This is a genomic window from Pseudomonas sp. FG13, from assembly GCF_057809755.1.
On the sequence record NZ_JBMDKO010000020.1, the window covers coordinates 56,803 to 103,836 of the forward strand.

A 47,034-nucleotide genomic window follows, 5' to 3' on the forward strand; every position below is an offset into this window, starting at 1 on the left:
CACACGTTGCCGTGTGGAGCCTCAAGGCTTCTCGCATTTTGAATGTGATTCACTTCAAAGCTGACTACCATATCAAACAACAAAACAACACAACATTCAAAAGAGAGTAAGCCTCAAAGGGTTGTCTGCCGTGAACGATGTTCACAGGGTGCCCTTTGGCCTTGTGCCTAGTGATGGTGGTTTGTGTTTGTTGCTTGAGGGAGTACAGACGACAACTCGGGTTGTCAGGGAATACCACTGTGAACGATGTTCACGGGTTACTACTTGAGGTGTTGTATCACGCTGTAGGACGCACTTTCTGAGGGGGTCAACTTGTCTGGAGGCCACGTATTTAAAGGGTTACAGCCTAGATGGGTTACTCTTAAAAGGTTTTAACACTACAGCAGCCATAGCTGCTTTCTGCACGAATGATCAGAACGGTGTCCAACCCGGAATGTAAGACTCACAGAAAACGATTGTGTTAACAGAACCACGGAACACATCATCACCCTCTTCATAGATCAAGCCAGACAGGATATCAGCCTCTTCCTGACGTTGTGCGTCAAACTCTGCACGCTCTTCACGGCTAAGTGCGTAGTAAGCAGTGTGGGCGTCCATACGGGCTTTGTGAGCATCACTAACAGCCTTGTCATCAACCATCTTACGGGATGCGAAGTTAAATCCAAACATCAGCTCTTCTACTTCTTCAACCATATGTTCTGCATCGTGGCCTTGTAGAAGGTTGAACAGAGTTTGCAAGTGGTCTTCAGACAGCACACCGATTAGATGCTGATGGCCTTTACCAGCTTCATCAGTATATGTGGTGTACATCTTGTTGATTGGAGTCAGGAGGAAATACAGCTCAGGACGGAAAGCAGAGTGGCGGCGAATCTCAGAGAACAGAATCTCTTGTTCGGTAGTGGCTTTAAGTTTCATGCTGAAAACACGCTTACCTTGAATCTCAGCAACTGCCATCTGTAGTTCAACGGCTGTGCTCTTTGGGTTGTTCAAGACTTTGACGAATGGTGCGTGTTCAGGGTTGTTCAGATCAATCACTTGCTCTAGGTTGGCGATTGCCTGAGCTTTGGCAGATGGTTTAAGCCCAGCTTTGCGGCAAGCTTCAGTTAGAGTTTCGATACCAACAAACTCTTCAACCAACGTCCACACATCAGCGTTACTCATATTGGTGTCTACAGACCATTTCGCTCTCAAGTCTAGGCGGCTCATAGACTGGCCCATGCCTGTGCTGACAGCCTTGGCTGCTCGGTTGCGAGTTCCAAGACCAACGAAGAGGTTTTGAGAAGAGAGCAAACCCATACGGTGGGAATGCTTAACAGCGTCAACGTGGCAAGTGTGGAATGTGTTCTTTCCGTTCTTCAGGTTGGCTGTGTTGGTGGCGGTTAGGACGTTGATAGTTGCAGCGGCTTCTTCAACATCACCAATCCATGTTTGCAGGATTTGCACGGTTCCAGCAGCTCTAACAGCATCTAGGATTCTGTAGCGTTGGTGTGCGTCAGCAGGGATTGTGTAAACTTTTCTCTTACGTGTAGTGGTGGCAGCTTTAGCAGCTTTGTTAGCTAGGAGTTTGCAGTCTCTCTTGTCGCTCTTGCAGTAGCATTGGTCAGAGCGTTTCGGGGTGAATGCTTTACGGCACTCGTCAAACAGGCAACGGTGACGACCGTCAGCTAGTTTAACTGGTTTGATTTTAGCGGATGTTTGTGTGTTCGATTGTGCTTTCATTGTTGCTAGCTCCTTGAAGGTCGGCTTGGGATAGGGTTTGTTGTGTTGCTTTGTAGATCGTGTTGCAGCTATGGCAGCACACTGGCTGGAACTTCTTGCGGGTGAACTGCTTTTCACAGACACGGCAAGTAAGAACCTTCAGAGTGCCACCACGTTTGTTTTGGACGGGCATAGAAATATCTCCTGTGAGGGATGAGCCTAAAGGCTGTGTTTTGGTCTGGGCTTGTGTGTAACTGATGGTGTTGCCAGAGAGGATTTACCGTTGCAGTAAATGTTTCTTCTCCACTACTAATAGTTTACCACGCAAACTACCCCTGTCAACCCCTCATACAGATAATTAGTACAAAATCAACAACTATTTTCACAATTCTCTACATACGACAAGCAAACAAAAACCCGCTTCAGCATCACACCGAGCGGGTTCCTATTACTTGTCAGGCGGGACGTACTCCAACACACTCTTACCGGCGTAGCTGGATGGTGCGTTAGCAACGTTGTCTTGGCCTGCCTTGGTTTTGACTTTTCCGTTCTTACGGCCTTTGTTGTTCCTGATCTGTACAGCAATATTTCGAGTGTTGGCATGAACAACCTGCTCAAAAGCCAGCTCAGGGAAAATCCCGTCCCCTGTTTGCGTGTTCTCTTCAAAGGCAACGTTAGTGAAGACACAAGGGCCATAAGAACCAACGTTCAATCCACCTAGTAACTCAATCACTTGGAACTCTTCCGAGTTTTGCCACATGCTGATTAGCTGGCGTTTCACCGCTTGGGACGATTTAGACTTTTCTTGAGGTGTCAGAATAACTGTAGGGATTGTGTCCCTTGTGAACTGTGCAATCACTTCTGGTAGAAGCTTATTGATAGAGCCTACAGTGCTAATCTGAACAGGCGTCACAACCTGTGTGCTGTTCTTGTACTGCTTGTCACGTGGCATGTACAAACCATTTGCGTCAGTAGACACTTGGTCGCCAGTATCAAAAGAGAAAGCAGGGATTGCACCCAAGGTAGATGGTCGGTTGATGTTGAAGTCAGCATCAGACAGAACACCACTGATGGAATATCTTGGGTTCTCTCTTGTTGTGTGGTCTGTGATCAAGCTACCGTTAGAAAGTGGGTGCTTGGAGATGGCAGAGCTATATTGCTCTGTGATACGGGTGATTGCGTCGAAGTAGATTACGTCAGATGTTTTAGTGACAATGACGAATCCCGAAAATGAAGCGTCCATATGTTTGTTCCTTATATTGGGCGTGCAGAGGGCCACAAGCCTGCTTGAGAGGCTTTGTAGGCTTACTGGCATGTTGGGTTAGGTTTGTAGCTTGAGTAGCTGTATGGCTCTGTGGGAGCATTACACTGTCACTGCTTTGTAGATATCAACCACACGACCACGCACAACAGTCTTCATAGGCTTGTCTAGTTGGTCGATATAAGTGATTGGCTGTACTGGCTTGATTTCCCATGCTGTTGGGTTAGCTTCCATCCACTCTAGAGAGCGTATAAAGGCCGTAGCAGCTCGTTGTCTTGCTGGGAGTGCCAATGCTGGGGTGTGTTGCTCAAGAAGGCTTAGAACGCTTTCTAGGAGGCTTGGCGGGCTGTGCTGGTCTTCAGCTTGTGTAGTTGCTTCCATATGTTAGGCCGCAAACTTGAACTTCACAGACTCAAGCATCTTGCCTGTGTCGTACAGCGGACGGTCGAAGCCTTTAGCGGCAATCGTTCTTGCACTGTTGCTGCCCGGATAGTTGGCAATAGTCACTTTGATTTCTTCAGAGATGATCTTACCAAGGGCGGCAAGGATACGGCGTGCACCGCCAGTGTTGTGGATCGTGGCCCGAGCTGCTGCCATAAGCCCCTTAAGCAGTTTTTTACGTGTCTGCTTATCTTCAAGTGTTTCACGCATGAATGGGCGTTCAGGGTGAAAGCGTGTTCCAAACTCGTTGTATGCCGCCACTTGAGCAACTGGTATACCATCGTCGTATCTGTCTTCCTCAAAGAATCCTACTTTAACCTTTGTAGCGGCCAGCGTTTTCAGGCGTCTGGCCAGATTGTCAAATCCTTTGAGATTAAGTGTCGTCGTTATCATAATCTCTCTCATTGTTGTGGGGGTTGTTGCTGTGTCACTTCCCTTGATTGTTGTTGTATGTTGGGGACACATTGATAATGGGGTTGGCTGTCTGTTGAACATTAACCCCAATGTTTCTATGAGCCTCAGCGGCTCTATCTCTTACTAGCTTCATCATTTCCTTTGAGTCAGCTTTGAACATCAAGTCTTCAAGCTTACGTGTCACTCTGTCAGTCTCTTCGAGCTGAAGATTAATACGGGCCTCAGATTCTGAAGTCCTGATTCTAAGGCTGGCAATGTCCGTCTTGATTGGCGTCAAACTTTTGTCTACAAGCTCCTTCTGCACAGTGATGTTATCGAACTGGTATTGCTCCACTCTTCCAGTCGTTATGAACTGGGGAATGAAGACAATCCCAAGAACCAGAAGTATTGCCATGATGAGGCCGTGTAGATACGTCATTGGACGTTGAAGCGGGGATTGTTTTTCATCCATCTATAGATTCCTATTAGATTGGCCCTAACTGGCTACCCCCATAGGAACGTGTGGAGGGTTTAGGACTGAAGTGAGTAAGGCATTGTTTAAGTTTGCCCATGAAAAGCCCCTTGTCACGGCCAGAGAAGACTTCATCAGCAGTGCCAGCAATGCCGATTTGAATAGCTTTGTTCATGAAGTCTTCCACAGCGTCAACTAGGAACATGTTACCGACGTAAGAAACAATCACACTCTCTTTGGTGCGAAACCAGAAGAAGTGATAGTTGGTTACGTCAGGGTGTCTACGCTTGAGCATCATATTGAAGTGGCGTCCAAGACGCTTCAAGTCAATACGACCTTTCAACTCATAAACTACAGAATGAAACCCTTCTTTCTGAAGAGTCTCAATGTGTCTTTTGATTGTTGGCATTGAGCCTCCTGTTATTGGTTATGCTTGGCCTGTCTCACAGACTCTTTGTGCATCTCGCAAGAATCAAAGTATTGCTTAACCGCAATCTCGTTAGCATCGTATGCGTCTGCAATGTTGAGCAAAGTTGCAAGGTCTGAATATGTAGCTAGTGCTGTCTCACTACGCAAAATGCTGTAGATAATGCCAGCCTGACTAAATCCAGCAGCCGACCTTTCCAAAGATTTTGGTGGAGCAATGCCGCCGCTGTCGTAGTTCTCAGGAAGTGCAAAGCGAATGGTGTTCCACACTGGTGCGACGTTATGTTCGATAAAAGCGTAAAGCATCTGGGCAATCTGAGACATAGTGAGTGTGGCGACATCAACAGGCTCACCATCTAGGGTGATGTACTTGAAGAACTCACCAAACACAACTTCATAATCTGTAGTTGCTGCTTGCTTATCCGTAGCCTTGTAATCAATGACGTAACTCATTGGGGCTTGAATGCGAGATTCTACAATCTCTTCCCTATCTTCCAGCGTCTTACCTGCCAACACTTCTCTGACTGTGAGCTTTCCCGCTCTTGGGCCAGAATCTGGATGTTCGTACACTTGAAATGGTTCACTTGTGTTTGCAGCACGATCCATGAACATAAGCAATGCTAGGAACTGACTGTTAATGAATGCGGAGAATGGGAAGATTCCTTTGTGCCTGAGAGAGTATGTGCCCTCACGCATGATAAGGATGAATGCACTGATCGCTGTAGCGTAGTTTTCGATCAACTCACAACCTTCTGTTGCTGGATGATGCTTGATCTTATATATCTTGTCGTCAACGACGAACTTCTTTGTACTGATTGGCATAAAGCCTCCTGTTTTGTTGTAGCTTGGGCAAGCTAGTTGGGCTGTTAAAGGACAGTGATATCACTGCCATTCATTTCAGAGCATTGACATTCTGCATACCAATCATTACCGCGAGTGTCACCATTAAAACGCACGCTGTCGATTCTGTAGAAACCATTAATGTTGTCGGATTCCAGTTTCACAACCGTACTTGGCAAAAGAGCAGCATCTAGCAGCACCTTGAATTGCAAGCCGTATCTAATACGCTTGTCTTTCTTAGGTAGTTTGGTTTGTTTTTGAGTGCGGAATGGGGTTTCAATCATCCCTGTTTCAGAAGAGATAACTGGACACATCACTGTAGACTTTGTATCTGGCCCATTTACATCTGTTACAGTCAGGACGTTGTTAGAGACGTGATACTCAAGACCGTAAGCCTTTGTCAGTTTGTCCAACATATCTTTGGGAGTGCCAGACAAGCGCCAACCTTGAACCACTGGGCTATTTAGGTTTGTGCCTACGATAGAACCACGGGACACACCGGGCATGTTGTCTGTGATGATGCGGAGAACGTCTTCAACTGTTTGGCCGGGGCTAGCCATTGCACTGAGTCGGGTTTTTGTGAGGTTGACATATCCGTCACCAACAATCAGTTGTGTGATTGTGTCTGCTCCACGCTTGATAGTGGATTGGTCAGTGACGTTGCCACTTACAAGAAGTTTGCGGCCCTCTTCATTCTTGTAGCCAACGTAGAGAGACACTTCTAGGTAGTGACTATCAAGAAGTCTTTCTTGCTCAGGGTTGAGGTTGTAGATTTCGATAGAGGCAGAGTTGCCATTGTTGTTCTTATGGTCGGATGTTTTGCTAACATCGAATGTGATGCGGAGAGAGTCAGAGCCATAACCAGAACCTTCAATCTCGATTCCTTGGCCTTTGTTGTAGTCACCAACAGTTAGTGTGTAAAGCCTTTCAGACTTGCGGGTTAGCTGGGGATCGGTGTTTGTAGTTGTCGCCATAGTTGAGTTCCTTGATGTTGTTGTGGGCGTAGGGCTTGCACGATTGTTTGAACGGACATAATCAGAGCCTTGTGGTTGTGGTGATTGGCGCGGCAGGACTTACCAGTGCAGAAAACCTTACGGGCTGTCTTGCATGGCATGGTGCACCCACAGTGTTTGCACTTACGTTCGGTGATAGTCATTCTGAATGTTCCTTTGAAATAGATAGTTGTGACACTTAGGTTAACGGTACTAAGCATCAGGCATGAAAAAGGCCACGCTGTGGTGGCCCTTTCAAATGCACTTGCCCAATGCAACACAACCAGTGAATCCAGTAACAAATACTTCTTCCTAATGTGTACTACAGTATAACACACGTATCACAATCACACAAGACCTGTCAACACAGATATGTGATAAAATCACAAAAGAAAAGCCCCAGAGCGTGAGCAATGGGGCTTCAGGGTTTCCACAACATTGGAATCTGTCTCACTGTGTTAGTGGAGTGTCTTTCTCTGTGTCTTTCTCTGTGTCTTTGGTGTGCCTTGCCTTTCTCTGTTGGCTTCTTGCATATCAGAGATAGCATTGAAGAGTGCTAACAATTCGTCGTCTTCCTCTTCTTCCACATCCTGTGGAATGGCTTCTTTCTTGGAAGGTTCACCAATCACAACTGGAGGAAGCTTTTTACTTCCATTCAGGTATTGGCGCTCTTCTTCTTTACGCCGTAAGTAGTTGGCATCCCTGCCAGACAAATTGCCACGCATCCAAGCGTCAGCAGCTCTGTCTAAACGTGAGTCATCACCAAGTTGCAAAGCGTGTAAGTATTGCATGTTAACCCCCTGTATCCTCTTGTGTGTTTGTGTAACACATCATACCACAGAACAGGAAAATCACATAACACTATCTTACGATGGTGACAAGATATTTTTACACACTCAAGGCAACAACCACAGAGAAGGAGGGATAGTAGCCACTGCCAAGAGTGTGAAACAAGGTACGCACCAGACCGCTAGGTCAGATGGTTTGAATATGGGAGATTATCAGTATGAGGATAACTCTTTGTCATCCTGACATATAGAAGCAAGATCAAAAGCAGAAGCTTTCTTGTCCTGTGTAGACATTGTTATGTGTTGGCTGTGTGTCAGACAGAGCAGTGTTGGTGCAGAAGACGTTAAGATCAACAGCCGCCCGTTCCAGTGGGAGCGTACACACTTCCTAGCGTCAGTGTACGGGCAGACCGGGGCCATGTCAAGACAATTTACACACGAATGACACAATTCTGTGTGCAATTCTTTATAGGTTGTGTATGTGTTACCTGTATAACACTGCAAGCTCTTGAGAGCGCGCATGAGCCGCTTTACCCATCTTAGGTATGCAGACGTACCAGCAAGGACACAGAAGCCTCTGTAGAGCCTCACAAGAGCCATAACGCAAAAAGCCCCATGAAGGGCTGTATGGCTTGAAAGCATAAAAGCCTAGCGACGTTAGGTGAAGATTTGGCAGAGAAGTTTTCCTCTGCCAATCAATACACGTTGGCTCGCTGTGGGTATTTAACATGGGACAGGAGCCCCAAAAATTTGGGCCTCCACTCAGGAGAACAACATGAGTATCAAGCATGGCAAAAGGCGTGAGCCGAATTTTTGGCTCACGGTATCTGACAGGGCAGCAAAATTAGCGGCTAAAAATTTAGCCGCTATAGCCCCAGTAAATGGCAATCGGCTGAAAATTTAGCCAATTGGATTAGGAGAACAATATGAGTATCAAACAGGGTAATGAGCATGAGCAAAATTTTTTGCTCATGCCTCTCAAGAGCTTGGAATCACAGCTTTGAAGTTTACCAGCTTCACCCTTTCGAGCTTCCCGGCGAGTCCTGACATTACGTCTATTGGCTCACTCTTCTTGGCAGTCTTTCTTGGCTCCTGTCTAACAACTGGCAGCTTCAACATCTGGCCTTGTGGGTTGACCACTTTATGCACGTCCTCAGACCGTCCCCAACCCTCATAGATGAATGTCCCGGCAGGCGTATCAATCGTCTTGTTGACATTGCAGACAATCTTGTAGCCAACCGACTGAAGCAAAGCGTTGGCCTTGAGTGGGTCTAACATTATGTCTGTCATGTTAGTTATCTGATCCTTCACGGTCACACTACCGTGTTGCAACGACTTCTTTTCAGACTCCAAGGAACGGCGTTGAGCCTTCAATTCATTCAATGACACAATCAACTCTTCTACATCATCAACCTCAGCGACAGCCCTAGCCACTTTGGTGATTTTCACACTCAAATCTTTCAATTCACCATCAATCACAACTTCACGTTTCTGACTATCTGTGAGTATCTGCCCTTCTAGGGCGTCCTTGATGTGTTTCCAGCACGATAGTTGGAAAGCATAGGCAATCACACTCTCTGGGATACCCTTGCTGTTGGAGCACGCTACAGAGCCTCTACGGGCACGGCTTGAACATTCCATCACTGCGGGTGGAATAGCTCCCTTTGTTCTTTTGCTGTAGCTCTTGGTGTTGAAGTTCTTTCCACAATCACCACACACAACTAATCCTGTGTATTTGTGTTTGATTGGTGTCCCCCTCGGGGAGAATTTAGCTTCCATACGTTGCTGCACACGATAAAACAGCTCAGGTTCCACAACCACAGGATACACATTCGGGATACCCTGCCACTCACCTAACACAGTGCGATTTGTCATCCAACGTTTAACAGTGCTTGGCGCCATACGTGCTAGCAAAGGGTTTGTGTTGCCTTCAAAGATACGTTCAAAGATGCGACGTTCTCCAAGGCCGCTGGCGTAGTCTTCAAATGCCTGTTTCACCAACGGTGCAATCTCAGGAATCAACTCACCTTCTGAGGTTAACCACACAGGCGTGTGACGCTTAGGTGTGACTCCTGCCAGTGCCAGTGTGTTACGGCTCTTGTAACTGGCCTTCATACGAACACTGAGAGTTTCAGAGTAGTTGAAGGCAGCTTGCACCTTACCAACAAGGATATAGAAGCTACCGCCCCTCAAAGACTCTTGTGTGTATGTCTGTTGATCATCAAGAGTGACAAGTGACACACCAGCATTCAAGATGTTGATCAACACACCCGACATGATGCCCGGTTCCATACGTCCTGCACGGTCGATAGCCTCAACCAACACAACGTCACCAGCGCCAATAGCACCTTGTTCGATTGCTTCAAGGAGCTTGCCGAAACCGCTTTTAAGGTGCCTGCCGCTACGGCCAGAGATACCCAAATCCTTAAAGGACAGCTCACGGTTGAGGGTGAATGCGGGGTTGGCTTCGGCCCAACGGTCAAGCATGGCCTGTTGACGCTCAAGGCTGCTACCCTTCTGCTGTTTGCCGGTGCTGAAGCGGATGTAGGAGTATGCGTTGTTCACTTTAACCACCGTGTTTGCTGGGGCTTCTGGCCTCTGGGGCCATTCTACCACTGGTGTGGAGTAGAACCCCACATTGCCGCTTACTTCACCCAGCCGGTCTACTACGAATTCAAGGACCTGAAGATGCCGACCCTTCTGCTGATCGGCACCGCCGATACCACGGCCATCGGCAGCGACATCGCTCCACCAGCGGTGAAAGCCAAACTGGGTCGCTATGAGGTATTGGGCAAGCAGGCCGCCCAACTCATCCCTCGGTCGACCCTGGTGGAGTTCCCTCTTCTGGGGCACGCTCCGCAGATGGAGGAGCCGGACCGCTTCCATGAAGCGTTGCTGAGCTGGCTGAACAAACCCATTCCCTGACGAGGTGCCCCATGGCGGTGCAAATAGCGGTCATCGACGATTGGCAAGATGTGGCGCGGGACGTAGTGGACTGGTCGGTCCTGGACAGCATCGGCCAGGTGACTTTTCTCCATGACTACCCTGCCGACCGCGATACCCTCGCCGAACGCCTGGCGCCCTTCGACGTGATTTGCGTGATGCGCGAGCGCACGTCATTCGACGAAGGCTTGCTGCGTCGCCTGCCGAATCTCAAGCTGCTGCTCACCGGCGGCATGCGCAATGCCGCCCTCGACCTCAAGACCGCTGCCGAGCTGGGCATCCAGGTGTGCGGCACCGAAAGCTACAAGCACGCGGCTCCCGAACTGACCTGGGCATTGGTGATGGCTTTGAGCCGAAACCTCGTCCAGGAAGCCAATGCCCTGCGCGCGGGCCTGTGGCAACAGGGCCTGGGTGGCGACCTGTATGGCAAGACCCTGGCCATCCTCGGCCTGGGCAGTATCGGCAAGCGAGTGGCACAGTTCGGCCAGGTGTTCGGCATGCGAGTGATCGCCTGGAGCCAGAACCTCACCGCCGAACAGGCCGCCGAGGTGGGCGTGACCTACGTGAGCAAACAACAGTTGTTCGAGCAGGCGGACATTCTCTCGATCCACTTGGTACTCGGCGAACGCACCCGAGGCCTGGTGGACGCCCAGGCGCTGGGCTGGATGAAGCCCGAGGCGCTGCTGGTCAACACCGCACGAGGGCCGATTGTCGATGAACACGCGCTGATCGATGCCCTCCGGCACAAACGCCTGGCCGGCGCCGCCCTGGATGTATTCGCACAAGAACCCTTGCCCGCCGATCACCCGTTCCGGACGCTGGGTAACGTACTGGCCACGCCGCATGTGGGTTACGTCAGCCGACAGAACTACCAGCAATTCTATTCGCAGATGATCGAGGACCTGCAAGCCTGGGCCGCCGGAGCACCGATCCGCTTGCTGACCCCGCCCGCATAGTCGACAGATCGCTATCGCGAGCAGGCTCGCTCCCACGGGAGATTTGGGGCGACCCCGATCTTGCCAACACTGGAGAACCACTGTGGGAGCGAGCCTGCTCGCGATAGCGGTTCAGCAGTCGACACCTAGATGGCAGACCGCCATTCCCCGCTAATTCCCTCCCACAGAAACAGCACCTGCCTTCGATCAATATAGCCATCAAAACGCCTCTATCGCTACGCACTTCAATGGTGCAACGCGTCACCCGATCGCGCACGCAGATGAAACCACCCCTGCCCCCTACCGCATTTTTGTTTCAGGTAAGTGCACTTCGTCGGCGCGTATCTCCCTTCGTCATGTAAGACATTGCCGACAAAAAACGTGATTGTCCGACAAATCGACGAAGCGCACCGCACCGCTCTAGGTTCTGACCTAGACTGCCAATCCGGGGGGAAAACCGACCGGTCATCCAGTGGAAAAAAAGTCGAAACTTTTCGCAACGGCGACGGGTCAGGTTAGAGGAAGGGCAACAGCGGCTGGTGCAGTCCTTGCACAGCCCCATTACCTGATTCGCTTTGCCGCATTGGGCAGCGCTTTGCTCTCCTTGCGTAGCGCTTGTGCGCCTGGCCGCAGGATTCGGCCATTGAAACAACAGCTCTGGCGCTTGCCGGAAACAGATCGAGATACAGGAGATACTTATGATCAGTGCTGCCTTGGAACCCCAACAAGTCCGTTCACAATTACCGCCGGCGGCTGAATCGCCGACGGCACCGGTGCTGTCCACCGGAGGCAAGGCACTGCTCCCCGTCGTCCGCCAGAACCCTAACCGCAAGAAAGTTTTGTTCGTCACCTCGGAAATCGCCGACCTGGTGAAGACCGGTGGCCTGGGCGACGTCTCGTCCGCACTGCCCCGGGCGATGGCCGGTCTGCATGATGTCCGGGTACTGATCCCCGGTTATCCGCAAGTGATGAACAGCGGCAACCCGATCCACATCATCGGCGAACTGGGCGGCCATGCAGCGCTGCCACCCTGCAAGATCGGGCGCATGGACATGGCTGACGGCCTGGTGATCTACGTGCTGATCTGCCCCGAACTCTTTGCCCGCGAAGGCTCGCCCTACGGGGCCAACAATGGTCGCGACTGGCCGGACAATCACATCCGCTTCGCACGCCTGGGCCTGGCCGCGGCAGACATCGCCGCCAACCTGGCGCAGATCCACTGGTGCCCCGACCTTGTCCATGCCCACGACTGGCCGGCTGGGCTGGCACCCGCCTACATGCACTGGCGCGGGCAGCGCACCCCGACCCTGTTCACCATCCATAACCTGGCGTACCAGGGCGTGGTGAGCCTGGCCTCCTGCCCTGAGCTGGGGATTCCCGAGCACGCGTTGCAGCAGGAAGGCATGGAGTTCTACGGCAAGCTGTCGTTTCTCAAGGCGGGCATGGCCTATTCCAGCCACATCACCACGGTCAGCGCCACCTATGCCCAGGAAATCACCACTCCGGCGTTCGGCTGCGGGCTCGACGGTTTTCTCGCGGCCAAGACCCAACAAGGCCTGCTCAGCGGGATCCCCAACGGCATCGACGAGAGCTGGGACTCGGCCACCGATACGCATCTGTTCCGCCAATTTGCCATCGGCGACTGGGAGGGCAAGGCAGTGAACGCCGACCACGTGCGCGAACTGTTCGGCCTCGACGAGTCCAAGGGCCCATTGTTTGCCGTAGTGTCCCGCCTGGTGTATCAGAAAGGCCTGGACCTGACCGAAGCCGTAGCTGAATTCATCGTCGAATCCGGCGGCCAGATCGCGATCATCGGCCGTGGCGAACCGGAAGAGGAACAGGCCATGCGTGAGCTGGCGCTACGCTTCCCCGGTCGGATAGGCGTGCGCATCGGCTTCAACGAAACCGACGCACGACGGATGTTCGCCGGCAGCGACTTCCTGCTGATGCCATCGCGCTATGAACCCTGCGGCTTGAGCCAGATGTATGCTCAGCGTTTCGGCTCCCTGCCGGTGGCGCGCAATACCGGCGGCCTGGCCGACACCATTGAAGACGGCGTCACCGGCTTCCTGTTCGCCGAGTCCACCGTGGACAGCTACAAGCAGGCACTAAGCCGCGCCTTCAAGGTCTTCGCCTTCCCCGAATTACTCAATGCCATGCGCTGCCGGGCGATGTCGGCACCCTTCAACTGGAGCAAGGCGGTCGAACCCTACGCCGAGCTCTACGAACAACTGGTGGCTAAATCCCTGGGTAAATCGGCCAGACAATGAGGTGATCGATGCCGTCAAGGACGCCTGACACCTGGACCCACGGCGCGATCATGCTTGATGCCGAGCACACTCGTTTCGCCCTGTGGGCCCCGGATGCGTTTTACGTCAGTGTCGAACTCGACACTGGCGATTCAATACCGCTGCTGCCCCAAGCCAACGGCTGGTTCATGATCCAGACCCGCTGCCCCGCTGGCACCCGCTATCGCTACAACATCGACGGTGAACTGGAGGTACCCGACCCGGCGTCGCGCGCCCAGGCCGGAGATATCGACCGACCCAGCGTGGTGGTCGATCCCCACGCTTACCAATGGCGACACAGCCAATGGTCCGGCCGCCCCTGGTACGAAGCAGTGATCTACGAACTGCATGTCGGCACCCTCGGTGGCTTCGAGGGAGTCGAGCAACAACTGGCCCGCTTGGCCGGACTGGGTGTCACCGCTATCGAACTGATGCCACTGGCCCAGTTTCCCGGTGACCGCAATTGGGGTTACGACGGTGTATTGCCCTACGCCCCCCAGGCCTCTTATGGCACGCCGGAACAGCTCAAGCACCTGATCGACAGCGCCCACGGTCATGGGCTGGCGGTGATTCTGGACGTGGTCTACAACCACTTCGGCCCCGATGGCAATTACCTGCATCGCTACGCCAAGGGTTTCTTTCGCGAAGACAAGCACACGCCCTGGGGCGCGGCGATCGATTTCCGGCGCCGCGAGGTGCGGGATTTCTTCATCGACAATGCGCTCATGTGGCTGCTGGAATACCGCTTCGACGGCCTGCGCCTGGACGCCGTGCACGCGATCGAAGACCCGGATTTTCTCCAGGAACTGGCCACCAGGGTGCGCCAGCAGGTCGACCCGGCGCGGCATGTCTGGCTGACCGTGGAAAACGAACACAACCAGGCCAGCCTGCTCGAACAGGGTTACGACGCCCAGTGGAACGACGACGGCCATAACGCCCTGCATGTGTTGCTCACCGGGGAAACCGACGCCTATTACGCCGACTATGCCGAACAGCCGACGGAAAAACTGGCGCGCTGCCTCAGCCAGGGTTTCGTGTTCCAGGGTCATATCAATCGCCATGGCGAGCCCCGGGGCGAACCCAGCGGTCATCTGCCCCCCAACGCTTTCGTGTTGTTCCTGCAGAATCATGACCAGGTCGGCAACCGGGCCCTGGGCGAGCGCCTGCACCAATTGGCCCCGCCCCAGGCCCTGCAGGCAGCGACGGTGCTGTTGCTGTTATGTCCTATGATCCCGCTGCTGTTCATGGGGGATGAAGTACTCGCCGAACAGCCGTTCCTGTTCTTCACCAGCCACCATGGTGAGCTTGCAGAACTGGTGCGAGAGGGTCGGCGCAACGAGTTCAAGGCCTTCAGTGCCTTCGCCGACCCCGAGAAACGCAAGCGCATTCCCGATCCCAACGCAGCCGCCACATTCGATGCCTCACGACCGAACCTGGAGTCCCGCCGACCGGAGCAGCAAGCCAACGAGGCGTTATACCGCCATCTGCTGAAGATCCGCCGGGAAGAGATCGTTCCGCGCCTGCCCGCCATCCAGGCGTTGGGCGCCGACGTACTGGGCCACGGCGCGATCAGTGCGCGCTGGCGGATGGAGGACGGCAGCGTGCTGCGCATCGACCTGAACCTCAGCGGGCAGCCGGTTGAACATAGCGCTCCAGAGGAGGCGCGCATTCTTTTCGAACATCCACAGCAAGCCATGGGTCTGTTGGAACAGGGTGCTCTTGCGCCCTACAGCGCGCTGGTCACTCTGACACAAGCGGCAACGTTGCCCAACATTACTGGAGAGCGCCCATGAGCGATGCGCAACTGGAAATCCTCGCCGGCCGCGCGGGCCTGGCGGTGGACTGGATCGACGCCAATGGCCGAGCCCAGAAAGTCTCGCCGGCGGTATTGCGCTCGGTCCTGACGGGCCTGGGCCATCCGGCCGGCAGTGCTCAGGAAATCGACGCCAGTCTTTTGCAATTGCAGGAAGATCAGCAGAACCATCGTCTACCCCCGTTGATCACCGCCGATGTCGGGGCCAACGTCGACCTGAGCCGCTATTTCCAAGGCTCGATGCCCTGCGAAATCCAGCTCGAGGACGGCGCGACGCTGAACCTGAAGCTCGACGCCGACGCGAAGCTACCGGGGATGATCCCGGTGGGCTATCAGCAGGTCCGCATCCAGGACCAGCATTTCACCCTGGCCGTGGCGCCCGCCCGCTGCTACAGCGTGGCCGAGGCCGTCGACGATCCGACGCCCAGGGCCTGGGGCCTGAGTGCACAGCTGTACGCGCTGCGCCGTCCTGGCGACGGTGGCTTCGGCGACACCCAGGCGCTGGAGGAACTGGCACGGGTAGCCGGCGAACGCGGTGCCGACGCCTTGGCGATCAGCCCGATACACGCGATGTTCAGCAGCGACACCGGGCGCTATAGCCCGTACTCGCCCTCGAGCCGCCTGTTCCTCAACAGCCTCTATGCCGCGCCGGGCACAATCCTGGGGGAACGGGCCCTGCGCACGGCCATCGACGCGACGGGCCTGGTCAATCAACTGCGCCACCTGGAAGAACAGCCCCTGGTCGACTGGCCGGTGGCGGCCGAGGCCAAGCAGAAGATCCTGCGCGCCCTGTACGACGGCTTCAGCCAGGGCGAACACCCACTGCATGAAGACTTCAGCAGTTTCCGCCACACCAGCGGCGAGGCCCTGGAAAATCACTGCCGCTTCGAAGCCCTGCAAGCGGAACGCGCCGCCCGCGGTGAAAGCCTCGATTGGCGTCAATGGCCCGAAGAGTGGCGCAACCCGCGCAGTTCGGCGCTGGCACGTTTCGCCGAGGAAAACGCCGACGAAATCGGCTACTACGCCTTTTGCCAATGGTTGATTGCGCGGTGCCTGGAACGGGCCCAGAGCGCCGCCAGGTCCAGCGGCATGGGCATCGGCCTGATCGCCGACCTGGCGGTGGGTGCCGACGGCGCCGGGAGCCAGGCCTGGAGCCGCCAGGATGAACTGCTGGCCTCGCTGACCGTGGGGGCGCCACCGGACATCCTCAATCGTTCCGGTCAGGGCTGGGGCATCTCGGCGTTTTCGCCGGAAGGCCTGGTCCGTAATGGCTTTCGCGCCTTCATTGAAATGCTGCGGGCCAACTTTGCCCATGCCGGCGGCTTGCGAATCGATCATGTCATGGGCCTGCAACGGCTGTGGGTGATCCCCAACGATGCGCCACCCTGCGATGGCGCCTACCTTTATTATCCGGTGGACGACTTGCTGCGCCTGTTGGCCCTCGAATCCCATCGTCATCAGGCCATCGTGCTCGGCGAAGACCTCGGCACCGTGCCCGATGGCTTGCGGGAGAAGCTCAGCGCCCGCTCCATCCTCGGCATGCGGGTGCTGTTGTTCGAACAGGACAACACCCGCTTCAAGCCCATTCTCGATTGGCCGGACAATGCCCTGGCGACCACCAGCACCCATGACCTGCCGACCCTCAATGGCTGGTGGCACGGTCATGACATCGACTGGAACGCCCGCCTGGACCTGATCGACTCCCATACCGAAATGGACTGGCGTCGGCATCGCGAGCGTGAACGCGAGGGGCTGCGCGACGTGTTGAACCAGGACCCGCAGAACTTTCGCGAGGAACATCGCGAAACCGATCAAGTGCTGGACGCCAGCGTGCGATTCCTCGGCCATACCCGTGCGCCATTGGTGCTGCTGCCGCTCGAAGACGCCCTCGGCATCGACGAGCAGGCCAACTTGCCTGGCACCACCGACACTCACCCCAATTGGCGCAGGCGCCTGCCTGGCGAGAGTCAGGCGCTGTTGGATGGCCCGGACGCCGCACGGCGTCTGGAAATACTCGCCTGTGCGAGACTTCAGGCGAACGAGCGTGACCAATGAACCAGACGTCGACCCAACCCCTGCGGGCAACCTTGCGCCTGCAGTTCCATAAAGGCTTCACCTTGGACGATGCGGTCCCGCAGGTGCCGTACTTTGCTTCGCTGGGCATCAGCCACGTGTATGCCTCGCCCCTGCTCAAGGCTCGGGCCGGCTCGATGCATGGCTATGACGTAGTCGATCCGACCCTGGTCAATCCCGAGCTGGGTGGCGAAGCCGCGCTCAAGCGCCTGGTAGCGGCCTTGCGCGAGCATCGGATGGGCCTGATCCTCGACATCGTCTCCAATCACATGGCGGTCGGCGGTAACGACAACCCCTGGTGGCTGGATCTGCTGGAATGGGGACGCCTGAGCCCCTACGGCCAGTTCTTCGATATCCAGTGGCACTCTCCCGATCCACTGATGGAAGGCCAGTTGCTGTTGCCATTCCTGGGCAGCGACTACGGCGTGGCGTTGCAGGAAGGTACGCTGAAGCTGCGTTTCGACGCTGCCATGGGCCGTTTCTACGTCGAACATTACGAGCACCACTTCCCCATCTGCCCGATGCAGTACGGCGAACTGCTCAGACCCGCCGACACCCTTCCACCCGAACAGGCCGAGTCCCTCAAGGCTCTGGCGGAGCGGTTCACCACACTGAACTACCAGACCGACGCCCATACCCTCGCCCGCCCGCTCCAGCAGGAACTGAGCGAACTGGCCAAGCAAGCCGGCATCCTGGCCGCCATCGAAGACAACCTGCGCGGTTACGACTCCGAGGAATCCGAAGGTTTCGAACGCCTGCATCAACTGCTGGAGCGCCAGAGCTATCGCCTCGCCAGTTGGCGCACGGCGGCGGATGACATCAACTGGCGACGTTTCTTCGATGTCAACGAGCTGGGTGGCCTGCGGGTCGAACGCCCGGCGGTGTTCGAAGCGACTCACGCAAAGATTTTCGAATTGATCGGCAATGGGTTGGTGGATGGCCTGAGGATCGACCACATCGACGGATTGGCCGACCCTCGCGGTTACTGTCGGAAATTGCGCAGGCGTGTCGATGCGCTGTCACCGTCGCGACACTTGCCGATCTTCGTCGAGAAAATCCTCGGCGATGGAGAGACGCTGCGCCGGGACTGGAACATCGATGGCAGCACCGGCTACGAATTCATGAACCAGGTTTCACTGCTGCAGCATGATCCGAGCGGCGCCGCCCCCCTCGCCGAGTTCTGGAGCCGCCACAGCGAGCGGCCGGCGCACTTCATCGAAGAAGCCCGCCTGGCTCGCCAGCAGATTCTCAACGGTTCCCTGGCCGGCGACTTCGAAAGCGTCGCCCAGGCCCTGCTACAGGTCGCCCGGGACGACGTGATGACCCGCGACCTGACCCTCGGCGCGATTCGCAGGGCGTTGCAGGAGCTCATCGTGCACTTCCCGGTATACCGCACCTACATCAGTCCTTTGGGCCGCAGCGTCGAAGACGAGGTGTTTTTCCGCAAGGCTCTGGAAGGCGCGAGGCAAACTCTCAGCGAAGCCGACTGGCCAGTGCTCGATTGCCTGGCCGACTGGCTCGGCGGGATGTCCTGGCGGCAACGCCCACGAGGGAGCCAGCGCAAACGGCTGCGCCATGCCTGTGTTCGCTTCCAGCAACTGACCTCACCCGCTGCCGCCAAGGCCGTGGAGGACACCGCCCTGTATCGCTCGGCGGTACTGCTGTCGCGCAACGACGTGGGCTACAACACCGAGCGTTTCAGCGCCCCGCCGCAGGAGTTTCATGACGCTGGCCTTGAACGCCTGGAACACTTTCCCGACAACCTGATCACCACCGCCACCCACGACCACAAGCGCGGCGAAGACACCCGGGCGCGGCTGGCGGTGCTCAGCGAGCGCGCAGAGTGGTACACCGCGTGCGTCGAACAATGGCGAATTCTCTCGCCGTCGCTGCACAGCGATCCCGCCGCACCCTCGGCCGGCGATGAGCTGATCATGTACCAGGCGTTGCTTGGGAGCTGGCCACTGGACCTCGATCTGAACGATCACCAGGCACTCTCGACCTACAACGAACGCCTGTGGCAGTGGCAGCGCAAGGCGTTGCGGGAAGCCAAGCTGCAAAGCAGTTGGGCGGCGGTCAACGATGCCTATGAACAGGCAACCCAGATGTTCCTCGAACGGCTGTTGCTGTGCGATGAAGGGCTGCCACTGCGCAGTGCCATCGCCGAGGCGGTCCAATCCATCGCTCCGGCGGGCGCCCTCAACAGCCTGGCACAGACGTTGCTGCGCATGACCGTACCCGGCGTTCCGGATTTGTACCAGGGCGCCGAGTTCTGGGATTTCAGCCTGGTGGACCCGGACAACCGGCGCCCGGTGGACTTCGACGCGCGCCGTCAGGCCATGCAGGCCGGCAGCTCCCCTGCCGAACTGCTACGCGACTGGCGCGATGGCCGGGTGAAGCAGGCCCTGATCGCCAGGACCCTGGCCTTGCGGGCCGAGTACCCGCAGCTGTTCCGCCAGGGCAGCTACCGGCCATTACCCGTGACCGGCGAGCACGCGAACCGGGTCCTGGCTTTCATGCGTGAGCACGAGCAACAGCGGGCGATCGTGGTGGTACCGATCCATGCCGCCCGCCTGCTGGAAAACGGTACCGAACCCTGGGTGTCGGCTTCGAATTGGGGCGATACGCGCGTTTCGTTACCGTTCGCCGTAGAGGGTGAAAAACTGAAGGGACTTTTTAAACATGCAGCAGTCACACCCCAAGGGGAGTTGATGGTCAGCAACGCGCTGGGGGATTTCCCAGTCAACGTCTTTATCCCATCTTGAGTCATGTCAGGAGCATTGCGATGAGTACCGACGATAAACGCATTCGTGAATTCGCCTATCAGATCTGGGAGTCCGAAGGTAAACCTGCCGGGCAGGAGGATCGTCATTGGGAGATGGCGCGCAAATTGGCCGAAGCCGAGGCCCTGGCACCGAGCAAGCCTGCCAAGGCCGCCGGCAAACCCGCCGCCAGCAAGGCCAACGGCATCAAGCCTGTGGCAGCCAAGAGCACCACGGCCAAGGCTGCCCCAAAAAGCACCACGCCCAAGGCCAAACCAGCGGCTAAACCCGCTGCGGCGGCACCAGCAGCTGGCAAGCCAGCTGAGAAGAAGCCACGCGCGGCGCGCAAGCCACCGGCGGTTTGACCCTCGGGCTCAGGCTGGCACAACCCCTGTGGCGAGGGGACTCAGCGAGACGTCGTACCGCCCCGCTGGGGCGCGAAGCGGCCCTAAGCTTTTGGGGCTGATGCGCAGCCCAGCGGGGATAAATCCCCTCGCCACAAAGTCCTTTACCAGAAAGAGCTGTACCCGTTCCAGTCACTCTGAAATCCATGAATTTCTTGAACCACTCGCTTTGCCGTATCTGTCTGTCTTTTGCAGGAGCAACCCATGACCCGTCCAAAGAAAACCACCCCGCCGCCTGTTATCGAGGCCTCGCGGATTCGCGAAGGGCTGCCGTTCCCGCTCGGTGCGACCTGGGATGGCCTGGGGGTCAATTTCGCGTTGTTCTCAGCCAACGCCACCAAGGTCGAACTGTGTATTTTCGATGACACCGGCGAGGTCGAACTCGAACGCATCGAGTTGCCGGAGTACACCGACGAGATCTACCACGGCTATCTGCCCGATGCCCACCCGGGCTTGATCTACGGCTACCGGGTCTACGGTCCCTACGATCCGGAAAACGGTCATCGCTTCAATCCCAACAAACTGCTGATCGACCCTTACGCCAAACAACTGGTGGGCCAATTGAAATGGTCCGAGGCGCTGTTCGGCTACACCATCGGCCATCCCGATGGCGACCTCAGTTTCGATGAACGCGACAGCGCTCCATTCGTGCCCAAGTGCAAGGTCATCGATCCTGCCCACACCTGGGGCCACGACCATCGCGTCAGCGTGCCCTGGGACAAGACCATCCTCTACGAAACCCACGTACGCGGTATCAGCATGCGTCACCCCGCCGTACCGGAAAATCTGCGCGGGACCTTCGCCGGGCTGATGGTCGATGACGTGCTTGAGCACATTCGCAAGCTGGGCGTGTCGTCGGTCGAGCTCTTGCCCATCCATGCGTTCGTCAACGACCAGCACCTGTTGCACAAGGGCATGACCAACTACTGGGGCTACAACAGCATTGCGTTCTTCGCCCCGGACCCGCGTTACCTGGCCAGCGGCAAGATCGCCGAGTTCAAGGAAATGGTCGCGCACCTGCACGATGCCAACCTGGAGGTGATTCTCGACGTGGTCTACAACCACACCGCCGAAGGCAACGAGCAAGGCCCGACCCTGTCCATGCGTGGCATCGACAACGCCTCCTACTACCGGCTGATGCCCGATGACAAACGCTACTACATCAACGACTCGGGCACCGGCAACACCCTGGACCTGAGCCACCCTTGCGTGCTGCAGATGGTCACCGACTCCCTGCGCTACTGGGCCTCGGAGATGCACGTCGACGGGTTCCGCTTCGACCTTGCAACCATCCTCGGCCGGTATCACGACGGTTTCGACGAGCGCCACAGTTTCCTCGTTGCCTGCCGCCAGGACCCGGTGCTGCGCCAGGTGAAAATGATCGCCGAACCCTGGGACTGTGGCCCCGGTGGTTATCAGGTGGGACGCTTCCCACCGGGCTGGGTCGAGTGGAACGACAAGTTTCGCGATACCGTGCGCGCGTTCTGGAAAGGCGACGACGGCCAGCTTGCCGATTTCGCCAGTCGCATGACCGCCTCGGGCGAGATGTTCAATCAGCGTGGGCGCCGCCCCTATGCCTCGGTGAACTTCGTCACCGCCCATGACGGCTTCACCTTGAATGACCTGGTGTCTTACAACGACAAGCACAACGAAGCCAACGATGAGAACAACCAGGACGGCAGCAACAACAACCTGTCCTGGAACCACGGCGTCGAAGGCCCGACGGACGATCCGCAGATCAATGCTCTGCGCCATCGGCAGATGCGCAACTTCTTCGCGACCCTGCTGTTGGCCCAAGGCACACCGATGATCGTCGCCGGGGACGAGTTCGCCCGCACCCAGCATGGCAACAACAATGCCTATTGCCAGGACAGCGAGATCGGCTGGGTCAACTGGGACCTGAGCGAAGATGGCGCGGCACTGCTGCAGTTCGTCAAGCGCCTGATCAAGTTGCGCCTGGCCTACCCGATCCTGCGCCGTGGACGGTTCCTGGTGGGTAACTACAACGAGGATATCGGCGTCAAGGACGTGACCTGGCTGGCACCGGACGGTAGTGAGATGACCATCGAACAGTGGCAGGACAGCCACGGTCGCTGCCTGGGAATGCTGATGGACGGTCGCGCCCAGGAGACCGGCATCCGCCGCAAGGGCGGTGACGCGACGTTGTTGCTGGTGGTCAACGCGCACCATGACATCGTCAATTTCCGTCTGCCGGAAGTGCCGGAAGGCAGCTTCTGGACGTGCATGGTAGACACCAACCAGCCCATGGTGCGGGGTCAGGAGCGGTTTGATTTCGACTCCGAATACTCGGTCACGGGCCGTTCCTTGCTGTTGTTCGAGTTGCAGCGCGAAGAAGAAAAGCGGGACAGGTGATAAAAGGTTACAAACCATCAGGAGCCGCAAGGACGCGGCTCTGGTGGCGCATCACCGGGCTTGCACAGTCCAGTTCGAATAAAAAATTGCAGTTCAGATACACAAGTGACGCGACGAATCGAGCGTCATGGTCAATACTTCGCAGGCGGTATTCCAGGATTCGGAGCACTGCGGATCGCAGCCAGCCCCTTCGGGGCGCACCGGGGCAGTCGGCCCGACGCGTGGCTGAAAGATTGAATACAACAAGGACGTACCTCATGAAACTTGCCTCTCGCTTGCAAGGCCGGCAGCATCCGCAAATCTGGAACAGCTCGCCGCAGTTGGCCGACATTCCCATCATCAGCACCCAGACGCTCATCCCCGCCGGTGCCCGTGCCGTCATCCTCTCCCCGCACCCTGGCGATGAGATCGGTGCGTGTGGCGGACTGCTCCAGTTGCTCAGCAACCTGGACTATCCCATGTTGCTGATTTCGGTCACCGACGGTGACCTCAACCATCCCTCTTCGCCGTTGTGGACCGATGAACGCCTGCGCATCTATCGCCCCCATCCCCAGGAAAGCGTGGACGCGCTGCATCGCCTGGGCATACCGACCCATGGTTTGCAGTGGGTGCGCGGCGGCTTCCCGGAAAAGGCCCTGACCGAACATGAGGCACAGCTGACCGCCTTCATCGGACATTACCTGCGGCCTGGCGACGTGGTGTTCGGCACCTGGCGCAAGGATGGCGACAGCGATCACGAGACCGTCGGCCGTGCAGGAGCACTGGCAGCCGAAAGTGTCGGGGCGACCTTCAACGAACTGCCGGTGTGGGCCTGGCATTGGCCGGTTCGTGAGCAGAACAAGATCCCCTGGCACCGCGCGCGAAAACTGCGCCTGGACGTCTGGACCACCGCCCGCAAACGGCACGCGATGCACGCCTACGCCAGCCAGCTAAACGGCGAGCCCGCCAGCGGCATCGCCCCGCTGGTGCCGCGGGTTATCCTGGATCGCATGGGGTTGCCGTATGAGATCGTGTTCATCTGAAGCACCACGAAAGCGTTGGGTCAGGTAGGGCCTCTTCGCGAGCAGGCTCGCTCCCACATAGGTTTCGGATGGTCACACAATACAGTGTCGCTACAAATCCCCTGTGGGAGCGAGCCTGCTCGTGAAATCGGTGATGGGATCAACATGAAAGCTGGCTGAAACAGTAAATATCCGGAACTGCCGATGCTCCTCATCAGTCGCATGAACAGGTACGTCTGATTCAGGAGTGAATGTGACTCGCGATCCCGACTGGCGGGCTGTCGAATCGGTGCCATTGGACACGCCTGCGGCGGTCCATCGGCTGCGGGTTCTGACGGTCAATACCCATAAGGGTTTCACCGCCCTCAACCGCCGCTTCATCCTGCCGGAACTCCGTGAAGCGGTGCGCAGTACCGGCGCCGACCTGGTTTTCCTGCAGGAAGTCCTGGGCGAGCATGACCGCCATGCCTCGCGCTACGACAACTGGCCCCAGACGTCCCAATACGAGTTCCTTGCCGACAGCATGTGGAGCGACTTCGCCTATGGCCGCAACGCGGTGTACCCCGACGGCCATCACGGCAATGCGCTGCTGTCCAAGTACCCGATCCGCCAGTTCCGCAACCTCGACGTTTCCATCACCGGCCCGGAGCGGCGTGGCTTGTTGCATTGCGTGCTGGACGTGCCGGGGCACGCCGAAGTCCATGGCATTTGTGTGCATCTGAGCCTGTTGGAAAGCCACCGCCAATTGCAGCTCAAGCTGCTCTGCCAATTGCTCGAATCCCTGCCCGAGGACGCCCCGGTGATCATCGCTGGCGACTTCAACGACTGGCAGTTACGCGGCAACATCACCCTCGCCCAACGTCGATATCTGCACGAAGCCTTCGAACACCACCACGGCCGTCCGGCCAGGACCTACCCGGCCCGTTTCCCCCTGCTGCGCCTGGACCGCATCTACTTGCGCAATGCCACCAGCCATGCCCCGAAAATCCTCGGTAGCAAACCCTGGACGCACTTGAGCGATCACCTGCCGCTGTCCGTGGAAGTGCATCTGTGAACCCCGCGACGGATCGCTGATGACAACGTGCCACCTGTAAGTTCTGACAGTAGCGACACCGATCTTTCATTGTTACGGTGCCATCCCATACAGCGAGCGTTGCCAGGCCCTGTGTGCCAGCTGTTGTGCAGCCGATGCTGAAACCGGCGTTCCCCGAATGCCGATGCAGAGGGATAGCACATGAGCTCGCACGATCATGGCTTCAAGCGGTTGTTCAATGTCTTCTGGGTATCGACCCCCTTCCTGTTCCCCGTTCCCACTACCATGGCGGCTTGTACCCTGACGCCAACGGCAGGCAATGACGCCTATGTCTGCGACAGCGGCACCAGCCCCGGGCTGACGGACCTTTCGGGCAACAACAGCCTCACGATGCCCGCCAACGGCAGCGGCGTCATTCAAGGCGACGTCACGTTTGACGAAGGCGTCGATCGCGTCGAAATCCACGCCAATGGCGGGATTGACGGTGACGTGAGCCAAGGTTCAGAGGCCGACGACTTTCTCATGACCGGCGGCCGCATCCTGTCCCTGTCCCAGGGCGATGGCCTCGACACGTTCACGATGTCCGGGGGTACCATTGTCGACGCGTTCGAAGACGGCGATATCGCCCACATGAGCGGTGGCACGATCGGGCGGGTCGATATGAAGCTCGACGACAATCTCTTCGACATGTCAGGCGGCCAGATCATCGGTAATCTGGTGACCGGTTTCGGCCAGGACACCATCATCCTCTCTGCGGGACGCATCGGCGGCAACGTCAGCGTCAGTGGCGGCAATGACAGCATTACTGTCAGCGGTGGCGAAATCATCGGCGAGGTCCGAGCCAGCACCGGCAATGACCAACTGCAGTGGAGCGGCGGACTGATCCACTCTGCCATTCTGATGGGCGACGGCAATGACACGGCACTGCTGCGCGGTCTCGATGAAACAACACTCGCCATTACCCCCAGCCTGAATGGTGGGTTGGGCCAGGACGTGCTGACCCTTGAAGGCAGCACTTCCAGCACGGGTGCCCGTTACGTCAACTGGGAGAGCGTCAACCTTACCCAAGGCTCGCGGCTGGACCTGAACGACGCCCTGGTCCTGGGCGACAGCACCTCCGCCACGGGCACCCTCACCCTGGACAGCAACAGCGTGTTGACCTCGACCCAGGGCAGCGTTACACCCTTCACCGCCGGCCAGTTGGCAACGCTCAACAACGGCGGAACGGTGGACCTCACCCGGGACAATACCCGCACCAACGACACCCTCACCGTGCAGGGTAACTACGTTGGTAACAATGGCCAGCTACGCCTGCAATCGGTCCTGGGAGCCGATGACTCTCCCAGCGACAAGCTGGTGGTCAATGGTGGAACGCTCACGGGGACCACCGCCATCACCGTCACGAATCTGGGGGGTGCGGGCGCGCTGACCACGCAAAACGGCATCGAGCTGGTCCAGGCCCAGGGCGGCGCGGTCAGCAACAGCGGCGCGTTTTCGTTGGCCAATGCGGTGTCGGCCGGCGCCTTCGATTACCGCTTGTTCAAGGGCGGCGTGAACGGCAATGAAAACAACTGGTACCTGCGCTCGACCGTGGTCGCCGGACCGGTGGCGGCGCCCAGCCCGGACTTGCCCGCGCTACCGGCTGCAGTGCCAGGCGCCGCGCCCATCCCCTTGTATCGCCCGGAAGTGCCCACCTGGTCGGTGCTGCCTCCTGCCGCGGCGCAACTGACCCTGATGGCCTTGGGCACCTTCCATGATCGCCAGGGCGACCAGCGCCTGCTCACCGAAACCGACGCGTTCAGCGCGGGTTGGGGACGGGTCTATGGCAAGGATCTGGACCAGAGCTGGGCCGGTACGGTTTCGCCTCGATTCGACGGTTCCATCAAAGGCTTCCAGGTGGGCAACGATCTGTACAGCTCGTCGATGTCCGGCGGCCAGACCCAGCGCATCGGCTTCTTCGTCGGCCACACCGAACTGAACGGTCACGTCGACGGTTTCAACCTGGGCTTCCAGGGCCGACGCGCCGGCAAGATAGAACTCGACGGCGACAGCTACGGACTCTACTGGACGCTCATCGATCCCACCGGCGGTTACGTCGACGCGGTCGTGATGGGCACCCGGCTGGACGGCGACAACCGCTCCGACCGCGGACTCAAGATCGACAATCGCGGGCACGCGCTGACCCTCTCCGCGGAGGCCGGCTACCCATTCGCCGTGGCCACCGACTGGGTCCTCGAACCCCAGGTCCAGGTCATCCACCAGAAAATCTCCCTGGACACCCAGGACGACGGGATCTCCAGGGTCGAATTCGATTCCGACAGTGCCTGGACTGGCCGTCTCGGCGCCCGACTCAAGGGTCGCTATCAAGTCAGTGGCATGCCCGTCGAGCCGTATCTGCGGGCGAATCTGTGGCACACCTTTTCCGGCACCGACACGGTGACGTTCGACAACACCGAGCGGGTCGAAACCCAACAGCGCGCGTCCACCGGCGATCTGGGCGTCGGCGTGATCGTAAGTCTGGCCCCGGCCGTCAGCGTTTATGCCAGCGCGGACTACAGCAACAACCTGGACAGTAACCAGCAACGCAGCGTGGCGGGCAATCTCGGTGTGCGGGTCAGTTGGTGACGCTAAGTCGCCTCTTCCGACGATGATTTGACGTCAACCAAAAGCACGGATAACCGAAAAGAATCAGTCATTTATTTGGCCTGATTTCATATCGCCATTCATCGCACAGTTTCTTGACGCGATGACATCGGTCTTCTTGACTACACCGTACTACCCCCGGAAATACAGTCAGGGGCAGGTCTCGGGAACCCGTTGCGGCGGGCCGCCCGAGACTTGCCTCAATCCATTCGGTCGCCCCTCATTCGGGGTAGGAGAGACGCCCCAAGCGAGAGACGCATGCGATTGCAAGGCAGACCCCCATGAGAACTTCCCTCCGTCCACAAGAAATCACGACCACCTTTTACACCGTGTCGACTTCGTTACTGCTGTGCTCATCCATGGAGGTCATGGCCTGGCCCGTCGAGCAATCCTCGCAACCCTGGTATGGCCAAACACCCGCCGACAACCCGAACGCCACCCTCATCAATCCCGACTCTGCATCCGACAAGGGTCCCGCACTGTTCACGCTGCACAACGACAACGGTCATACCCAGCGCATGGGCCTGATCGGTGGCCAAAGCCAGATCATCGCCAATGTCGGCGGCGTGCTGGTCAGCCCGGCCATGGCCGAGCCGGGCACAGATGCGCTGAACCTGCACGGAACGAACCTGGGCGCCTACTGGAGCCTCACCGGCCCCGCTGGCTGGCATGTAGACCTGAGCGCCAGTGGCGGCCGGGTCAACGGTTACAGCCGAACCGAACAAGGCCAGCGCCAGGCGGCCGAAGGCAACGCCGTCACGTTGTCGGTCGAGGGCGGCTTTCCCATCGGTATCAGTGACAACTGGGTGGTCGAACCCCAGGCGCAATTGATCAACCAGCGTGTGACCCTCGACACCGGTAACGCCGAGGACGGCAACAGCAGTGCACTGAGTACCTGGAGCGGACGTGTGGGGGCACGGCTCAAAGGCACTTACGAGGTCAACGGCCTCGGCGTGGAACCCTACGTGCGGACCAACCTGTGGCACACCGTCCAGAGCGCCGACACCCTCTCCCTGGACAAGGTCGACAAGATCAGCAGCAGCCGAAAATCCTCCACCGTCGAGCTGGGCCTGGGCCTGGTCGCCCGGGTCACGCCCGTGGTGAGCCTGTACGTCAGCGCCGATTACAGCAGCGACGTCGACGACAACGACCTCAATGGCGTGATTGCCAGCCTGGGCGTACGGATGCGTTGGTGAGACACCGAACTGCGCAAGTCTCAAGTGAGCAGCATTGCGCATCCGGGTCGGCAAAAACGCAGCTGCCGGCCCTTGCCACTTAAAAACTCCCCCCATTAAGGCGTATAACCCTGGAAGCGAAGACGACGGTGAGTCGTCCAGGGTTCATTTCTTTGATGGAGTAACGACATGACCACAGCCAACCTCCTCGCCAATCTGTTTCCCAGTGCCGCCGATATCCCCCAGGCCTATCGCCTCGAAGAGCGGATCGAGCAGCGTGAATACCTGGTCGATGGTGTCCTCGAGACCTGGCCGGGGCCGCTGGCCGTCGTGCGCAGCCCGGTGTACCTGGCCGCAGAACAAGGCGACGAACAGGTGGTGCTCGGCAGTACACCGCTGCTGGATGCCGAAACCGCCCTCACCGCCCTGGACGCCGCCGTCCGGGCTTACGACCGTGGCCAGGGCCTGTGGCCGACGATGCGGGTGGCCGAGCGTATCCGCCACGTGGAAACCTTCCTGGCGCGCATGCGCGAGCAGCGCGAGGCCGTCGTCAAGCTGCTGATGTGGGAAATCGGCAAGAACCTCAAGGATTCCCAGAAGGAGTTCGACCGTACCTGCGACTACATCGTCGACACCATCAATGCCCTCAAGGAACTCGACCGGCGCTCCAGCCGTTTCGAGCTGGAACAGGACACCCTCGGGCAGATCCGTCGCGTGCCCCTGGGCGTGGCCCTGTGCATGGGGCCCTACAACTATCCGCTGAACGAGACCTTCACCACCCTGATCCCCGCCTTGATCATGGGCAACACTGTGGTATTCAAGCCGGCCAAGCTCGGCGTCCTGCTGGTGCGTCCGCTGCTGGAAGCCTTCCGCGACAGTTTCCCGGCGGGTGTGATCAACGTGATCTACGGCAGCGGCCGGGAAACCGTCAGCGCGTTGATGGCCAGCGGCAAGATCGACATCTTTGCCTTTATCGGCACCAACAAGGCCGCGAGTGACCTGAAGAAGCTCCATCCGCGCCCGCACCGCCTGCGCGCCGCCCTGGGGCTGGATGCGAAAAACCCGGGACTGGTGCTGCCGGACGTCGACCTCGACAATGCCGTCAGCGAAGCGCTGACGGGCTCGCTGTCCTTCAACGGCCAGCGCTGCACGGCGTTGAAAATCCTCTTCGTCCATGAGGACGTGGCACCCGCATTCATCGAGAAATTCAACGCCAAGCTCGCCACGCTCAAGCCGGGCATGCCGTGGGAGGACGGCGTGGCGCTGACGCCACTGCCCGAGGCCGGCAAGATCGATTACCTGCGCTCCCTGGTGGACGATGCGGTGGCCAAAGGTGCGACGGTGACCAATGCACACGGCGGCGAATCCCGCAGCTCATTCTTCTACCCCGCCGTGCTCTATCCGGTAAACACCGCGATGCGGGTCTATCACGAAGAGCAGTTCGGCCCGGTCGTGCCCATCGTGCCGTATCGCGATCTCAATACCGTAATCGACTACGTATTGGAGTCCGACTTCGGCCAGCAACTGAGCATCTTCGGTACTCATCCGGCTGAAGTCGGCAAGCTGGTGGACACGTTCGCCAACCAGGTAGGGCGCATCAACATCAATGCCCAGTGCCAACGCGGACCGGATACTTTCCCGTTCAACGGCCGGAAGAATTCGGCGGAGGGCACCTTGTCCGTGCACGATGCGTTGCGGACCTTTTCGATCCGCACCCTGGTGGCGACCAAATTCCAGGAGAGCAACAAGGCGCTGATCAGCGACATCATCCGCGAGCGGGACTCGAACTTCCTGACCACCGACTACATCTTCTGACCCGCGTTACTGCAGGGCTGGATGCCGCGCCTTGATGCCCCAGCCCTGCTGCATGCCGGCAGCCGCCAGCAGGATCGCCGCCACACCCAGCCATTGCAGCGGTTCGAGGCGATGGCCGAAGGCGAACCAGTCGACGAAGATCGCCGCGATTGGATAGATGAATGACAGCGCGCCGGTGATCGCGGTCGGCAAGCGTTGGATCGCGCTGTACAGCAACACATACATGACCCCGGTATGGACCATGCCGAGGGTGACGAGGCTGGCCCAGCCCTCGGGCTGTTGCGGCAACGCCGAGAAATTTGCCCAAGGAGCCAACAGCAATACACCAGTGCTGACCTGCACCAGCGCAATCAAGTGCGGTGGAGTACCGGTCAAGCGCTTGATGATCAACGCGGCAATGGCATACAGCAACGCCGCCCCCAGGGCCAGGGCGATGCCCACCAGGTACTCACCGCTGCCCTGCCCTTGTTCACCGTGGGCGCTGACAATTGCGAGCATTCCGAGAAACGACACCATCAGCCAGAACAGCTTTTGTGCGGTGATTTTCTCCCCCAGGAACAGCGCAGCCAACCCCACCAGCATGAACGGTTGGACGTTGTACACCGCAGTGCCGATGGCGATCGAGGCCCGTGAGTAGGAGGCGAACAGCAACACCCAGTTGCCAACGATTGCCACCCCACTGAGCACCGCCAACAGAAATGTGGTGCGGGTCAGGATGTCCCGGCGTAAAAAACCGAAACCGGCGCAAATCAGCAACAAGGTGGCCGCGCCGAATACGCAACGCCAGAACACCACATCCAGCACCGGCAAGCCGGAAACCAGCACGAACCAGCCTATGGTTCCGGAAATCAGCATGGCGGCGGTCATTTCCAGCGAACCGCGACGTAAGGTCTTGTCCATCATCAGGCTCCTTCAGCAAGTGGGGCACAGTATGCCAAGCCAGTGAACGGCTTCTCCATGGGCTGAAAAAGGCTAAACTGCCGTTCGACCTTTTTTATCAAGGCAACTTCAGGCATTCGCCTAACGGAGTCGACATGACGGACGATATTGATCAGATTCTCATCAGTGCGCTGATGGAAGATTCACGGCGCTCGCTCAAAGCCCTGGCGAACCTGAGCGGCCTCTCCTCGCCCAGCGTGGCCGAGCGCCTGAGGCGGCTTGAGGAACGCGGCGTGCTGAGGGCCTATACCGTTGAGGTTGACCCGAAGTGCTTCGGCTACCAGCTTCAGGCCATTGTCCGCATCCGCCCATTACCGGGGCAGTTGCAGGAAGTGGAACGGCAGATCCAGGCCATCGCCGAATTTACCGAATGTGACAAGGTGACTGGCGACGATTGCTTCATCGCCCGACTGCACGTGCGCTCGATGGAACAGCTGGATAGCTTACTGGACAAGCTCAATGTCCTTGCCGAAACCAATACCGCCATCGTCAAGAAGACCCCGGTCAAACGGCGCCTGCCACCGATGGCCTGAGCCGGATCCGGCCTCGGCGATGGACCGAGGCCGGGCTTACGTTATTCCGCTTCCGGGCTGCGTTGTACCTTGTACACCTCCTCCTCGGGCACATTGCTCTCTTTCATCAACGTGAGGGGCTGTGCCTTGTCGCACGCATTCTTTTTGTCCGCATAAACCCCACTGAGGTTGCACTTCCAGTTATAGAAGTTGGCCAGGGCTCCGGACAATTGCAAGCTGTAGTCCGTGCTTTGTGTAGCCGGTGAGAAAGGCTGCCCGGCCGGAATATTCTGGAACCATTGCATCCAGACATCACCCCCGACTGGCGGCGGATTGGCCTGGAACGTCGGGTTCATCGGCGCCCGTTGCTGGTATTCCGCGGTCATGTGGCAGCTCGTGCAGGACGCCTGGGGATTGTCCACCGGACCATTGAGGCGCCCGTTCCAGCCCAGATGAGTCGGCGGCAGTTCCTTGGTATTGGCATTGATTGCGGTCTGCTTCAACGCCGGGTTGATTTTGGTTTCGGTGGGCGTCGGGTTGGTGAACGCATGACCGTTCTCCTGGGGATCGTTCCCCCACATGATCCCCACCGGCACCAGGTTGTCCCAATTCGCTTTACCGGTAATGGTACCGTTGTATTGGAAAGTGCCGAAGAGCCAGCCGGTCTCGCTCACCCGGGTGTCGCGCACAGCGATGTCCATCTGTATCAGCGCAACATTGGTTACCGCACGGCTTGTCGAAGTGAACGTCTTGGCGGTGTAAGCCTTCCAGAGCAATGGATTGACCAGGAACGGCACCGTACTGACGTCGATATCGGCAAACAGCGCCTTGCACACGACCGTGCCGTTGCCGAAGCCCTTGGGTTTGGAGGTGTAGCTCGGATCGGGGTTCTGCGGGTCTTTCCAGACCTGGCCAATGGTGTACGCCCCGATGTCGTTGTAGATGCCCACCGCGTAAGTCTGCCCACTGCCGGTTTGCGTACTCGCCAACTGTTGGGGCTGGATCGGCGCCTCCTTGGTAAGCCCGTGGATACCCTCACGACCGTTGAGACCGTAATGCTGCCAAGGCATGTGATACCACTGGCGAACCTTGTTTTTCTGCACATTCCAGCCAATCCCGGTATTGCCCTCCAGGCAGTATTTCTTCGCCTCGTTCATATAGGGGCGCCAGGTTTCAAAGTCGTTGGAGAATGTTTTGGGGAGCTGCTTGAAGAACGCAGGCATCGAAGATGCGCCCGGCGCCACGGTGGGATAGTTCTGGCTGAGCTGGAAAAGCTCTCCGGAATAATCACTTTTGGGAGGGGCATAGCCAAAATCAGGGAAGGTTCCAGCGTGGGCGCAGGTCACGGACATCGCGCCTGCCAGGATCAGAAACGCAACGACTTTTCCTTGGGGATGGTTCATACAATATCTCCTTATAGGGAGGTGCCCTCTCATCGGCTTCCTGACCGATGCGCAGGACCTCCTTCTGTTTTCAGGCGGCACGGTGCCAAGCCTGTCACGGTCCACTTTCTAAGGTGTGAATGACCTCATTTGGCTCAAAGCCGGACACGGTCGGTCCTGGCCCGGTCGCCGAACACAAGGTGCTTCAGGGGTTGATGCGAGGGTTCGCAGGGCAAGCGATTCATTTCAGACCTTCCTGGCAATACCGCTTCCTTGCCATAGGTGTAGATCATTTATTCAAAGTCGCCATCACATAGCGGCACTTTTGGGGCAAATGGCCACAATACAAATCGCGGGCGAAAAAAAGCCCGCCGAAGCGGGCTTCTGGGTAGCACATTGCAATCAATCGTCACGGCCCATCAGGCCAAACAGCTGCAGCAGGCTGATGAACAGGTTGTAGATGGATACATACAGGCTGATGGTGGCCATGATGTAGTTACGCTCGCCGCCATGAATGATGGCGCTCGTCTGGTACAGGATCATCAGCGCGGAAAACAGCACGACACCGGCGCTGATCGCCAATTGCAGGCCGCTGATCTGGAAGAAGAAACTGACCAGCATCGCCCCCACCAGTACAAAGAACCCGGCAGTGAGGAAACCGCCCAGGAAGCTCATGTCCTTGCGGGTGATCAGCACATACGCCGACAGCCCACCGAACACCAGTGCGGTCATGGCAAAGGCCGAGCTGACCAGTTCAGCGCCGCCCTGCATCTTGAGGTAAAGGTTGAGGATCGGGCCGAGTATGAAGCCCATGAAGCCGGTCAGGGCGAACGCCGAGACCAGGCCCCAGCCCGAATCACGAAGTTTGTTGGTCAGGAAGAAAAGCCCATAGAAGCCGATCAGCACCACGAACACGTTCGGGTAGCCGACATGCATCTGCTGGGCGACGTAGGCCATCACACCGCTGAAAGCCAGCGTGAGTGCCAGCAGGCCATAAGTGTTGCGCAGGACACGGCTAACCTCTAGCTGCTCGGCCTGCACGCTGTTGTTCACTGCGTAATCCTGTTCGCGCATGGCGACACTCCTCCGGTTTGAAACATTCAGTGGCAAGGATCATAACAGACGCCCTGTAACAAGCTACGCAGAGAGTTTGACAGTGTGTTTCATTCGGGTATTATGGCGCCCGCAACGCAATACGGAGGTGTGGCCGAGTGGTTTAAGGCAACGGTCTTGAAAACCGTCGACTGTAACAGGTCCATGAGTTCGAATCCCATCGCCTCCGCCATATTTGTACGTTAAAGCCCTGATCATTCAGGGCTTTTTCGTGTCTGGCGTTCAGAAAACAGCTGTCGACTTCGGTGCTGGATACGGCACATCGCAACCCCCAGCCCTCACTCAAAGGAAAGAACAGTGACCAGAAAAACCATTGGCTCCCTCGTTGCGGCAATCATGGGCATCGTCTTGCTCTGCGTATTCTTTGGCAGTTGGTACACGGTCGACGAAACCGAACGCGGCGTGCTGCTGCGCAACGGCGCGCTGGTCGGGGTCGTGGAGCCGGGATTGTCGTTCAAGACCCCCTTCATCGAGTCCGTGCGGCTGATCAGTGTGCAAAGCCAGGTCACTTCCTATGAAGACCTCCAGGCCTACAGCAAAGATCAACAGTCCGCCCAACTCAAGGTATCGGTGTCCTGGCATATTGCGCCAGCGGACGTGGCGAAGGTCTACAGCCAGTTCAAGGACATCGAAGGTATCCGCGACCGGATGATCAGCCGGCAGGTGCCGACCCAGGTGGAAAACGTGTTCGGCAGGTTCAACGCGGTGGCCGCTGTGCAGAACCGCGTCCAACTGGTCAACGATATTTCGAGCGCGATCAAATCCACCATCACCGGCCCCGTGATCATCGACAGCGTCCAGGTCGAAAATATCGACTTCAGTGACGCCTACGAGAAAGCGATCGAAGCGCGCATGGCGGCGGAAGTCCAGGTCAAGACCCGCGAGCAGCAGCTCGCCACCGAGCAGGTCCAGGCACAGATTCGCGTGACCCAGGCCCAGGCGGAAGCCGACTCGCAGATCGCCCAGGCAAAGGCGGATGCACTGGCCACCGAATTGCGTGGCAAAGCCGAAGCCGAAGCGATCAAGGCTCGGGCCCAGGCCCTGGCCAGCAACCAGAACCTGGTGGAATTGACCAAGGCCGAGCGCTGGAACGGGGTTTTGCCGACTACCGTGCTGCCCAATGGCGCCCTGCCCTTCATCGACACCAAGTAATTCTGCGGCGCGGCCTGCCCTGGCCGCGCCTGTTCCCTCAGCAGGGAACTTCGCCCCATTCCCGTTAGCGCTACACTGGCCCGAGTGACGAACCCGCAGTTCACCGTTAGCAGGGAGCTCAACGTGTACCCAGGCAAAAACAGACCGGCGCGCCAGCCAATCCGACCCATACAGCCTCAGCTCATTGTTCCATTCCCTGAAAACCGTGCCCGACTCGGAAGCCCGGCGACTCCGTCGAGCAACGCCCTGGACAGGAGAACAGCGTGACCACGATTATCAAAAAATATAAGTGGCCTGCCTTGTTGGCCGTCGCACTGGCCGTTTTCTCGGCCTTGATATTCTTTCTGATCAAGTCCTATACCTACGACACCACGACCTATTTCGAGTCCCGCGACTTCATCCGGCAACTCAAGCAATCCGACGCCAACTGGAACGTCAAGATTCTGAGGAAAAAGATCGGCGTCAATAACAATCTGTCACTGGCCCCACCGGCGGAAGCAGGCAGCCGATGGGAGCAACTGGAACGGCTCAACAACGCCGGCCCCTTGGCCGCCCTTTGGAACTCCAGGCGCCAGGGCTATGTGGATGCGATCAAGAACAAGACCCTGCTGGTAGAAGCGTTCGAACAGCACAACGCGAACTTGCGTACCGCCCTGGATGCGCTGCCCGCGGCCGAAGACGACATTCAGGCACAGCTCAAGGCGTTGATGACGGGTAATGCGACGGAGCGTCTGACAGCAGCCTCCAATGTTCTTGAGCTGACATTGACGACACTGGAGTACGCCACGTATGTCACGGCAGACAAAGCCAAGGAAGTAGAGAGCCAGTTAAGCGAGCTGGAAGACTATATCCGTCAGTTGCCGGCCTCCTCTCAGCCGCCCTTTATCACACTGACGCAGCATGTCCGGTCGATTATCGAGGAACAGCCGATCGTCAATGATCTGCTTGAGCGCATCAACGTCATTCCGGTGGCCCAAGAATTGGACAGCATCACTGAACTGTTGAATGAGACACAGCGCCGGACCGCCGCAACAGACCGTCAATATCATATCTACCTGGCCGTATGTGCCACCCTCATGGCGTTGTTGATGATCTACTTGGCCGTACGACTGGTGCGCAGCTATGCCGTCATCAACCTGATCAACCACGCGTTGCAGTCGTCCAACGACCGACTGGAGGAACGGGTCGAGGAGCGCACCCGCGAATTGAGAGAAGCCGAGCGCGAACTCGTGGATGCGGCACGGATGGCGGGCATGGCCGAGATTGCCACGAACGTATTGCACAACGTCGGAAACGTGCTTAACAGCGTGAACATCTCCGCGGAGCTGGTCACCCGTAAATTGAGAAACAGCAAGACACTGGGGCTCGGAAAAGCGGTCAAGATGATGAATGAACACGCCGAGGACCTGGGCCAGTTCATGACCTTCGATGAAAAGGGCAAATTACTTCCTCGCTATTTCAACGAACTGGTCGATTCCATCGCCACCGAGCAAGCACTGCTGATCGATGAACTGGCGCAATTGACCAAGAGCGTCGACCACATCAAGGAAATTGTCACCACCCAACAATCCTATGCCGGGGCGGCGCGACTGATCGAGCCGCTCAACGTCAGTGACTTGTTCGAAGATGCGTTGCGCATGAACTCGGGGGCACTGAGCCGGCACCACGTCACGGTCATCAAGGACTATCAGGACGCGCCCACGATCCTGGGCGATAAACACAGGCTGCTGCTGGTTCTGATCAATCTGATCAGTAATGCAAAATTCGCGATGTCCCATGTTTCCGAACCACGGGAAATGACCTTGGGCATACGGATTGTCGACCGCACAACGTTATGCCTCAGCGTCAAGGATCGAGGTGAAGGCATCGCTCCCGATAATCTGGCCCGCATCTTCAACCACGGGTTCACGACGCGCAAGGATGGCCATGGGTTCGGTTTGCACAGCTGCGCCTTGGCAGCGGTCGAGATGAATGGTCGCCTCCATGTCCACAGCGATGGACCTGGTCAAGGCGCCCTCTTCACGCTGGAGATTCCGCTGGAACTGGCACAGCCCTGAGCAAGGCGACATCGTTGGCGGACGTGCCGACGCCATCGCCAGCAGGCTCGCTCCCACAGGTCTTGCTGGCAACTACAGCTGCTGTGATCACTCGGAATACTTGTGGGAGCGAGCCTGCTCGCGATGGCGTTGGCTCAGTTTGCATCGAGGCTGGATCTGCCACCGCCTTCGCGGGCAAGCCCGCTCCCACAGGGTTAGCGGTTATTTGGCGTTCGTTGCCCGCTCCTCGCGGTTTCTTCTGGCCGGCAACGCCGCGGCGTAGGCCAGCGCTTCTTCACGCGAAGCGAAGGAACCCAACCGGTCAGCCTGGGTACAGACCCGCCACGGGCCGCTGTTTACGCTGAGGACGTCATAACCGTTGATGTGCATTTTCGTCAGCATTGCGGTACTCATCGTCACCTCCTCCGGTATAAACAAGGGTTGCATCGCCTACCTTACACTCAGTTTCGCCAGGGTGCCGACCGAACGTCGCCACATCCTTCAGTGCGAGTCCGAGTCCCAGAGCCAATCCCACAGACCGGGCAGGCGCACCGGCTGGCCGCTTTCCTTGACCGTACGCGCCATGGCCGCCCGCTCCAGTGCCTGGCGATCGTCATAGAACGGCTTGGCGTCGGTCCTCACGCCCGTGGCCCTGGCGCTGTCGAGCAGGATCTGCAGGTATTCCCGGGCATGTCGAGCGGTATAGCGATTGAGATCGTGAAACGTCACCACCACCGGAATCACGCTATCGACTGCCGGTAATTGGCCGGCAGCAATGCGCTCGCGCACTTCGGAGAGCTGGCGGGTCAGGTTGATCCGCCGTCGCGGACTGTAGGTAATCCCCCAGACCTTGCCGTCGTTGGCGCTCAGGTCAGTGAGCAGCACCTGCATATCGTGTCGCTGGTAGGCCGCGAATGTGCGCCGGTCATAACTCCAGAACGGCGGCCTGACCAGGGTTGGCGCCGTACCGGTAATGGCGGCTATGTCGGCCCCACCGTCGATGAGCGACTGCTCCAGCTCCTCGGGGCTCAGGGAGCGATGATTGGTGTGCCAATGGGTGGCCGTATGAAAACCCAGTATGTGGCCTTCGCTTTGCTCACGCCGCATCACCGATCGACCAATATCGCTGTCTCCAGCACGGGGGGCACGGGTCTGGACAAAGAACACGGCCTTGATCCCCGGCTGTATCGGGTTGTGTGCAAGGGCATCGAGCACGTCAACGCTCGGGTTCCAGAAGGACGATGCGCTGGGGCCATCATCGAACGTCAGCAGGAAACGGATCGGGGGTTGTTCACGCAAACGTTGCTCGGTTTGCGCAGTCAATTCGATGGGTGAGCCGATGCACCCCGACAAACCGCTGGCGATGACCGCAATGACCAGCGCCCTGGCGATGTTTTTCATGTTCTGCCTTTAGGTAATACCGCACTGCTACGCCTCCGCTCCCTGGCGCATGATGTTTGAAGCCCACCTTGGAGAAGGTTAACCGGGTTTGGTTCCTGGCGGTGAGCACTGCTTCGTCTCGCTTGTCATTGACCAGACCTGGCGCCTGACCGGTCTATTTCGACCGTCTGGAAATCCGATTGAATTTTCCGAACGCCTCCGCATCCATCCGTATAGAACTAATTAGGGAGGATTTATGGGCGGGCCATCGCTTTACATCATCGACTACATGCTCCATGGCGAGCCCAAGTCATTCATCATTCGAGCCGAAGTGATGAATAACTCCGAAGCTTGGCATTGGGCCAGTTGCGACGCGGGTGTCGGGCGCATACCCAAGTTCGGAAGGGAGAAGGTCAAGCGGGTCACCAAACCCCTTGCGGAAAAATACGGCATCACCGACGTGCGCTGGCGAGCGAGCGTTGCGCCCAGTTGGATCAAGGAGTCAGGCTGATTCCATGACCTTCATTCGTTCGGCGCGCCGACTACTCGTCGGGCGCCGGATTCCCCGGCAAACCGGCAATAACTCAACTACGCTTTAAACGACAAGTACGACCCGTCTGAGGCGGGTTTCGTGCTGCCTCATCAATCCTGAATGGAGGTGTGACATGTCCGAAAAAGAGTCCATCACCACCCTGCTCACCCTGCTGGAATCACGCCAGAGTCGCCTGACCGCGGCCTGCAAGGAAATTGCCGACTGGGTCGACCACAATGGCGGCCATCCAACCGCCATGCGTATCCGGGATCGCCTGAACGATATCGATAAAGACGTTCCATCGATCAAGCACGCGCTGTCATCCCTCAAGCCCATTGAACGGCCCTTGCCCAAATTCCGCTAACGCTTTGCGTCAGCCAGGCTTCTCCTGAGTTCTACCGGCCGCAACGCCGATGGAACGAGCAATCCTTTTGCGCCTCGTTATTGAAAGGCAGCGGCGGTGGGTCTTGCATCAAGAGCAAAAGACCGTGGAAGCACCCGCGGCCGTTGGAACAACCTAGCCTTTGCTGTGCTCCGGCGATGACGGGCCTTCCTTGATCCCCCGTGGCCCGGCCACGCCCCAGATGATCAAACCCAACACCGGTACAATGATCAACAACAAGGCCCAACCCGCCTTGGTTCCGGTCGACTTGTCACTCCGAAACACACTGACGATCGCCCACAAATCCACGAGCAACAGAAGCACCGCGACAGCGATCCCGAAATAACTGGCTGATTCAGACATGGCCCAATCCTCTTGACGGTCTCGTGGCCTGCACGAATGAGCGGTGCAGGCCATGAGTGATTAGGCACAGGCACTCCGGGTCCGTTCAAAGAATCTGCTATCGGCAGGTCTATAAACGCTCGTTCAGATAGGCGACCCATCGTTCGTAGGCTTCATGCTGGCGCCGTACGACCTCCTCCCAAGCCGCGCCTGTCATCTGATGGGCACAAATGAGCGTCATCATGTCCGATGTCGCCGTGTCGAGCTCCACCAGGAGCTCATGGGATTTGACTTTGAAATCTTCAACAGTGGTCATCTTTCCTCTCTCCCCACTGCCCGGGGTCGGCCATCCACCCAACATGGATACCTTTTTTCCGATCTGATTCATTTTTGGCGATGGCCGGTCATCGACGCGTCTAGTGCCAGGGTCGCTGGCAGGCAAGGAATCAAGGCGCAAATGAAGTTCAGTCTTTCCCGAAACGCTGCGGTCATACCAGTATGAGCCGAGAATCGTTGTTTAGCGTCGCCGATGACACACGGCTCGAATGTTTCAGTTATATTTCACTTTAATGACAGTCACTGAACAAGCACTGCCCATGAAAATTCGAGCGACCGTCATCTGCGAAGAAAATCGCCATATCCTGCTGGTGCGCAAATCCAACAGCCGTTGGACCTTGCCGGGCGGCACCGTCGAGCGTGGCGAAAGCCACGCCGACGCCGCGCTCAGGGAGCTAGCAGAAGAAACCGGACTGGACGCCGAGAGCCTGTTGTACCTGATGCGCATCAATGACGGGGACACGCTGCACCACGTATTCGAAGCGTCGGTCAGCGATACCGGGGCGGCCAGCCCACGGAACGAAATCAGTGATTGTCTCTGGCAACCATTGGATACTATTGCGCAATTGCAGATGAAGAAAGGCACGCGGCAGATACTGGAGGCATTCAGGCGACGGTTATGAGGACCTTCGACGCCACCGGTAAACTGAGCGCAAACAAAAAGGGTTGCTTGAGATATCTCATGCAACCCTTTGTTTTATATGGTGCCCGAAGCCGGAATCGAACCGGCACGCCCTTACGAGCGGGGGATTTTAAGTCCCATGCGTCTACCAGTTTCGCCATTCGGGCGGTAGCGCGGTCAAGCCCCGTGGAAGCGGCGGATCAGGGATCCGACAGTGTCGAGGCCAGTGCAGCAGAGGGACGAAATATATACATCCCTCCCCGACGAAGCAAGGTTGCCCATGTCCTTTTCAAGACAAAAAGCTTCTTTGCTCCATAAAGAAAAAAGCTCTGTAAATCATAGATCTACAGAGCTTTTTTATAGTGGAGGCCGAAGTCGGAATCGAACCGGCGTAGGTGGATTTGCAATCCACTGCATAACCATTTTGCTATTCGGCCTCAGAACGCCTGATGCAATGAAACCACATCAACCGTGTACCAACCTGATCGGAAGAAATCGCTAACTCAGCGCTATCTCCTTGAAAACGTTGAGATTTTTTACGCCCCAACGCGTTCGATGGGCGCAATTATGTACTCATTTGCCAAAGCTGACAACCCCTTGATTTCAAAAAAAAATCGTCCGGCGGGCCAGACTTTCCCCTCTCGTTCGCGAGGCCCTGCAGCCGTGCCGTGATCGTCAACCGCACCCGGTGAAAATCCGCCTCATCGGAAACCCGCGATGTCGATGGAACAACCACAGCCCCGCCAGCTCATTCCTTATGTCGCCTTCGGATTGATAAGGAAAACCATCATGACTGAACGTCCACCACTGGTAGCGAGCCGGGCTGCGGTGCCTAGTCCGTCGCGACCCAATCTCGGTACACAGGAGCGTGCGGTATCGCTGCTGGCGGGGACCTTGCTGATCGCCAACGGGTTGCGCCAGGGCGGATTCAGGGGTTGGCCGCAAATCCTGCTGGGGGCTTGCGCGGCCTGGCGCGGTTACTCAGGCTCGTGCCGGGTCAAGCAAGCGCTGACCCACAGCCCGTTCGAGCAGGCTTTCGAGCAGGATCGAGGCTGGGACTCAAGCAAGGTGATCTCCCGCAGCATCACCGTTGGCAAACCCAGGGAGGAAGTCTTTGCGTTCTGCCGCAACCCGGCCAACCTGGGAGCCCTGGTGCCTTGGGTCGATACCATCGAACAGACCGGTGAGCGGACCTACCGCTGGGTAGCCCATGGGCCGAGGGACAAGACCTTGCATTGCGATCTCGAACAGAGTGAGCCCAAGGAAGGCCGCAAGCTGCACTGGTTGGCCGCACCGGGCACCCGGTTCAAACACGATATCCAGATGCACTTCAGCGATGCGCCGCCGGGCCGGGGGACGCAGATCAAGATCATCGTGGCCTGCCAGCCCTCCTTCGGGGCCGCCGGCTATGCCTTGGCCGCCGCCATTTCCAGGTTCTCGGACAAAGCCTTGCTGCATCTGCTGCGCAGCATCAAGCAGCAATTGGAAACCGGTGAAGTGATTATCAACAGAATCCGGCCCCACGGTGAGAAGGATTTCCTGTTCATCCATCCGGCGAGCTCCACTGCCCCCGCATCGAACGATTCGTCACCCACACCTCTCAATGGAGGAACTGCCTGATGCGCGCATTGACTTGGCAAGGCCCCAACAAGCTGCAAGTCGAAACCGTCGAGGATCCGTCCATTCTCAGTCCCCGCGACGCCATCGTCCGGGTGACGTTGTCGTCGGTATGCGGTTCGGATCTGCACCTGCTGGGCGGCTACGTGCCGACCATGCAAGCCGGCGACATTATCGGCCATGAGTTCATGGGCGAGGTGGTGGAAACCGGCTCGGCCATCACACAGTTCAAGAAAGGCGACCGGGTCGTCACCGTGTCGATCCTCGGTTGTGGCGAGTGTGAGCATTGCCAGCGCGCGGACTTTTCCTGCTGCGACAACTCCAACCCCAACCCCAGCGCCACAGACATCGCCTATGGCCAACCAGCGTGCGGCATTATCGGCTACAGTCACGCCTTCGGCGGCTTTGCGGGCAGCCACGCCACTTATATCCGCGTGCCATTCGCCGATGTCAATCTGTTCACCGTCCCCGAAGGGGTCAGCGACGAACAAGCCGTATTCGTCTCCGATGCAGTGCCTACCGGTTTTTTCGCCGCCGATAACGCCAATATCCAACCGGGTGACACCGTGGCGGTCTGGGGCTGCGGTGGGGTCGGGTTGATGGCGATTTCCAGCGCCTACCTGCTGGGGGCCGAGCGGGTGATCGCCATCGACCGCTTCCCCGACCGCTTGCGCCTCGCTGAAGAGAAGGCCGGCGCGATTGCCCTCAACTACGAAACCATCGATGTGCATGCGGCCTTGCTGGAGTTGACCGGTGGCCGCGGTCCGGATCGCTGCATCGACTGCGTGGGCATGGAGGCCCACGGCACCGAGGTCGATTATTACTACGACAAGACCAAGCAAATGATGCGCCTGCACACCGAGCGTGCAACGGTGCTGCGCCAGTCGATCCGCGCCTGTCGCAAGGGCGGCACGGTGTCGGTGGTCGGGGTATACGGCGGTCTGCTGGACAAGTTTCCGATGGGGGCCATCGTCAACAAGTCCCTGACCTTGCGTTCGGGCCAGCAACCAGGGCAGCGTTATGTGACGCGACTGTTCGAGTACATCCAGAACGGTCAGTTGGACCCCTCCTACCTGCTCACCCATCCCATGGGGCTGGAGCAGTCGGTGGAGGGCTATGCGATGTTCAAGGACAAGCGTGAAAACTGTTTGCGCGCAGTGTTTCGGCCGGAGTGATTGGGCCATGACGAGGGGGCGGCCACCCGGCCTGGGAGCAGGCTCCCTCGCCACGGGTTCCACGGCGATTTCATACCGGAGTCGCAGGCCAGAGCCATTATGGGTAACATACCGGCCTTCCCCGCAGCCCTTCTGCGACCTGCCGAATAAGCCTTTTCCATGCCTTTTGAACTCAGCGTTGACCTCACCACCCTCGCCATTCTTGCCGTTGTCGCATTCCTGGCCGGCTTCATCGATGCCATCGCCGGAGGCGGCGGCCTGCTGACCACCCCGGCGCTGCTGACCGCCGGCCTGCCGCCACATCTGGTCCTGGGGACCAACAAGCTCAGCGCGACCTTCGGCTCGGCGACGGCCAGCTTCACGTTCTACAAGCGCAAGCTGTTCGATCCGAAGCAGTGGACCCATGCATTGGTCGGCACGCTGGTTGGCGCCTTGAGCGGTGCCGTCGTCGCGCATTACCTGCCTGCCGAATGGCTGAACAAGATGCTGCCGATGATCGTCTTCGCCTGTGGACTGTACCTGTTGTTCGGCGGTACGCCAAAGGCGCCGCTGGACAGCGATGCGCCGATCAAAAAGAAGTGGCAATCACCCCAGGGGTTCGCCCTGGGCTTCTATGATGGCGTGGCCGGGCCCGGCACGGGCGCGTTCTGGACCGTCAGCAGCCTGCTGCTCTACCCCATCGACCTGGTCAAGGCCAGTGGCGTGGCCCGCAGCATGAACTTCGTCAGCAACATTGCGGCGCTGGTGGTGTTTATGCTCTCGGGACAAGTGGACTGGATCATCGGCCTGAGCATGGGCCTCTCGGTGATGATCGGCGCGTTCTTCGGCGCCCGCACCGCCATCAGTGGCGGCGCAAAGTTCATCCGGCCCGTGTTCATCACCGTGGTCCTGGGTCTGACCGTGCGCCTAGCCTGGCAGCACTGGTTCAACGTGGCCTAAGCGCCGCGCCACATAGAGATCGATCAGGTAGCGCGCGATGGAGCGCGAAGCCGGCAACGGTGGCAAGTCGTGGACGCTGAACCACTGGGCGTCCTCGATTTCATCTTCCTGGCACACAATGTCGCCACTGGCGTATTCAGCGTGGAAGCCCAGCATCATCGAGTGCGGAAACGGCCAGCATTGGCTGCCCATGTACTGGATGTTCTTCACTTCGATGTTGACTTCCTCGCGCACTTCGCGAACCAGGCAGTCCTCGGCCGACTCGCCCGGCTCGGCAAACCCGGCCAGGGTGCTGTAGACCCCGGTGACAAAGCGAGGCGAACGGGCCAGCAGGACTTCATCGCCGCGGGTAATCAGCACGATCATGCTCGGCGAAATCCGCGGGTAGTGCCGCAGGTCGCACACATCGCAATACATCGCCCGCTCCAGCGGAATCTGGCCCATTCGCTTGCCGCAACTGCCACAAAAACGGTGTTCTCGAGCCCAGGTGCCGATCTGTGCCGCATAGCCCAGCACCTTGAACAGCGTGTGGTCGTCTTCGAGCATGAAGGCCCGCAGGCCTTTCCAGTTGCAACCGGGAATATCCTGGGAAGCGTGCAGTTCCAACAGGTAGACCGGCTCGCCATCCAGGTGGCCGATGCCATGCTCGGCAAGGACCGACAGGTCCTGGCGCTTGAGCCATTCGCGGGGAAACAGCGCGCCGTTGTCATCGAACAGGAAGCCTTCCGGGCTGCGGGCCACGGCCCAGCCGCCGGGAAGATCGGTATCGCGTACTGCGGTGGTCCAGCGTGAAATCATGGTCAGTCAATCCAGAAATTCGGGTTTCTGTTTGCTCATATGGGCGGCCATGGCCACGCGCAAGTCGGCCGATTGCAACATGGCGGCGTTCCAGGTAGCGACGTACTCCAGCCCGTCGTCGATGCGGTGGTCGCGCATGTAGCTGATCATTTCCTTGGTGCCGGCGATGGCAATCGGCGACTTGGCGGCGATTTCCCGGGCGATGCCCATCACGCCGTCGAGCAGGCTGGCGGTATCACTGTAGACACGATTGACCAGGCCGATGCTCCGCGCTTCATCGGCACCGAACGTGCGCCCCGTATAAGCGAGTTCACGCAGCATGCCGTCCCCGATGATCCGGGGCAAGCGTTGCAATGTGCCAACATCGGCGGCCATGCCGATATCGATTTCCTTGATGGAGAACTGGGCGTCCTCGGCGGCGTAACGCATGTCGCAGGCACTGATCAGGTCGATGGCACCGCCCAGGCAATAACCCTGGATCGCCGCGAGTACCGGTTTGCGGCAGTTGTCCACGGCGTTGAACGAGGCTTGCAGCTGCAAGATCTTGCGTCGCAGAAGGCGGGCATTGCGGCCGACATCCTTGCCCAGCTCGTTGGCCACGCCGGCCAGCATCATCAGGTCTATCCCTGAGGAAAAATGTTTGCCGGCACCGCTCAGCACCACTGCCCGCACTTCGTCGGTGTCATCGATCCACTGGAATATCTCGATGATCTCGCTCCAGAACGCGGCGTTCATTGCATTGATCTTGTCCGGGCGGTTGATCTGCACATGGGCGATGTTGTCTGCAAGTTCAACGTTGAACGCTTGGTATTGCGACATGGCAGTGATCCTTTACCGGCTGAAAAGAGGCTTGAACTATAACAAGCCATTGAGACAGGTCGTAGGCAGTGCATCGGCCAAAAGCAGGACTTGCTTGCATGATTGAAGACGATGGCAGTCACTGGACCATGGACTTGAATCTGTGGGAGCAAAGCTTGCTCGCGACGGGGTCGGCAGCCTCAACATCCCGGGAGGCTGGTCCACAGCTATCGCGAGCAAGCTTTGCTCCCACAGTTGTTCTCCAGGACTATCTCCTGCTGCGACCTCCGATCACTCGTCCGCCTCCACCTGCCCATCCCACGCCGCGATCAACTGCACGCTGGCGATCAACCGACTCTGCTGCAGGCTGAGCACGCTGCGCTCGTTGCTCAGGGCGGTGGCCTGGACGG

At 58.0% G+C, this 47,034-nt stretch carries 41 protein-coding genes, 3 tRNA genes and 1 pseudogene; 24 read left to right on the top strand and 21 right to left on the bottom strand.

The features are described 5' to 3' along the window. Positions 1-411: 411 nt before the first annotated feature. The 8 genes from ACODTO_RS17135 to ACODTO_RS17170 form a co-directional block, all read right to left on the bottom strand. On the bottom strand, positions 412-1,719 hold the full coding sequence (locus ACODTO_RS17135; RefSeq protein ID WP_489106779.1) for a hypothetical protein: 1,308 nt from the start codon (positions 1,717-1,719) through the stop codon (positions 412-414). A 427-nt stretch (positions 1,720-2,146) separates the two neighbouring features. Continuing rightward, positions 2,147-2,941, bottom strand: coding sequence for a phage baseplate protein (locus ACODTO_RS17140; RefSeq protein WP_489106780.1), 795 nt, complete (start codon positions 2,939-2,941; stop codon positions 2,147-2,149). Between the two features lie 402 nt (positions 2,942-3,343). Next, positions 3,344-3,793: a hypothetical protein gene (locus tag ACODTO_RS17145; RefSeq protein WP_489106781.1), complete on the bottom strand. Its 450-nt coding sequence runs from the start codon at positions 3,791-3,793 to the stop codon at positions 3,344-3,346. Between the two features lie 34 nt (positions 3,794-3,827). Beyond that, positions 3,828-4,265: a DUF948 domain-containing protein gene (locus ACODTO_RS17150; protein ID WP_489106782.1), complete on the bottom strand. Its 438-nt coding sequence runs from the start codon at positions 4,263-4,265 to the stop codon at positions 3,828-3,830. A gap of 13 nt (positions 4,266-4,278) precedes the next feature. Then, positions 4,279-4,674 (bottom strand): hypothetical protein, encoded by a 396-nt coding sequence (locus ACODTO_RS17155; protein ID WP_096236941.1) that lies wholly within the window; start codon positions 4,672-4,674, stop codon positions 4,279-4,281. Positions 4,675-4,685: 11 nt separating this feature from the next. Next, positions 4,686-5,513, bottom strand: coding sequence for a hypothetical protein (locus ACODTO_RS17160; RefSeq protein WP_489106783.1), 828 nt, complete (start codon positions 5,511-5,513; stop codon positions 4,686-4,688). A 44-nt stretch (positions 5,514-5,557) separates the two neighbouring features. Next, positions 5,558-6,505 (bottom strand): baseplate hub protein, encoded by a 948-nt coding sequence (locus tag ACODTO_RS17165; protein ID WP_489106784.1) that lies wholly within the window; start codon positions 6,503-6,505, stop codon positions 5,558-5,560. Between the two features lie 476 nt (positions 6,506-6,981). Next, positions 6,982-7,314 (bottom strand): hypothetical protein, encoded by a 333-nt coding sequence (locus tag ACODTO_RS17170; protein WP_489106785.1) that lies wholly within the window; start codon positions 7,312-7,314, stop codon positions 6,982-6,984. Between the two features lie 772 nt (positions 7,315-8,086). Here ACODTO_RS17170 and ACODTO_RS17175 point away from each other — a divergent pair. Then, a complete protein-coding gene (locus ACODTO_RS17175) occupies positions 8,087-8,215 on the top strand; it encodes a hypothetical protein (protein WP_489106786.1) in 129 nt (42 codons plus the stop codon). A gap of 74 nt (positions 8,216-8,289) precedes the next feature. Here ACODTO_RS17175 and ACODTO_RS17180 read toward each other — a convergent pair whose 3' ends face one another. Continuing rightward, positions 8,290-9,876, bottom strand: a complete 1,587-nt coding sequence (locus ACODTO_RS17180) for a recombinase family protein (protein ID WP_489106787.1) — start codon at positions 9,874-9,876, stop codon at positions 8,290-8,292. An 84-nt stretch (positions 9,877-9,960) separates the two neighbouring features. On the opposite strand from ACODTO_RS17180, the pseudogene ACODTO_RS17185 reads away from it, so the two are divergent. The 13 genes and pseudogenes from ACODTO_RS17185 to ACODTO_RS17245 form a co-directional block, all read left to right on the top strand. Further along, a pseudogene (locus tag ACODTO_RS17185) lies at positions 9,961-10,236 on the top strand (alpha/beta fold hydrolase); the annotation flags it as partial. 11 nt (positions 10,237-10,247) lie between these two features. Further along, entirely contained in the window at positions 10,248-11,210 is a 963-nt protein-coding gene (locus ACODTO_RS17190; protein ID WP_464711801.1) for a D-2-hydroxyacid dehydrogenase family protein, read from the top strand. Positions 11,211-11,887: 677 nt separating this feature from the next. Further along, on the top strand, positions 11,888-13,459 hold the full coding sequence (gene glgA / locus ACODTO_RS17195; protein ID WP_139645386.1) for a glycogen synthase GlgA: 1,572 nt from the start codon (positions 11,888-11,890) through the stop codon (positions 13,457-13,459). An 8-nt stretch (positions 13,460-13,467) separates the two neighbouring features. Beyond that, positions 13,468-15,270 (top strand): malto-oligosyltrehalose trehalohydrolase, encoded by a 1,803-nt coding sequence (gene treZ / locus ACODTO_RS17200; protein ID WP_489106788.1) that lies wholly within the window; start codon positions 13,468-13,470, stop codon positions 15,268-15,270. Continuing rightward, positions 15,267-17,345 carry a 4-alpha-glucanotransferase gene (gene malQ / locus ACODTO_RS17205; protein ID WP_139645382.1) on the top strand — a complete coding sequence of 693 codons (2,079 nt, stop codon included), beginning with the start codon at positions 15,267-15,269 and terminating at the stop codon, positions 17,343-17,345. Before treZ ends, malQ begins: the two co-directional genes overlap by 4 nt. Next, on the top strand, positions 17,342-20,128 hold the full coding sequence (locus ACODTO_RS17210; RefSeq protein WP_139645379.1) for a malto-oligosyltrehalose synthase: 2,787 nt from the start codon (positions 17,342-17,344) through the stop codon (positions 20,126-20,128). Before malQ ends, ACODTO_RS17210 begins: the two co-directional genes overlap by 4 nt. Before the next feature lie 20 nt (positions 20,129-20,148). Then, complete coding sequence (locus ACODTO_RS17215) at positions 20,149-20,490, top strand: DUF2934 domain-containing protein (protein ID WP_175362593.1); 342 nt, start codon at positions 20,149-20,151, stop codon at positions 20,488-20,490. A 243-nt stretch (positions 20,491-20,733) separates the two neighbouring features. Further along, positions 20,734-22,902 carry a glycogen debranching protein GlgX gene (glgX, locus tag ACODTO_RS17220; protein WP_139645374.1) on the top strand — a complete coding sequence of 723 codons (2,169 nt, stop codon included), beginning with the start codon at positions 20,734-20,736 and terminating at the stop codon, positions 22,900-22,902. A 257-nt stretch (positions 22,903-23,159) separates the two neighbouring features. Further along, positions 23,160-23,924 carry a PIG-L deacetylase family protein gene (locus ACODTO_RS17225; RefSeq protein WP_175386131.1) on the top strand — a complete coding sequence of 255 codons (765 nt, stop codon included), beginning with the start codon at positions 23,160-23,162 and terminating at the stop codon, positions 23,922-23,924. Between the two features lie 232 nt (positions 23,925-24,156). After that, entirely contained in the window at positions 24,157-24,957 is an 801-nt protein-coding gene (locus ACODTO_RS17230; RefSeq protein ID WP_139645369.1) for an endonuclease/exonuclease/phosphatase family protein, read from the top strand. Positions 24,958-25,137: 180 nt separating this feature from the next. Next, positions 25,138-27,561, top strand: coding sequence for an autotransporter family protein (locus ACODTO_RS17235; RefSeq protein ID WP_489106789.1), 2,424 nt, complete (start codon positions 25,138-25,140; stop codon positions 27,559-27,561). Positions 27,562-27,860: 299 nt separating this feature from the next. Continuing rightward, on the top strand, positions 27,861-28,775 hold the full coding sequence (locus ACODTO_RS17240; RefSeq protein WP_175386128.1) for an autotransporter domain-containing protein: 915 nt from the start codon (positions 27,861-27,863) through the stop codon (positions 28,773-28,775). 168 nt (positions 28,776-28,943) lie between these two features. Further along, positions 28,944-30,569, top strand: coding sequence for an NADP-dependent glyceraldehyde-3-phosphate dehydrogenase (locus ACODTO_RS17245; RefSeq protein WP_175386126.1), 1,626 nt, complete (start codon positions 28,944-28,946; stop codon positions 30,567-30,569). Positions 30,570-30,575: 6 nt separating this feature from the next. Here ACODTO_RS17245 and ACODTO_RS17250 read toward each other — a convergent pair whose 3' ends face one another. Then, positions 30,576-31,469, bottom strand: coding sequence for a DMT family transporter (locus ACODTO_RS17250; RefSeq protein ID WP_175386125.1), 894 nt, complete (start codon positions 31,467-31,469; stop codon positions 30,576-30,578). Between the two features lie 134 nt (positions 31,470-31,603). Between ACODTO_RS17250 and ACODTO_RS17255 the strand changes: the two genes are divergently transcribed. Next, on the top strand, positions 31,604-32,041 hold the full coding sequence (locus tag ACODTO_RS17255; RefSeq protein ID WP_139645358.1) for an Lrp/AsnC family transcriptional regulator: 438 nt from the start codon (positions 31,604-31,606) through the stop codon (positions 32,039-32,041). Positions 32,042-32,082: 41 nt separating this feature from the next. Here ACODTO_RS17255 and ACODTO_RS17260 read toward each other — a convergent pair whose 3' ends face one another. Beyond that, positions 32,083-33,423, bottom strand: a complete 1,341-nt coding sequence (locus ACODTO_RS17260; RefSeq protein WP_139645356.1) for a hypothetical protein — start codon at positions 33,421-33,423, stop codon at positions 32,083-32,085. Positions 33,424-33,804: 381 nt separating this feature from the next. After that, positions 33,805-34,476 carry a Bax inhibitor-1/YccA family protein gene (locus ACODTO_RS17265; RefSeq protein WP_139645354.1) on the bottom strand — a complete coding sequence of 224 codons (672 nt, stop codon included), beginning with the start codon at positions 34,474-34,476 and terminating at the stop codon, positions 33,805-33,807. A 123-nt stretch (positions 34,477-34,599) separates the two neighbouring features. Between ACODTO_RS17265 and ACODTO_RS17270 the strand changes: the two genes are divergently transcribed. The 3 genes from ACODTO_RS17270 to ACODTO_RS17280 all read left to right on the top strand — a co-directional run bounded on the left by ACODTO_RS17270 (position 34,600) and on the right by ACODTO_RS17280 (position 37,724). Then, positions 34,600-34,687: transfer RNA gene (locus tag ACODTO_RS17270), tRNA-Ser, on the top strand. Between the two features lie 125 nt (positions 34,688-34,812). After that, positions 34,813-35,667 (top strand): prohibitin family protein, encoded by an 855-nt coding sequence (locus ACODTO_RS17275; RefSeq protein ID WP_139645352.1) that lies wholly within the window; start codon positions 34,813-34,815, stop codon positions 35,665-35,667. 263 nt (positions 35,668-35,930) lie between these two features. Continuing rightward, on the top strand, positions 35,931-37,724 hold the full coding sequence (locus tag ACODTO_RS17280) for a DAHL domain-containing protein (protein ID WP_139645350.1): 1,794 nt from the start codon (positions 35,931-35,933) through the stop codon (positions 37,722-37,724). A gap of 201 nt (positions 37,725-37,925) precedes the next feature. Here ACODTO_RS17280 and ACODTO_RS17285 read toward each other — a convergent pair whose 3' ends face one another. Both ACODTO_RS17285 and ACODTO_RS17290 read right to left on the bottom strand, forming a co-directional pair. After that, positions 37,926-38,117, bottom strand: coding sequence for a DUF2188 domain-containing protein (locus tag ACODTO_RS17285; protein ID WP_175362585.1), 192 nt, complete (start codon positions 38,115-38,117; stop codon positions 37,926-37,928). A gap of 87 nt (positions 38,118-38,204) precedes the next feature. Further along, positions 38,205-39,104 carry a polysaccharide deacetylase family protein gene (locus tag ACODTO_RS17290; protein WP_489106790.1) on the bottom strand — a complete coding sequence of 300 codons (900 nt, stop codon included), beginning with the start codon at positions 39,102-39,104 and terminating at the stop codon, positions 38,205-38,207. A 235-nt stretch (positions 39,105-39,339) separates the two neighbouring features. On the opposite strand from ACODTO_RS17290, the gene ACODTO_RS17295 reads away from it, so the two are divergent. Together ACODTO_RS17295 and ACODTO_RS17300 are read left to right on the top strand one after the other, a co-directional pair. Continuing rightward, entirely contained in the window at positions 39,340-39,594 is a 255-nt protein-coding gene (locus tag ACODTO_RS17295) for a DUF6555 family protein (RefSeq protein ID WP_041022040.1), read from the top strand. 154 nt (positions 39,595-39,748) lie between these two features. Next, the gene (locus tag ACODTO_RS17300) at positions 39,749-39,979 is read left to right on the top strand and encodes a hypothetical protein (protein ID WP_139645344.1); all 231 of its coding nucleotides are present in this window, start codon (positions 39,749-39,751) and stop codon (positions 39,977-39,979) included. 153 nt (positions 39,980-40,132) lie between these two features. On the opposite strand, the gene ACODTO_RS17305 is transcribed toward ACODTO_RS17300, so the two are convergent. Beyond that, on the bottom strand, positions 40,133-40,360 hold the full coding sequence (locus ACODTO_RS17305; protein WP_489106791.1) for a PLD nuclease N-terminal domain-containing protein: 228 nt from the start codon (positions 40,358-40,360) through the stop codon (positions 40,133-40,135). 109 nt (positions 40,361-40,469) lie between these two features. Beyond that, complete coding sequence (locus ACODTO_RS17310) at positions 40,470-40,655, bottom strand: hypothetical protein (protein WP_489106792.1); 186 nt, start codon at positions 40,653-40,655, stop codon at positions 40,470-40,472. A 280-nt stretch (positions 40,656-40,935) separates the two neighbouring features. On the opposite strand from ACODTO_RS17310, the gene ACODTO_RS17315 reads away from it, so the two are divergent. Next, positions 40,936-41,298 (top strand): NUDIX hydrolase, encoded by a 363-nt coding sequence (locus ACODTO_RS17315; protein WP_139645338.1) that lies wholly within the window; start codon positions 40,936-40,938, stop codon positions 41,296-41,298. A gap of 79 nt (positions 41,299-41,377) precedes the next feature. Here the strand turns inward: ACODTO_RS17315 and ACODTO_RS17320 are convergent. Both ACODTO_RS17320 and ACODTO_RS17325 read right to left on the bottom strand, forming a co-directional pair. After that, positions 41,378-41,464, bottom strand: a tRNA-Leu gene (locus tag ACODTO_RS17320). 196 nt (positions 41,465-41,660) lie between these two features. Next, positions 41,661-41,734 (bottom strand) — tRNA-Cys (locus ACODTO_RS17325). Between the two features lie 352 nt (positions 41,735-42,086). Between ACODTO_RS17325 and ACODTO_RS17330 the strand changes: the two genes are divergently transcribed. The 3 genes from ACODTO_RS17330 to ACODTO_RS17340 all read left to right on the top strand — a co-directional run bounded on the left by ACODTO_RS17330 (position 42,087) and on the right by ACODTO_RS17340 (position 45,028). Continuing rightward, positions 42,087-42,917 (top strand): SRPBCC family protein, encoded by an 831-nt coding sequence (locus tag ACODTO_RS17330; RefSeq protein ID WP_489106793.1) that lies wholly within the window; start codon positions 42,087-42,089, stop codon positions 42,915-42,917. Further along, entirely contained in the window at positions 42,917-44,089 is a 1,173-nt protein-coding gene (locus ACODTO_RS17335) for a zinc-dependent alcohol dehydrogenase (protein WP_175386121.1), read from the top strand. The genes ACODTO_RS17330 and ACODTO_RS17335 overlap by 1 nt, the downstream gene beginning before the upstream one ends. A 159-nt stretch (positions 44,090-44,248) precedes the next feature. Then, complete coding sequence (locus ACODTO_RS17340) at positions 44,249-45,028, top strand: TSUP family transporter (protein ID WP_489106794.1); 780 nt, start codon at positions 44,249-44,251, stop codon at positions 45,026-45,028. On the opposite strand, the gene nudC is transcribed toward ACODTO_RS17340, so the two are convergent. The 3 genes from nudC to ACODTO_RS17355 all read right to left on the bottom strand — a co-directional run. Continuing rightward, on the bottom strand, positions 44,996-45,826 hold the full coding sequence (gene nudC / locus ACODTO_RS17345) for an NAD(+) diphosphatase (protein ID WP_489106795.1): 831 nt from the start codon (positions 45,824-45,826) through the stop codon (positions 44,996-44,998). The two genes, ACODTO_RS17340 and nudC, sit on opposite strands and share 33 nt — an antisense overlap. A gap of 6 nt (positions 45,827-45,832) precedes the next feature. Beyond that, positions 45,833-46,645, bottom strand: coding sequence for a crotonase/enoyl-CoA hydratase family protein (locus ACODTO_RS17350; RefSeq protein ID WP_464711785.1), 813 nt, complete (start codon positions 46,643-46,645; stop codon positions 45,833-45,835). Between the two features lie 270 nt (positions 46,646-46,915). Then, positions 46,916-47,034, bottom strand: a 119-nt coding sequence (locus tag ACODTO_RS17355) for a hypothetical protein (RefSeq protein WP_489106796.1), incomplete at its 5' end; no start/stop codon positions are given.

Coding starts and splice junctions, on each gene's coding strand:
- ACODTO_RS17135 (WP_489106779.1), bottom strand. CDS start 1,719: ATGAAAGCACAATCGAACACACAAACATCCGCTAAAATCAAACCAGTT.
- ACODTO_RS17140 (WP_489106780.1), bottom strand. CDS start 2,941: ATGGACGCTTCATTTTCGGGATTCGTCATTGTCACTAAAACATCTGAC.
- ACODTO_RS17145 (WP_489106781.1), bottom strand. CDS start 3,793: ATGATAACGACGACACTTAATCTCAAAGGATTTGACAATCTGGCCAGA.
- ACODTO_RS17150 (WP_489106782.1), bottom strand. CDS start 4,265: ATGGATGAAAAACAATCCCCGCTTCAACGTCCAATGACGTATCTACAC.
- ACODTO_RS17155 (WP_096236941.1), bottom strand. CDS start 4,674: ATGCCAACAATCAAAAGACACATTGAGACTCTTCAGAAAGAAGGGTTT.
- ACODTO_RS17160 (WP_489106783.1), bottom strand. CDS start 5,513: ATGCCAATCAGTACAAAGAAGTTCGTCGTTGACGACAAGATATATAAG.
- ACODTO_RS17165 (WP_489106784.1), bottom strand. CDS start 6,505: ATGGCGACAACTACAAACACCGATCCCCAGCTAACCCGCAAGTCTGAA.
- ACODTO_RS17170 (WP_489106785.1), bottom strand. CDS start 7,314: ATGCAATACTTACACGCTTTGCAACTTGGTGATGACTCACGTTTAGAC.
- ACODTO_RS17175 (WP_489106786.1), top strand. CDS start 8,087: ATGAGTATCAAGCATGGCAAAAGGCGTGAGCCGAATTTTTGGCTCACG.
- ACODTO_RS17190 (WP_464711801.1), top strand. CDS start 10,248: ATGGCGGTGCAAATAGCGGTCATCGACGATTGGCAAGATGTGGCGCGG.
- glgA (WP_139645386.1), top strand. CDS start 11,888: ATGATCAGTGCTGCCTTGGAACCCCAACAAGTCCGTTCACAATTACCG.
- treZ (WP_489106788.1), top strand. CDS start 13,468: ATGCCGTCAAGGACGCCTGACACCTGGACCCACGGCGCGATCATGCTT.
- malQ (WP_139645382.1), top strand. CDS start 15,267: ATGAGCGATGCGCAACTGGAAATCCTCGCCGGCCGCGCGGGCCTGGCG.
- ACODTO_RS17210 (WP_139645379.1), top strand. CDS start 17,342: ATGAACCAGACGTCGACCCAACCCCTGCGGGCAACCTTGCGCCTGCAG.
- ACODTO_RS17215 (WP_175362593.1), top strand. CDS start 20,149: ATGAGTACCGACGATAAACGCATTCGTGAATTCGCCTATCAGATCTGG.
- glgX (WP_139645374.1), top strand. CDS start 20,734: ATGACCCGTCCAAAGAAAACCACCCCGCCGCCTGTTATCGAGGCCTCG.
- ACODTO_RS17225 (WP_175386131.1), top strand. CDS start 23,160: ATGAAACTTGCCTCTCGCTTGCAAGGCCGGCAGCATCCGCAAATCTGG.
- ACODTO_RS17235 (WP_489106789.1), top strand. CDS start 25,138: ATGAGCTCGCACGATCATGGCTTCAAGCGGTTGTTCAATGTCTTCTGG.
- ACODTO_RS17240 (WP_175386128.1), top strand. CDS start 27,861: ATGAGAACTTCCCTCCGTCCACAAGAAATCACGACCACCTTTTACACC.
- ACODTO_RS17245 (WP_175386126.1), top strand. CDS start 28,944: ATGACCACAGCCAACCTCCTCGCCAATCTGTTTCCCAGTGCCGCCGAT.
- ACODTO_RS17250 (WP_175386125.1), bottom strand. CDS start 31,469: ATGGACAAGACCTTACGTCGCGGTTCGCTGGAAATGACCGCCGCCATG.
- ACODTO_RS17255 (WP_139645358.1), top strand. CDS start 31,604: ATGACGGACGATATTGATCAGATTCTCATCAGTGCGCTGATGGAAGAT.
- ACODTO_RS17260 (WP_139645356.1), bottom strand. CDS start 33,423: ATGAACCATCCCCAAGGAAAAGTCGTTGCGTTTCTGATCCTGGCAGGC.
- ACODTO_RS17265 (WP_139645354.1), bottom strand. CDS start 34,476: ATGCGCGAACAGGATTACGCAGTGAACAACAGCGTGCAGGCCGAGCAG.
- ACODTO_RS17285 (WP_175362585.1), bottom strand. CDS start 38,117: ATGAGTACCGCAATGCTGACGAAAATGCACATCAACGGTTATGACGTC.
- ACODTO_RS17290 (WP_489106790.1), bottom strand. CDS start 39,104: ATGAAAAACATCGCCAGGGCGCTGGTCATTGCGGTCATCGCCAGCGGT.
- ACODTO_RS17295 (WP_041022040.1), top strand. CDS start 39,340: ATGGGCGGGCCATCGCTTTACATCATCGACTACATGCTCCATGGCGAG.
- ACODTO_RS17300 (WP_139645344.1), top strand. CDS start 39,749: ATGTCCGAAAAAGAGTCCATCACCACCCTGCTCACCCTGCTGGAATCA.
- ACODTO_RS17305 (WP_489106791.1), bottom strand. CDS start 40,360: ATGTCTGAATCAGCCAGTTATTTCGGGATCGCTGTCGCGGTGCTTCTG.
- ACODTO_RS17310 (WP_489106792.1), bottom strand. CDS start 40,655: ATGACCACTGTTGAAGATTTCAAAGTCAAATCCCATGAGCTCCTGGTG.
- ACODTO_RS17315 (WP_139645338.1), top strand. CDS start 40,936: ATGAAAATTCGAGCGACCGTCATCTGCGAAGAAAATCGCCATATCCTG.
- ACODTO_RS17330 (WP_489106793.1), top strand. CDS start 42,087: ATGACTGAACGTCCACCACTGGTAGCGAGCCGGGCTGCGGTGCCTAGT.
- ACODTO_RS17335 (WP_175386121.1), top strand. CDS start 42,917: ATGCGCGCATTGACTTGGCAAGGCCCCAACAAGCTGCAAGTCGAAACC.
- ACODTO_RS17340 (WP_489106794.1), top strand. CDS start 44,249: ATGCCTTTTGAACTCAGCGTTGACCTCACCACCCTCGCCATTCTTGCC.
- nudC (WP_489106795.1), bottom strand. CDS start 45,826: ATGATTTCACGCTGGACCACCGCAGTACGCGATACCGATCTTCCCGGC.
- ACODTO_RS17350 (WP_464711785.1), bottom strand. CDS start 46,645: ATGTCGCAATACCAAGCGTTCAACGTTGAACTTGCAGACAACATCGCC.